The sequence below is a fragment of the Bacillus sp. cl96 genome (assembly GCF_900100505.1).
Lineage (GTDB): Bacteria > Bacillota > Bacilli > Bacillales > Bacillaceae_G > Bacillus_A > Bacillus_A cereus.
Genome location: NZ_FNDM01000012.1, coordinates 57672 through 115342, shown reverse-complemented (window position 1 = coordinate 115342; position 57671 = coordinate 57672). Strand labels below are relative to the sequence as shown.

Below are 57671 nucleotides of genomic sequence, written 5' to 3'. Positions count from 1 at the left end.
ATTGGATTTATTGGAATTATTACTCCGCATTTTGCGAGATTTCTTGTTGGAGTTGACCACAGATGGAGAGTGCCTTATAGCGGATTGTTAGGTGCAATACTACTAATATTGGCTGATATAGCAGCAAGATATGTCATTATGCCACAAGAAGTACCAGTAGGAGTTATGACAGCATTTATTGGAGCTCCATTCTTTATTTATATTGCACGTAAGAGAGGGCTTAGCAAATGAAGAAATATATTCCGTTTCGTATAGGAAAAGGTGAGCTCTCGTTTTTAATGTATAAACGAGCTTGTCTCGTCTTGTTAAGTTTACTAGTTGTTTTAGTAGGATTATTCTTTGCGAGCGCAGGTATGGGGGACATGAAAATTGCTCCTTATGACGTATGGCAAGCAATTACTGGAAATGGCGATGCGATGTCAAATATGGTTGTAAATAAGTTTCGTATGCCACGTATTTTAATTGCTATCCTCGTAGGAATTGCGCTTGCAGTAGCGGGCTGTATTTTACAAGGGCTCGTTCGAAATCCACTTGCTTCTCCTGATATCATCGGGATTACGGGCGGGGCAAGTGTTGCAGTTGTATTATTTTTAGCGCTATTTAGTGATAAAAATAATGCGCTAACTGTAAGCATTCATTATATGCCGCTCGCAGCTTTTGCAGGAGCAACGATTGTAGCGGTTTTTGTATACTTATTTGCATGGAAAAATGATGGATTATCACCAATTATTCTCGTTTTAATTGGTGTTGGATTTTGGGCATTAACGAAGGCGGCAACAACATTATTTATGTTGTTAGCACCAATTTATCAAGCGAGCCAAGCGAATGTATGGATTACGGGTACCGTTTATGGCTCTTCTTGGCAAAATGTTATGGTACTTGCACCGTGGGTTCTCATTTTAACGGTAATATCATTTATAGCTGCTAGACATTTAAATGCGCAAGAGCTAGGGGATGATATTGCGGTAGGACTTGGTGTTCCTTTAACGAAGTCACGCGTATTCATGTTATTACTTAGTACGGCTTTAATTGGGGGAGCAGTTGCCTTCGCCGGAGGGATTGGATTTGTCGGTTTAATGGCACCTCATATTTCACGAAGGCTAGTTGGTTCTTTATACGGTGCATTGCTCCCAGTTGCAGCTATTGTCGGTGCAATTCTAGTACTTGCTGCAGATTTAATAGGGCGTACAATTTTCACACCACTTGAAATTCCAGCAGGGGTATTTACATCAGCAATTGGTGCACCTTATTTTATTTATTTACTTTATAAAAGTCGGAATTCATAAAGGGAGATGAATATGCAAAAAGCATTGGAGACGAAACGCTTGACGTTGTCTTATGGTGAAACAATTATTATTGATGAGTTGAATTTAGAAATTCCAAAAGGTGAAATTACAATCTTTATCGGTTCCAACGGTTGCGGGAAATCAACTTTATTACGTTCACTAGCTAGATTATTAAAGCCAACAACTGGTGACATTTTGTTAGATAATCAAGCTATTCAAAGTATGCAAACGAAGCAAATTGCTCGTCAAATGGCAATTTTACCGCAAGGACCGCAAGCACCAGAAGGGCTTACAGTATTGCAACTTGTAAAACAAGGACGCTATCCATATCAAACATGGCTGAAACAGTGGTCAGAAAAAGATGAGGAAATGGTACAGAAGGCACTTGCAGCAACAGGTATGACAGAATTTGCTGAGCGTGATGTGCATGCTCTTTCAGGTGGGCAGCGTCAACGTGCTTGGATCGCAATGACACTTGCACAAGATACAGATATCATTTTACTGGATGAGCCAACTACATACTTAGATATGACTCACCAAATTGAAGTGCTAGATTTATTATTCGAATTAAATGAAACAGAACAAAGAACAATTGTTATGGTATTACATGATCTGAATTTAGCATGCCGCTATGCAGATAACATTGTAGCAATTCAAGATAAACAAATATATGCACAAGGTAAACCTGAAGAAGTGGTAGATGAGAAACTAGTACGTGATGTATTCCGAATGGAGTGTCAAATTAGTACGGATCCGTTGTTTGGAACACCGCTTTGTATCCCTCACGGAAGAGGAAGACGTGTAGTTAAAGAAGTTGCTCAGGCAATGAGATAAAAAAACGATGAGTGATTCATCGTTTTTTTTATTTGGTACAAGAAAATAAGAGGAAGAGAGGAATACGTAAGCGACGTTTATACTCTTCTTCATCTTGAAAATAGGTTGGATTTGGTGTAGCTTCTTTTAATGATGTAATGGTAAATCCGGCTTGCTGTAATAATGTGAAATACTCTTCTGTTGTACGATGATATTTAATAACTTCTTGCTCAATCCATGGTTCAACCCGTTTGCCTAGTTTAAAATAATCATCGACGAGCCAACTCGTTCTTTTACCACTTGTTTGTAAGCTTTCAAATGAAGAAGTAATAACGGGATGTTGAACGCTAAAGGTAAAGGTGCCATTTGTTTTTAAAGTTTGAAATACATTTTTAAAAATAGTATCAAGATGTTCAATATAATGTAAGGCGAGTCTAGATGTTACTAAATCAAAAGTGGAAGAGGGGTAGGTATAATCTTTGAGGTTTAAAAAATGAACAGATCCATTTTTATTTTCTAGTTGTTTTTTAGCTTTTTCATACATAAGTTCGGAGCCTTCAATGCCGGTGTAAGAGTAGCATCCCTTCTCTAATAATTCCGCGCCAAACTTAGCATCACCACAGCCTAAATCGAGAATTTGTTTTCCTTGCACATGACCAATGAGCTGAAAGAATACTGGTTTTTCAATGGATTCATTTGGGCTATTTTCTCGGTATCTTCGTTTCATATATTGTTCGAAAAATGCTGTGTTATTGTATACATCAGATTCTGTAAATGCCATGTTTGAAACCTCCCGAAATATTTTTTTAATTCTATCAAATATGAAAAGTAAATGATAGATTTATTGTAATGAATCATATATAATCTAGTATTGTAAGCGGTTACTTTAAACTATTTTTCTATAATAAATTCTGAAAACGTGTTAAGCTAGTAGAGGGATTATTAGAACTATTAAGACAATAATCCGCTTACATGAACGATGGGAGGCTTCACGATGTCTAGTAAAACACTTGCGAAATTTTTAGAAGAAAATTTAGAGGATTTAAAATCAAAGGGGCTTTATAACGTAATTGATCCGCTTGAGAGTTCAAATGGACCGATCATTACAATTGGCGGAAAAGAATATATTAACTTATCTTCAAACAACTATCTGGGATTAGCAACAGATAGCCGTTTGCAAGAAGCAGCAATTGGTGCTATTCATAAGTACGGTGTTGGAGCAGGGGCTGTTCGTACAATTAACGGTACTTTAGATTTGCATATTAAGTTAGAAGAAACAATTGCAAAGTTTAAACATACAGAAGCAGCAATTGCTTATCAATCAGGATTTAACTGTAATATGGCAGCGATTTCAGCTGTTATGGATAAAAATGATGCGATTCTTTCAGACGAATTAAATCATGCATCTATTATTGACGGTAGTCGTTTATCAAAAGCAAAAATTATTGTTTATAAACATTCTGATATGGAAGATTTACGCCAAAAAGCAATCGCGGCGAAAGAATCAGGTCTTTACAATAAATTAATGGTAATTACAGATGGTGTCTTTTCGATGGATGGAGATGTTGCAAAACTACCAGAAATTGTTGAGATTGCAGAAGAGTTAGATTTAATGACATACGTAGATGATGCACACGGTTCAGGTGTACTTGGAAAAGGTGCAGGAACTGTAAAGCACTTCGGTCTTTCTGATAAAGTTGATTTCCAAATTGGTACATTATCAAAAGCAATTGGGGTAATTGGTGGATATGTAGCAGGGAAACAAAACTTAATTGACTGGTTAAAAGTTCGTTCACGTCCATTCTTATTCTCTACAGCATTAACACCAGCTGATGCAGCAGCTTGCATGAGATCAATTGAAATCTTAATGGAAAGCACAGAGTTACACGATCGCTTATGGGAAAATGGCCGCTACTTGAAACAAGGATTAAAAGAACTTGGCTTTAACATTGGGGAAAGTGAAACGCCAATTACACCTTGTATCATTGGGGACGAAGTATTAACACAAGAATTTAGTAAACGTCTAAATGAAGAAGGTGTATACGCAAAATCTATCGTGTTCCCAACTGTAGCAAAAGGAACAGGGCGCGTTCGTAATATGCCTACAGCAGCTCATACGAAAGAAATGTTAGATGAAGCAATTCTTAAGTATGAAAAAGTAGGAAAAGAAATGGGCATCATTTAAGTAACGACATCTTTTGAATAGCTTGCAAATGAGGAGTGGGGAAAATGAAAAAAATTCTAGTAACCGGTTCTTTAGGGCAAATTGGTTCTGAACTAGTAATGAAACTTCGTGATGTATACGGCGCATCAAATGTTATTGCAACAGATATTCGTGAAACAGATAGTGAAGTAGTAACGTCTGGTCCATTTGAAACGTTAGATGTAACAGATGGACAAAAACTACATGATATCGCAAAGCGTAATGAAGTAGATACAATTATTCATTTAGCAGCTTTACTTTCAGCAACAGCAGAAAAAAATCCGTTATTTGCATGGAATTTAAATATGGGTGGACTTGTAAATGCTCTAGAAGCAGCTCGTGAATTAAACTGTAAGTTCTTCACGCCAAGTTCTATCGGTGCATTTGGTCCATCAACGCCAAAAGATAATACACCGCAAGATACAATTCAGCGTCCTACTACGATGTATGGGGTAAACAAAGTGGCAGGAGAATTACTGTGTGATTATTATCATCAAAAATTTGGCGTAGATACGCGCGGTGTCCGTTTCCCAGGTTTAATTTCTTACGTAGCGCCTCCAGGAGGCGGAACGACTGATTATGCAGTTGAAATTTATTATGAGGCGATTAAAAAAGGTGCATACACCTCATACATTGCTGAAGGAACATATATGGACATGATGTATATGCCTGATGCTTTACAAGCGATCATTTCATTAATGGAAGCTGATCCAAGTAAGCTAGTGCATAGAAATGCATTTAACATTACAGCAATGAGCTTCGAGCCAGAGCAAATTGCAGCGTCAATTCGTAAACACATTCCGACGTTTACAATGGATTATGCAGTAGATCCAGCTCGTCAAACAATCGCTGATAGCTGGCCAAACTCTATTGATGCAACAGCAGCAATGAAAGAGTGGGGCTTTAAAGCAGAATACGATTTAGACAAAATGACAACTGACATGCTGGCTAAGTTAAAAAAAAAGCTCACAGCTGAGTTAGTGATGAATTAATAGGAATCGGCTCTTCCTCATTTTTGGAAGGAGAGAAGTCTTATGCAAAGAGTTGATGTCGTATATGCACTAATACATGACGAAGAAACAGATAAAATATTAATGGTACATAATGTAGAACAAAACGTTTGGTCATTGCCAGGTGGGGCTGTGGAAAAAGGTGAAATATTAGAGGAAGCACTAATAAGAGAAGTGAAAGAAGAGACAGGTTTAACTGCTACGTTAGGTGGACTTGTTGCGATCAATGAAAAATTCTTTGAAGAATCAGGGAATCATGCGCTATTCTTTACATTCCGAGCGAATGTAGAAAAAGGTGAACTTATTGCGGAAGATGAAGGTGAAATTTCTGCAGTAGAGTGGGTGGATCGAACAATTGCGAATGAGCGCTTCCCATACTATGACGGAGGATTTGAATATTTGTTAGAAGTAGCCATTCCATACAAGTTTCAACCAGAAACAAAGTAATTGAACGAAAAAACAGGAGCCACAAGGCTCCTATTTTCTATTCAATCGTCTTCAGTAATAATTTTTTCAGTAATGGTTTAATCTTCAGTCGTAAATCTTCAGCGTGATTTGCAACTAAGAAGTGATGGTTATAAATGTTTTTCATCAATTGATAAGTTGCTTCTTTCGCTTCGCCTTCTTCGATGAAGATACCGATTACTTCCATACCACTTTTACGCGCGAGTTTAACAGCTTCATGCGTATCTAAAATTCCGTCTTGTTGATAGTCTAGCGCAGAAGGCTCACCGTCTGTGAAGACTAGTAAGAATTTATGTTTCTCAGGTCTTTTGGCAAGCTTTTCAGAAACGATACGAATAATATATCCGTCGCGGTTATCTTCTTCTTCACGAAGTTGCATAATTTCTGGACCAACGTTTGGTAACGTTGAGTTTTTATAATTTACAACTTCATGGATAACGTTCGGCTTATCTTCAGGTTTAGCGCTAGAGGCATCTTCCCAAAATCCGCTAATAGCGTGCGGGATTTTTAAAGATTTTAAAGCTTCATGGAATAGTACAACACTCTTCTTCGTTTCTTCCATTTTGTTATACATAGAACCAGAACAGTCAACTAACAGTTGGAATGCAACGTCGAGCTCTTGTGATTCTTGCCCTTTTTTATAAAACATGCGAGGCTGCTTTTCAGTATAAATACGAAGGAATTTCTTACGAAGTCTTCCGTAATATTTATCACTATTTGCATTCGTTTTATTTTCAATCGTTTTTTCGATAATTTTCTTTAATTCTTTTACATCTTTATTAACGACTGATTTGATAGCTTGGTAATCCTTTTTCTCATCAGGATTTGGTTTACGTGCTTCTTTAAATGTATGAGAAGCGCCAGTGTTATATTTACCATATGCACCATCATTTTGACTAGAAGCGTGTGAAGCCCTTGCTTCTTCTGTATCAGCGCCATCAAAGTTGGATTGTGTACTTTTTTGAGAAGTACCTTGTACAGAACCAAGTGCTTGGTCGCCATCTTCTGATTCACGAGCAGTATCGCCCATCATGTTTGTTTTTGTTCCGCTTTCTAATTCAAAGCGTAAAAAGTTCTCGTTTTCGTTATTTTTATTTTCACGATGCCATGTGGAGAAACTTTCATCCATTTTGTTTTTATTTTCATCGTCATCTATAAGCTGCGTATCATCATTTGCTAAATCTTCGACGCGACAGTTCTTTTCGTCTGCAAGAACAGATAAATAAAGCGGTGCATGTCCGAAATAGTTGTTAAGCATATCACTTTCAAGAAGCTCCTCTAAGCGGTAGCGAATTTTCTCAACGATATACATAATATCTTCCGTATTACGAGCTTGGAATGTTTCATGCAAAATAGCTTCAATTTGTTCGAAATATTCATTATTAAACATTTCATATTTATCGCTCGTTAATGAAAGATAGCATAGGCAAAATAGACGATCACCGTGATAGTTACGAACGCGATTGATTTCATTTTGTGAGCTAAAGTAATTGCGATACATTTCTTTTCTTCTTTTAAAAACATGCTTCGTGCCAGGACGTAAGTTCTTTACAATTTCCTCAACGCGTAAATCTTCTAATAGAACAAATAATTGTGTTAAAAACTTTTTTAGGGGCGATTCTTGCAATTCAATCGCATAAGAACGAATTAAAGTCATGTCCGAGTAATGTTTATTACCAAGTGCTTTTAAGAACACTTCGCTTTTTAATCCGATTACTGTATCTTCTTCTTTTCGATCATCCCAAAAGTGACTAATGACAACTTTCTTTTCAATTTCGTCGTAGTATGCTTTATAGCCATATTCAAGATAGGCATCGTCTTCTTTTAGAAGGGCATACATTAAGTTTTCCATTTGTAGAAACAGCGACGCATCAATTTTTTTGTCACTAAAAATTTGTCTCATAAATTATCCCTCAAAGAAATAACTTTCTGCTAATTCACGGACAGTCATTTGTTCTGTTTCATCATTAAGTTTTGCAATTATGCTTCGTTCAATCGCTCGCATAACAGGAATATATACACCTAAATCACATGCGTCGATAATACCACGAATACTTGCTGCTTCTTCACTTACACGTCCATCGCGAGCTAAAGGCATAAGGTCGCTTGCAAATGCAACAAACTTTTCAATTGTTGCAACATCATTTAATTTTGATTCTGCTAATAATAGTTCTTTTAATGTATCACCTTGAATGTAAGGAACTTCAATAATAACGAAACGGTTTTTTAACGCTTCATTTAGTTCACTTGTTCCAACGTAACCTTCGTTAATCGCAGCAATTACACGGTATTCTTCATCACCGTATACAACCTCTTGTGTAAATGGGTTTGTAATCATTTTACGGTAATCTAATGCGCCGTGAAGAAGTGGTAACGTTTCAGGTTTTGCCATATTGATTTCGTCAATATATAGGAAGTGACCGTTCTTCATTGCTTTCATAAGAGGACCGTTAACGAATGAAACTTCAGATGCACCATCTTTCGTTTGTAGTGTGTTGTATCCTAAAATACCCTCTACATCTAAGTCGACAGAGCAGTTAATGCTATGCATTGGTTTTTGGAATAAAGAAGAAAGAGTTTCCGCTAGTACTGTTTTACCACTACCAGTCGGTCCTTTTAATAGAATATTCTTGCCAAGAAGAAGTGCTGTAATCGCATCTTCAATAATGCTATTATCAGACGCTTTATATATTTTCGTTCCGATTAAATGTGCATTTTCACCAGCTTCTTGCTTATTCTTTTCATGAATCGTAGAAAGCTGTTGTTTTAAATCAGCATGTATATGAAATTGTTCTAACATGTATTTCCCACCTAACATTATTTTCATAAAGTAATACATCTTATGATAACTTGTTTTAATATGGTATGCAAAGAAAAGGAAGGAGGATAAAGGGAAAAGAAAAAGCAATCAAGATGAAGTTGATTGCCTACAGTAAAGGAGAAATGAGCCTCATGAAAGACTCCAATATGCGTTTTTTTATACTTCTTTTTTGGAAAGAGTTCCATTTAATTTCAGTTGAATGTTTAAAATCTTCTTCAAAATCACGTTTAATGTCGTGAACTGTTTTTGATTCATAAAGCACGCTAATAATTTCGTAATTCAATTCAAAGCTACGTACATCCATGTTCGCTGTTCCAATAGTTGCAATTGTATCATCAACGAGTACAATTTTTGCATGCATAAAACCATCTTTATAACTGTAAATAGAAGCACCAGCTTTTAAAAGCGGAGTGAAATAGGATTGAGATGCTTGATCACTAATGATGCTATCACTTTTACCTGGATATAAAATCCGTACATCTATTCCGGCAATTGCACTTAAGCGTAATAATGTTAAAGTTTCTTGATCTGGAATAAAGTAGGGTGTAGCGATCCAAATGGATTTTTTTGCAGAGCCCATAACAGCTAATAATGTATTACGAATACTTTTATCATCGGAGCTTGGTCCGCTTGCTACGATTTGAACAGCACCTTCTGCATTTGAAATCTCTTTACCTGGGAAGTATTGTCTATTCATGAATTGATCCCAGGAATAAGTATTTAAACCACTAGAGGCATAGAGCCAGTCTTCTAGAAAGATTGCTTGTAATTTATATAATGCTTTTCCTTCTATTTTTAAATGACTATCACGCCAAACAGGAAATTTCTTGGAACGGCCAAGATATTCATCACCGACATTGAGTCCTCCGGTAAAACCAATTTCGCCATCTACAATAACAATTTTTCGATGGTTACGATAATTGACAGTTTCAAGTAACCAAGCTGAAAAAATAGGGTCAAATTCTACAATTTCAATCCCAGCTTCTTTCATAGGTTGTAAAAATCGTCTTCTTAACGTATTACTTCCAAGGCCATCATAAAGGAAGCGTACAATAACACCATCTTTTGCTTTTTGTATTAAAGCATCTCGAACTTTTGTACCAATTTCATCAGATTTATAAATGTAGTATTGAATATGTATATGATGTTTTGCTTGCTCTATAGCTCGCAAAATTTCTGAAAATGTTTGATCTCCGTTTGTTAAAAGTTTTGTAGTTGTTCTATCTGCGGCAGGACCGCCTCCAAATTTTTGTATGACTTCTGTTAAATGTATGGAACGTTCATTTAGTGGGACTGTGAGTAATAACTCTAGTCTTCTTCCTTCTAATATTTCACGGAATAATTTTCTTTGTTCTTCTGAACGATGGAGATGTTTTTTTCTTCTCCAGCGGCTGCGTCCGAAAATAGCGTATAAAAGCACACCTATAATAGGAAGAAGTGCTAATACTAAAAACCATGCTAATGTACTTTGTGGAGATCTATTTTCTATAAAAATAACGAATGAAATTCCTACGATTGTGATGGACCATAGAGCACCGACAAATGTATATAACGAGATATACGATGTATTTAATAGGAACAGAACGATAGATACAATTGTAAATATTAATAGTAATTGAACGATAGGCTTCTTCATTTCTATATAATTCCCCTAATCTTTTTTCAATATAGACTTCTTAAATAGAAGATGTAATATGACATCTTTATTATAAGGTGTTTTGCTTTTTTTACAAAATATAGACATTTCACCTATACTTTCCGCATTTGTCCTACATACAGTGTACTATCCCATTTTTTATCCCACTCTTAACGCATATGAAAATGAAAAAATCGAAAAGGAGCGGAGAAACATGAATTATATAGAAAATAATGGATTGTATTATCGAAATCATCATGGAGGACACAATCATGGTGGGCACAATCATAACGGTGGACATCATCACCATGGAGGACACAATCACTATGATCACCATCATCATCACGGAGGCGGATGGGGCTGGGGTGGTGGTAGTTCATGGGGAGGCGGATTTTTCCCTGGAAGCTTTGCAGGAGGAGTGTTAGGCGGACTGACAGCTGGTGCATTAACAGGTGCAACAAGTGGAGGGTATTATCCCGCTCCATATCCAGTAGCTTATCCATCACCATACCCTGTAACGTATCCAATGCCATACCCAGGTTATCAGCAAATACCATATTCGTATTAAACTAAAAAAGAGGCTATCCTCTTTTTTAGTTTAATACGGTATTTATTTATAAAATACTTCCAAAATTAAGGTGAAAATATGTTAATATTTTGTTATTGTAATTCAAAAACATATACATTGATGTAGAGTTTTATATTATTATTCGTGAATAGTTATGTAGTATGTTCTAATTTCTATTTCGTTATTAAAAACAAAGAGATCAGATGTGAGTGGTATTAGTTGGAAACAAGGCTTGCATAGAGCCACTTAAAGGGATTGCAGTATAATAAGGTACGAAATAATTAGGGAGATGAGAAGCTACTATTTATAATTAGAACGGTATAATATTGCTTTTTATTACAAATAATATTATGTTATTTTAATCGGTCTATTCAAAAAGATAATTTATGTAATGGGCTAGTATTAGAAAATGAAATATCTCTATTTCTATGAAGAGAAACAGGTTGTGTTTTAGTCAGATAGAAGCAAGGAGAGATGCGCATGCTAGAACAGAGAGGTCATGCATTATATGACTCTTCATTGCGAGATTTAAAGTTAGCATTAGATGAGTCTTCAATTGTTGCAATTACAGATCGAAAAGGTCTTATTACATATGTAAATGATAAATTTTGTGAAATCTCTAAATACAAAAGAGAAGAATTAATTGGAAAAGATCACCGTATTTTAAATTCAGGACATCATCCAAAAACCTTTTTTCAAGATTTATGGAAACGTATTTTGAATGGGAAAGTATGGACAGGTGAGATTCGGAATCGAGCAAAAGATGGTACATATTATTGGGTCAAAACAACAATTGTTCCATTTTTAAATGAAAAAGGAGAGCCATACCAATTTATCGCAATTCGAAATGATATTAGTAGTAGAAAAGAAGCGGAACATAGATTGCGGCTAAGTGAAAGTCGTTATAGGGAACTTGCCTATCATGATGCTTTAACGAGTTTGCCTAACCGTTTACAATTAATAACGACCGTTAACGAATTGATTGCAGATAAAAAAGAATTTGGTATGATTTACTTTGATTTGGACCGTTTTAAATTAGTAAATGATACATTAGGTCATATGATAGGGGATTTACTTTTAAGTGAAGTTGCTTCAAGGTTGCATTATGTACTAGGAGAGAAAGATGTTCTGGCTAGGCTAGGTGGCGACGAATTTGTGCTGTTAACAAAAAATCATAGACAAGATGATATGAGTCAGTTAGCGACATCTGTATTGTCATGTTTTCAGGCACCATTTATGCTGGAAGGCCATGAAGTATACATTTCAGCTAGTCTAGGACTTTGTTCTTATCCACAAGACGGACAAGATGTGGAAACGTTATTGAAAAACTCTGACTTAGCTATGTATAGTGCAAAAGAACAGGGGAGAAACGCTGCGTGTTTCTTTACAGATGAGCTACGCGCGAAAATAAATCGTAGAATGAAAGTTGAGTTTGCTTTGCAAAAGGCAATTCGTGATGAAGAGTTAGATGTAGCATTGCAGCCTATTATTGATTTGAAAACGAAGAGATATTCTGGTATAGAAGCTCTAGTACGTTGTATGACAGAAGACGGACCTATTTCACCAAGCGAATTTATCCCTGTAGCTGAAGAGTCTGGACTTATTATAAAACTAGGAGACTGGGTATTAGAAAAATCATGTCGCTTGTTTAAAACATTGCCGAATTATCAAGAAGGACTAAAGTTATCTGTGAATTTATCTATACAACAATTAATGCAGAAACGTTTTATTTTATCAGTACGTAGCATTTTAAAGAGAACTGGTTTTCCTCCGAACCGTTTAATATTAGAAATAACGGAAAGTATTGCAGTCCGCCATTTTGATTATATTATTGCTACATTACAAGAATTAAGAAATATGGGTGTTTTAATTGCTTTGGATGATTTCGGAACTGGCTATTCTTCCTTATATTATTTAAAACAACTACCACTGGATATTGTAAAAATTGATCGTAATTTTATTCGTGAATTTCATTATGATCACGCACAACCAGAACGAACGATTGTAAAATCCGTTATTGAAATTGCTCATAGTTTAAATTTAGCAGTAGTTGCTGAAGGAGTAGAAACAGTAGAGCAAGAGAGTTTGTTACAATCAATGAGCTGTGATTATGTACAGGGATTTTATTATGCGAAACCTTTATCTGTAGGAGAGCTAAAAGAAAAGTTAATTACAGATTTTTAATAAAAAAGAGAAGCCAGCAGCTTCTCTTTATTTAATCCGTTTTTTGTGAGTCTTTCATTAGTACTGGATAAAGAATAAGACCTAATACGAACAATCCAATTCCTAAGAAGAACGTTTTTAAATCAGCAGTTCCCGTTTTGATAACCCAAATGGAGTATACCAACGCCAATGTAGTAATGATTCCATCTTTTACTCGAGATCCTGGCAGTATATCATACGTTTCTCCTGTAATAACTAATTTTAATTGGTACAAGGTAGAAACAAGGTATGGAATTAAATAGGCTAATGTTGCTACGACGATAGCGAAACTATACGCTTCTGAAACAGTACCAGAAATCGTTGAAAATAAGAAAATTTGCGTCATTACATTTGTAATCAATAATGATTTTGCAGGACTACCTTTTTTATTTGTTTTCCCGAAAAACTTAGGGAAAAGTCCATTTTTTGCTGCCTGGTAAGGTACCTCTGAACTAACAACAATCCAGCCAACTGTAGATCCAAATAAAGATATAAGAGCGAGTAAAGCCATTATATATGCACCTTTATTTCCAATTGCTAAATTTAATGCGTCTACTAATGGTTTTTGAGACTCTTTTAAAGCATCTTGCGGAAGAGCTCCCATTGTAAGTAAAGTAATTGACATGTAAATAAGAAGAGCGATAATTAATCCGAAAATCGTAGCTTTTTTTACATCGCGCTGTGATTTTGCACGATTAGAAAGCATAACTGCTGATTCAATACCGATAAATGCCCAGAGTGTTGCAATAGCAGCTGAATTGATTTGTCCACCTAATGAGATTGATTGTCCAGCTTCATTCATAAAGGTTTGACCGTCTCCGAAATTAGAGGCGTTGAAAATGAATAATGTAATTACAATAAACATTGTAAATCCAATAATTTTTGCAATGGTAGCAAGTAGATTCATGTTTCCAGCGCGATCAATATTTTGAGAAAGAATATATTGAATTCCCCACAGCATAAGGCTACATACGAGGAAAGTTAATCCTTTTCCGAGTTCCAGTGAAAATCCATTTATTGAAAAAAGAATTTGCTTACTTTGTAAAACTGGAAAGAATGTTGATAAATATCCAGCAAAGGAAATAATAACAGATGCTGTTGCAGCCCAGTTAGCAGCCCAATATCCCCATGCCATACTATATCCTGCAACTTTACCAGCTTTTTTTGAAGGAAACATCGCTTGAGCATAGCTTTGTGGTCCAGCTTTTAATTCTGGTTTCCGAATCGCTAAATTTCCAAATACAAGTGCAATCATAAATACGCCAAGGCCTGTAATACTCCATGCGAGTGTAGAACCCATTGGCCCTGATACTTGTGCTAAATTTGCCGGAAGCATAAATACGCCACCGCCAACCATATTCCCGATAACAAATGCTGTTAAAACCCATAATCCCCATTTTTTCGTTTCCATTTTTGTTAACTCCTTTGTAGTAAGTTTTGCTTAAACATCATTTTTTACTAGCTTTTTGACAATAAAAAAAGAGCCATGTAGATAAAAAAATACCTACATGGCTCTTTCGCCAAAGCGTAGGTACAACGGGAATAACCCTTGTACCTACGCGTAATTTTTCCGCTAGGTTTCAAGGGTTACGTATGATGATGATGTTTTTGTGCAAATGTAACTACAGTTGTTGTATAAGTAAGCATAGTTCTTTGCTCCCTTTCTCCTCTGATTTTGAAGTTAGTATACTACATGTTTTTTTGAATGAAAAGAAAAATATAAAAATTTTTATAAAAATACGTTTTAAAGATCAAATATTTACCTATATTTTTCTTGTACTGGAAAATAAGTGAGAGATTGGCAGAAGAGTGAAGCATGTTATAATACATATAGAATTAGAAGGTGACAAGGGGCTATTGTAGATGATGAGTAAGTATGAACAAATTTATACAGAAATCAGTAAATCTATTGATAATAAACAATTAAAAGAGGGATGCAAAATCCCATCAGAAACAGAATTAATGAAGCAGTATGAGGCAAGCCGAGGCACGGTAAGAAAAGCTGTAGATTTACTGCAAGAGCGTGGATATGTGCAAAAAATTCATGGAAAAGGTGTTTTTGTTTTAAAGCGAAAAAATATTGAATTTAATTTTGGCGGTATTGTAAGTTTCCAAGAAGAAAATGAACGTTTAGGACGTCATTGTATTACGGAAGTTGTGGAAATGGACAAAGAAAAAGCCACAAAAGACATTGCGAAATTATTAAATGTAAAAGAAAAAACAGAGATTGACCATATTAAACGTGTACGAAATATTGATGGAGAAAAAGTAATTTTAGATATAAATCATTTTGTATCTGAGTTTATTCCAGGATTAACGAAAGAAATTGCAACTGCATCGATTTATAAATACATCGAGAAAGAGCTTGGGCTACATATTAGTTATTCGCAGAGGGTAATAGAAGTACAGCCATGTACAGAGGATGACAGAAAGTATTTAGATTTAAATGGAACAGACTATGTTGTCGTTGTGAAAAACTTTACACATTTGTATGATGGAAGTCAGTTTGAATATACAGAATCACGCCACCGTTTAGATATTTTTCACTTTTCGGATGTGGCACGCAGGAAGTAAAGAGGTGGAACAAAATATTGTTTCATCTCTTTTTTTTATAAAAAAAACACAAACTCGTATATACGAGTGTTGACTAACTTATATATACGAGTTAATATGTAATTGTAAACGGTATCAAAAAAAGAAAAGAGGGACGGGAATATGGGGAAAGACTATCGTAAAACAGCAGAGGAAGTGTTGCAGTATATTGGTGGGAAAGACAATATTGAACAAGCTGCACATTGTGTGACGAGGCTCCGTATCGCTTTAAAAGATGAAAGTAAAATAGATAATGATAAATTACAGTCTGTTTCATTAGTGAAAGGAGCGTTTCATAACGCTGGTATATTTCAAGTTGTAATTGGTCCAGGGGATGTAGATCGTGTTTACGCTGAATTGATAACGCTTGCAGGTATGAAAGAATCGACTGTAGCGGACGTAAAAGACTCTGGAAATCAGAAGTTAAATCCAGCTCAAAAGTTTGTAAAAATATTTTCGGATGTATTTATGCCGATATTACCAGCGATCGTAACAGCTGGTTTACTAATGGGTATTAACAATCTATTAGGCGCAAAGGACTTATTTTTTGATGGGAAAAATTTATTAGATGTTTATCCGAACTTAGGCGGGCTTTGGGATTTAATTAATATGATGGCCAATACAGCATTCGTATTCTTACCAGCACTTGTCGGTTGGTCAGCAACGAAGCGTTTTGGTGGTAGTCCAATACTAGGGATTGTTATGGGATTAATGCTTGTGCACCCGGCCTTATTAAACGCTTGGGACTATGGAAAAGCAGCGACTGGTTTAGAGGGTCAAAAGATTGAGTACTTCAATATTTTAGGACTATTCCAAATTGAGAAGGTAGGATATCAAGGACAAATTTTACCTGTTTTAGTAGCAGCATTTGTATTAAGTAAAGTGGAAATTTTCTTAAAGAAACATGTACCAAATGCAATTCAATTATTAGTTGTACCAATTACAACAATCGTTGTGACAGGTGTGTTAGCACTAGGAATTATCGGTCCGGTTACACGTCATATTGGAGATTTATTAACAGTAGGATTAGTAGGTGTATATGAAACAGTACCAGTAGTTGGAGCAGTATTATTTGGAGCGTTATATGCACCGCTTGTAATTACAGGTATGCATCATATGTTTATTGCAATTGATTTACAATTGATTGCACAACATGGCGGGACATTTATTTGGCCGATGATCGCTCTTTCTAACATTGCGCAAGGTAGTGCGGCACTTGCGATGTTCTGGATTTCTAAAAATCAAAATGATAAAAGTATGGCATCAACATCAGCCATTTCAGCATACTTCGGTATTACAGAACCAGCGATGTTTGGGGTGAATTTACGAAATAAGTTCCCGTTCTATGCAGCGATTATAGGATCTGCTGTGGCAGCGATATTCATTACATTAAATGGTGTATTAGCGCCTGCTATCGGAATTGGCGGATTGCCAGCATTTATTTCTATCATTCCGAAATCGATTCCAATGTTTATTGTAGGAATGATTATTGCAGTTGTAATCCCGTTTACTTTAACATGGTTATTTGCAAAAAGAGTCAAACAGAAGTAGGAGGAAGTTAAACATGAAGGATTGGCATAAAAGTGTAGTCTATCAAATTTATCCGAAGAGCTTTAATAGTTATTACAATAGAGAAACCGGGGATATAAAAGGTGTTACAGAGAAACTAGATTATTTAAAAGAACTCGGAGTGGATTATATATGGTTAACACCGATATACCAATCACCACAAAATGATAATGGATATGATGTAAGTGATTACTACAGCATTGATCCATCTTACGGAACGATGGAAGAGTTTGAAGAACTTTTAGCAGAAGCGAAAGTACGTAACATTGAGATTATGCTTGATATTGTTGTAAATCATAGTTCGACTGAACATAAGTGGTTTAAAGAAGCGAAGGAAGATAAAAATAGTCCATATCGTAATTACTATATTTGGCGTGATGAAAAAAATAATTGGCAGTCTAAGTTTGGTGGATCTGCTTGGAAATATGATGAGAAGACGGAGCAATATTATTTACATTTATTTGATGAAACACAAGCTGATTTAAATTGGGAAAATGAAAAACTTCGTGAAGAAGTATATGATATGATGCGTTTTTGGCTGGATAAAGGAGTAACAGGATTCCGATTAGATGTCATTAACTTAATTTCAAAAGACCAATGTTTCTTAAACGATGAAGGTAGTACTGCGACAAGTGATGGACGCAAGTATTATACAGATGGTCCGCGTGTTCATGAATATTTACAAGAGATGAACCGAAATGTTTTTGCAGGAAAAGATGTAATTACAGTTGGAGAAATGTCATCTACGACAATTGATAATTGTATTAAATATTCAAACCCTGAGCGTAATGAATTAAGTATGACGTTTAGTTTCCATCATTTAAAAGTAGATTATCCGAATGGTGATAAGTGGACGAAGGCTGATTTTGATTTTATTAAATTAAAAGAGATTATGTCTAGCTGGCAAATTGAAATGCAAAAGGGCGGAGGATGGAATGCGTTATTTTGGTGTAATCATGACCAGCCTCGCATCGTGTCACGCTTTGGTGATGATGGAAAGTACCGAAACGAATCTGCAAAAATGTTAGCGACAGCCATGCACATGCTGCAAGGAACGCCTTATATTTATCAAGGGGAAGAAATCGGTATGACGAATCCTAAATTTGAGTCCATCGAGCAATATCGTGATGTGGAATCGTTAAATATATACGATATAAAGCTAAAAGAAGGGCTATCAAAAGAAGAGATTATCGGGATTTTAAAGCAAAAATCTCGTGACAACTCTCGCACTCCGATGCAGTGGAATGAAGAGATGAACAGTGGTTTTACAACAAGTACACCTTGGATTTCAGCGGCTGAAAACTTTAAAGAAATAAACGTAGAGAAGGCATTAGAAGATAAAGAGTCCGTATTTTATCATTATAAAAAGTTAATAGAACTTAGGAAAACGTATGATGTAATTACAGAAGGAGAATATGCTATTTTGGATAAAAATGATCCTAAGATTTGGGCATATACTCGTACTACAGAAAGTGAAGTGCTGCTTGTTATAAATAACTTCTATGGAGAAGAAATAACGTACTCTGTACCAGCGCACGTTCAATTAGATGGAATGAAACAAGAAATACTACTGTCGAATTATAAAGATGCTAGCAAGGATATTACAAAACTTAGCTTAAGACCATATGAATCAATTGTGTATCGATATACGAAATAAAAAGGTTGTATGCCCATGCGGCATACAACCTTTTATTTTAGGACACCACTGTACAAAATGTTTACCTCTACCTCAGGTTTGAATTTTACTTTTGCATAATCTTTATTCCAATTTTTCTTCTTCCATAAGTCAGGGTGGTAGGCGATAAGGTGTCTGCCGATACCGAAAGCATCACAGTTTGCTTTTTGTAACTTTTTCGTTATCTTTTTAGCTTCTTTCGTAAGTTGTTTAGACAATTCTTTATTTAGTTTTTTTCTTTCATCCATTTTGTAAAGATTATCTCTCGGAGCTTCAAGCGCTATAACTTTTAGTTGGAGCTTAATGTGAGCATAAACATTTCCTTTTTTATCTGTTGTTATTTTTAAGTCTCGTTTTAACTTTCGGTTGCTAATTTCCATTGTTAAATAATCAGATGTTTTCTCTGATTCATCGCTAGTAAGCTTCTGGGTTATACGGGCACTTGTTCCCATTTTTCCGGTTAATAATACGAATAAAACAGATTGTTTCAAAGGTAAATGCCCAGTTAATTTATCATTGTTAAATAAAGCTAGACCGTTTGTAATTACTTCTTTTCCTTTTATTTTTATAGAAGGGAGGGTAAAGTCTTTACCGGGATCTAACATTTTTGTAGCAGCTGTCTCTAAAGTTTCTTTTGGAAATACACTCATATCTTCTAAGCTTTTCACTTTTTTCTTTAGAAAATCTCCAATTAGTAAATTTCCTACTTTCTTTTTTTCTAGTATCTCGGATGTTTCACCATCTACTGCAATAAGTTTTACTAAAGCAGTTGGGTTTGTTGGGTCCCGAAAGCTGACATCTAAAAAAGGTAATATACCTTTTTTTAGGATTTTGGTTCCTAGTAATTGAACACCATATTTAAAATAACGAATATTCCCAGTAACATTTTTTTTTAGGGCATCGCTTGTATCCCTTATGTTATGCCCCGTTGCTGAATGTATTTCATTTTCGAATGAAGATTGCTCTCCGCTTGAACTTTTTACGAGCTCGATTGTTTGCTGGAGTTGATTCTCTTCCGTAATATCAGATCCAATACTATAAGCTAACCTTGCCTCCCTTAATGGTTCTTGATCCCAGCATCCAGAAAGGAGGGAACTAGTACATAATACAAAAAGTAATTTAACTCTTTTTTTGAACATACTGTTCTCCTTTCTTATTTCGTATCACAGAATAAAGTAGAAATAAAAGAGGAAGGACAACTATGAAAATATAGGTGAACTTATCAGTGAAAGTTGAGATTACTTTTAATTCTTCAGGTGTATCTATAAATAAGGCTACACTAAAAGCAATAATACCAATGATTGGAACAGCTTTTTTATGATTAGCAAGATTGAATATATGTCCTATTCCGATTGAAGCAGCGCAATAATAACTAGCGATAGAAGCTGCAACAGTTATCATCCAAATTGGTATAAATAGTAAATCAGTTCGGTCTATAATTCCGATATGTAAGGAGCGTAATAAGTAAGCAACTGGTTCTGGAATAAGCTCAATTTGTTTTGGACTAAATACGATAAAGCAAATCCAAACAGTAAAAGTATAAAAAAGTGTTACAAATCCATTAGCGATAGAAATGGCCTTCAGTTTTGCGACAGAACTGCCATTTACTTTTGGAAAAGCGATAAGAATGATTTCAAAACCATACATGGCTGTAATTGTTTCCTTGGATGCTTGAATTATATTCCACCAGCCGGCTTCTGTAATGGGAAAAATATAAGAGAAATCAGCTCGGGAAAGCCCTAGGGCAATTAAAAGGGCCATTGGAATAATGAGGATAGAGGCCATGACATAAAATCGTACGATGACTTTAAATGTATTATAGGCTATATAGCAGCAAGCTATCGTAAATAGCATGAGAATGGCAGACCAAGGAGTAGCTTGTAATATCCATACTTTAATGACATTACAAGCATTCAACATAACCGTCATACCAATAAGCGTAAAATAAAAAACATAAGCAAAACCTAATAGTTTTCCAAACTTATTACCAAATAGCATACAAACGCTTTCATACATATCTGCATCAGGAAATCGCTTTAAGAAAAGCCACATAAGTAAAATAATAAGTTGAATTGCAAGCCCAGCGACGAGAGCGGAAATCCATCCACCTCCTTTTGCTATTGGGTGAAGACGGTTAGGTAGAGAAAGGATACCAACTCCGATTTGGCATTGAATAACGAAAAAGGTAAATTGAACGAGCGAAATTTTACTTTGCGTGTTTGTCACCGTCCTCATCCTCTCTCGTTACATGTTGTCGTTGCATTTTTTTCGGTTTTGGATCATGTGGTCGTTCCCAAAACGACCAAATTGGAAGTCTTACGAAAGAATCTTTCATATCTTTTATCCGCATCGGGGCAACAGGAGAAAGATATGGCGTATGAAATGAATGTAATTGACATAAATGAACGAAAGTTATAATTAGACCGAATGATATTCCGACGTATCCGAATATAGCAGCAAGAATCATTAATGGAAAACGAAGAATTCGAACTGCTGAACTCATATCGTTTGATGGAACGAGAAAAGATGAGATGGCAGTTAAAGCTACAACAATAATCATCGTATAAGAAACAAGTCCAGCTTTTACAATTGCATCACCAATTACTAAACCACCTACAATACCGATTGTTTGTCCAACTCGGCTTGGTAAGCGAATACCAGCTTCCCGTAATAATTCAAAGATTAATTCCATTAAGAGAGCTTCAAAAATAGGAGGAAGTGGTACTTTCTCTAATGAAGCTTTAATTGTATACACAAGTTCGAGCGGCAATACATCAGGATGAAAGGCTACGGTTGCGATATATATAGCTGGTAAGAGAAAAGCAATCAAGAAACTCACTAAGCGAATCATTCGGACGAAAGAACCGACAATCCAGCGGTTATTATAATCGTCTGGTGATTGATAGAAAGCAAATAACGTAAAAGGAACGATAAGCGCTGTGGGATCTCCATCAGATAAAATAGCAACTCGTCCTTCCATTAAATTTGCAGCGGTCCTATCTGGACGCTCTGTATTTAATTGCTGCGGAAATGGTGAGAAAGACGTATCCTCTATAAATTCTTGTATATATCCTGGAGGCATAAGTGCATCTGTCTTAATCGTTTCTAACCTTCTTTTTACTTCTGTAACTAAATCGTCATTCGCTATGTTTTGCATATAAGCAATTGCCACTTTCGTATGCATTTCTTCACCAAGTGTGAAATATTTAACGACGATATTTGGACTTTTTATGAGCTTACGAATCGAAGCTAAATTAGTTGCTAGATCCTCTACAAAACCAGTATGTGGACCGCGCACAATCCCTTCATTATCAGGCTCTGCTATATCTCGCTTTAAAGATAAAGCTGTTTCGAAAATAAAAAAACTGTCGACGTGTTCATGAAAATATAAGGATTTACCTTGTAATAAAAGCTGCACACCATAATTTAAATTCGTTTCTTTTTTCATATTTAATGTGGCAAAAGCTTTATCTAAAGCCAAATCCGACCGAGTTAATAAAGGCTCAAGAGCTAATTGGTGAATCAAATTTGGGTCTGCTAAAGATTCGATATATAAGATTGTTCCTTTTCCGTTTTGAAATGGGACATCTAATTTTTTTATATCATCTGAGTGACATAGCTTATTTTCAATGTAATTAATATTTTCCGGAAGTGATGGAAACATATGCTTTTTGTTATTATCTTGTTGTGAGTGCTTCTGTTCGGTCATACTTTCCATCTCCTTTACATTGAAATTACTTCTGTTAATTTTTGTTTTTTGTGAGAAAATTATGCTTGGATTTTTTAGAAAAGTAGGGAAATGGAAAGAACGTATATATTTGCGATATTAATATATATCTTTTGTACTATAGGAGAGTAAATCTAGCGGGATGCATAATTACATCATTTGATGAATAGGAAATTTAAGAAAAGCGATTTATAATACTAGTATTGTGTCTTGCCTTTTTAGGTACAGTACACAGCCGGTGATTGGCTAGTGGATGTTCTTTCATTTTGCCAGTGCCGGTTTTTTATTGGATAATAGGGAAAATGAAGTTTTTATAAAGAAAGAAGGGGTTGTTTTGAAGGATGTAAATTCTATCTTTATGAGAGAAAAGATTGCTAGTTCTTATCTTTATTTTATTTCTTTTCTTGGTTTGGTTACTATAACTATATCTTTACTTGAAATTAAAATCCCTTCTCATTCAACAATACTAATAATGTTGTTACTATTTATGGGGATTGCAGAGTATTTTCCTGTAAGATTTTGGAGAGGAACTAGCTCGCTTACTTTTCCGATAATCTATGCTATGAGTTGGCAGTTTGGAATCCATATAACTATTACTGCTATTGTACTCGTAACGCTAATTATTCACCTGCATCGTCGTTCACCGATACAAAGAATGTTATTTAATAGTACTCAGCATGCACTTAGTTTGATTTTGGCCGAATGGTTTTCAAACAAATGTATGTCCTTATTACTTAATAAGATAGTTATGTCAGTTCTATATGAAAATTTAATATCTTTGTTATTATTTTGCGTGTTTTTTTGTTTTTTCAACAATCGTTTTTACGATTTGTTGATGATACTTCTTCCACAGCCATATTCAATATATCAGTGGTATAAAAAAACTGTAACGGTATTTCTTTGCGAAACTTTTGGTTTCTCTTATGCGGCCCTGATGCATGTATTAATTAGTATATATAGTGTGGAAATAAACGAGATTACAGTACTGTTTTTCTTTTTTCCACTTGTAGCAGCTTCAGTTATTAGTTCTTTTTCTGTACGGATAAGGATGGAGAAGGAACGATTATATGAGTTATTTCTTATTACGACCGAAATTAGTCGAGGATTAACTGGAGGAAATTTGAAACATATTAAACAAGCACTTAAAGGTTTTTTTGGCATACAAGCATATGTAATATGGACAAAAGATGATGGGAACTGGAGTATTCTATTAAAAGATGGGAAAGTGCGCTCTCATATTTCTGATGATTCAGAAATATTAAGGGCGTTTGAGAAACTTTCTAAAAATCTTGTATTTAATGATTGGAAAATTGGTACGGCTCCTGGAGATGAAATATTTGATAGTGTTATACGCTCACTTGTATATTTTCCTCTTATAGTAAATGATGAATTAGTCGGAATGTTTGTTGCAGGGAAAAGTAGAAATGCGGGTTTCTTTCCAGAAGATGTACAGTCGTTAGCTACATTTTCTAACCAATTAGCTAACGTTGTTAAAACAAGGATATTGATTTCTGAACAGAAAAAAAGAATGATTTTAGAAGAAAGAAATAGAATTGCCCGTGAAATTCACGATGGTATTGCGCAAACATTAGCGGGGGTAATATTCCAACTAGAATCCGCACGGAAAAAATACCATGATAAACCAAAAGATATGCAGCAAGTAGTTGAGAAAAGCATAAAAGATTTAAGAGGAAGTCTAGGAGAAGTTCGCTATTCTATTTATGCTTTAAAACCATATCCGACACAACAATTAGGCCTTAAGCAGGCAATAGCAAGTAAAATAAAATCTTTAAAACGAGAATATGAACTAGACATTACCTATCATGAAAGAGGTCATGCACGTGCGCTTAGTTTTTCAAAAGAAAGAGTTATATTTGATACATTACAAGAGAGTTTGCAAAACATTGTAAAACATGCACAAGCAAAAAAGGCTGATGTTTTACTCAGTTATCAAAGTGAACACGTTCTTTTAAGGGTTAAGGATAATGGAGTTGGATTTTCACTATTTGAGTCTATGGTTAAAACAAAGAATGAGCCACATTATGGTATATTACATATGAATGAACAAGCTGACCAATTAGGGGCTACTTTACAGATTGATAGTTCTATAGGAAAGGGGACAGAAATTACACTGTTAATTCCAGATTCACAAACAAGGGGTGCGTAAAATGATTAAAATATTAGTAGTAGATGATCATGCTTTTTTACGGGATGCAATTCGGAGCATACTAGAAGATGAATCTGATATGAAAGTGGTTGGAGAAGCTAGCTCTGGGGATGAAGTATTGGGAAAAGTAGAAGAATGCGGACCAGATTGTATTTTGATGGATATTAACCTGCCAGGGAAAAATGGGATTGAAGCTACAGAGTTAGTGAAAAAAATTTATCCGAGTTGCCGAGTACTTGTGTTTACAATGTATGAACATGATGAGTATTTAATGGATGCACTTCAGGCCGGTGCTGATGGTTATTTATTGAAGGATTCCTCATCAGAGCAGGTAGTAGCAGCAATTCGAATGTTATATCGAGGTGATTCAGTTATTCATCCGCGTATGACTAAAAAATTAATTACATATCATCAGCAAAAAATGAAAGTAGAATCAAATGAAAATGAACTGACGGAACGTGAAAAGGAAATTCTCTTTGAACTAGTAAAAGGACTTAGTAATAAAGAAATTGCTAAAGTTTTATATATTAGTGATAAAACAGTTAAAATACACATCAATAAAATTTTTAAAAAACTAAATGTGAAAAGTCGATCGCAAGCAGTGATTTATGCAGTTCGAAATCAATTGGTTCCGCTAGATTAAATAAGAAATCTATCAAAGAACTATCGTGTCGATTTATTCTGTATCACAAAGAATAAAGGACAAGATAGTTCTTTTGTACTATGTAGGCATAGAATCCTTAGAGAAAAGATACTCCTTTTGTTTAATTTTCAGAATAATCAAAATGTGAAATAATAAAAATAGAATTACATTTTAATATTGTTAATAATTCATTTTATGAAAATCTTTTGTTGGAAATAAATGATGGGGGGCTCTTATAAAAAGAGTAAAGTGAGTGGTTAGCTATATGAGGTATGGGGATGGTAGTGGCGTTGGAAATCTTTCATGATACAAAAGATTGAGATTGATAGAGTTTCCGATGCTACATGGGAATTTAAGAATCAATTTGTTTCAAAAAATAATATTAATAATGGGGAGATGCAATATGAAACGAGGGAAATTTGGAAAGGTTCTTATTGGAACGTTAACAGTTGGAATGTTATTGTCTCAAGGGATTCCATATAACGTATTAGCGGAAGAGGTAAATACATCTACTTTAACTGGAATTGATGATGCAGATGCTATCTTAAAAGGCCTTACAAAGGAACAACGTAATGCCTTAAAAACGTTAGATACAAAACCAGGTTTTGTTATTTCGCCAGGTATCAATACAGCAAGTCCTAATAATGTAAATGTGATTATAGAATTTAAGCAAGCGCCTAGCAAAATTGAGGTATTAAAACAAGCGGCTAAAGGGAAAAAGATAGCTCTTTCAAATGCGGAACAAAAGGTAGAGGCATCACATAAAGGGTTTAAAGCAGAGCTTGAACAGCTTCAAAAGAATAAAGAGAAAGGGACAAATGTAAAATCTGCAAAGATAACAAGAGAATATAAGAATGCTTTTAATGGTGTAGCGATTTCTTTACCAGCAAATATAATCGAAGACTTAGTTCGTACCGGTATCGTTAAGCGCGTATGGGAAGATCATGAGGTTAAAATTGATTTGCCGAAAGAAACAGCTAAGACTGCTGTTGAACCAAAAATGGCAGATAGTGTACCACAAATTGGTGTAGACAAGCTACATGATGAAAAAATAACAGGAAAAGGAATTAAGGTAGGTGTACTAGACACAGGTATTGATTACAACCACCCGGATTTGAAAGATGCATATAAAGGGTATCGTGCAAAACAAGGTGAAGATCCAACTAAAATAGATCCGAACTCAATAAAAGGATGGGACTTTGTTAATAATGATGCTGATCCAATGGAGACAACGTATAAGGATTGGCAAAATTCTGGAGGATATCCTGAGATTTATGAGGGAAGTGCATATTATACATCCCACGGTACGCATGTAGCTGGGACAATTGCTGCAGACAAACAGAATAGTGTGGATTATGCAGTGAAGGGCGTTGCTCCAGATGTAGACTTATATTCATATCGCGTATTAGGTCCATATGGAAGTGGACAAACAAGCGGTATTCTTGCTGCGATTGATAAAGCAGTGAAAGACGATATGGATGTTATCAATTTATCACTAGGAGCGTCTATTAATGATCCTTTATATCCTACTTCTGTTGCAGTGAACAATGCGATGTTAGCAGGTGTTGTTACAGTAGTAGCAGCTGGTAATAGTGGTCCGGAAGAAGGTACTATAGGATCACCTAGTGCAGCAGCACTTCCAATTACAGTTGGAGCCAGTGACGCTGCAGTGAATATTCCAACGTTTTCCGCCGATGCAGGTGATGTACATGTAGATAAGATGATGCTACTTGGAAAAAGCTTTACTGATAAGATTGAAGATTTGAAAGGACAATCCTTATCGGTTGTATATGCAGGGCTTGGGAAATCAGGTGATTTTACAGGGAAAGATGTAAAAGGGAAGTTAGCTCTTATCCAACGTGGTGAGATTACATTTGATGAAAAAATTAAAAATGCTAAGGAAGCAGGCGCAAAGGCGGTAATTGTATACAACAATGTAGATGGGGAAATTACAAGTTATCTTGGGGAAAGTACTTCATCTATTCCATCGTTCCGCTTAACAAAAGTAGATGGTGAGAAATTGCAAGCAAAAGCTGTACAAGGAGATGTGTCGTTAGCATTTGGAGAACTTAGTAATATAAAAACAGAGGGAGATCACTTGGCTGATTTCAGCTCCCGTGGTCCTGCAACTAAAACAGATGATATTAAGCCAGATATTGTAGCACCAGGTGTGTCTATTTTCTCAACTGTTCCTGAATATATTAATGATCCAAAAGATGGAGAAAATTATCCGGTAGCGTATGGACGTATGTCAGGTACATCTATGGCAACTCCTCATACTGCAGGGGTAGCGGCACTTATTTTACAAGAACATCCAAACTATAGTCCATTTGAAGTAAAAGAAGCACTTATGAATACCGCAGTTGACCTAAAAGAAGAGCGTTCTGTATTTGAGGTGGGCTCTGGACGAATTGATGCATATCGTGCAGTTCATGCAGATACATCTATCGAGGTTATCGATAAAACATCAAACGTTGTAGATGATGAAGAAGTAGAAATTGAAGAAAAAACAGGTTCTATTGCGTTTGGGTATAAAAATCAAATTGAAAATGGGCCTATTAAAGATAGTCGAAAAGTCTTAATTAAGAACAGCAGTAAAACTGATGGAAAAGAGTTTAAATTAGAAGTAGAGTTTTCATCTACAAGTGTAGGTGTGCAAGATGCAGCGAAGAATGGTGTGAAGCTAAATGTACCAGATTCTATTAAAGTAGCTCCTAGTACATCAGAGGAAATTAGCCCTGAAATTATCATTCCAGAAAACGCTGAATTTGGTAGATATGAGGGCTATATTCATATTTCAAATAAAAACAATGAAAAAGAAGTATATCAAGTACCATTTGCAGTTAAATTCACAGAAAAAGGGATTGCGTCTGTAGATTTACTGAGAGATGCAATGGCAACAGATGCATCTAAATTCCATCCGTTTATGGAGAGACCAAGTTCGCCTTTGACATTTAAACTAAATAGTCCTCTTGAAACTATTGATGCAGTTGTGAAGGACCGAAAGACAGGAAAGGCATTAGGAGTCGTTGGTACACTTAATGCAAGTAGTCTAACACCGAATATTGAATATATGATGTTTTCTGGTATGGGAGGGTATGTACTTCCATTCACAGGAGATCCAGCTCATCCAATTGGGGATAAACCTGTTATGTTGCCTGATGGAGATTACGAATTGAACTTCGTTGGATATGATAAAGAAGGAAAATCGTATACAAAAGGCGATAGCATTATCATTGATAATGTTATACCGGAAATGAAATTTAAGGATGTACAACCTGGTATACATGAAGTCAATGATTCTATGTTTAAAGAAGAAGACGGCCAACGTGCATTATGGGTGCATGGTAATATTTATGATTCTACAGTAGATGCATTGAAGGCAAAAGGCTTGCAGTATGATCAAAAAGCGAACCAAATTGTATATTATCAAAACTCAGCCTTTCCATCAGGTTGGCTGAATACAATTCAAGCAAATGGTGATTTTAAATTTGGAGTACTTCCAGAGGAAATAAACGAGCCGTTAAATTTAAAATTATTTGGATATGATCTTGCAACTGCAGGGAATATGGCAACTGGATATAAAGATTACGTCTTTGTAAAGGAAGGGACAGAATACGCTGTTCCAAGTTATGACAAAGATAAAATCAAATTAGGAGAGAAAATTACATTAACTTTGAATCTTAATAATGTAAAACAGCTTATGTCAGGTACATTTGAAATTCCTTATTACAAGCAGCTCTTTAAATTTACAGATGTGAAACCAAATCCAGCACTTACGGAATATGTAAAACAACATGGACTGAACCTTAAATTAGAAGATCCGAAGATAAGTGAAGAAGGAGCTTGGGAAAACAAGGTGAAAGTTGGGGCATCATTAGAAGGAAAAGAATTTAAAGGATTAGATGGAGATACACCATTTTTAGATGTTACATTCGAGATGACGAACGATGAATACTTTAATGATTTAACTGCATTTGGAGTAGAGAAGTTCTCTTATACAAAAGCTGTTGCATCAGAAGGCATTGAGATTCCTGCGTTTAAAGATAAATCTTTTGCTATTGTTTCGAAACATTCAACGATTACAGGGTATATTGGCCCGGAAGCTTTCTTGAATGAAGAGGGGTATTTAGGTAAGAAAGACTATACAAAACTAGGAGCAAAAGTGTACGCAGTTGGCAAGGATGGAAAGAAATATACAGGAACGATTGGTGATAACGGGCAATTTGAAATTCATAGTGTCCCAGTAAGCGATAAAGAATATGATATTTTCGTAGAAATGCCAGGTCATTTAAATAGTAAATTAACAACAAAAATAGGGAAGGTGCAAGACGGTGAATTAGTGGGACAAAACTTTAGAGTTGACATGGATGATAACCTTGCAGGTGATGTAAATGGAGATAAAATGGTAGACATTCAAGATGCTAGAATAGCAGCTTTATCGTATGGAAAAGGAAAAGTATCTGTAAAAGATGGAGATATAAATCAAGATGGTGTTGTAGATGAAACAGATATTCGTTTTATTGAGAAAAACTTCTTGAAAAAGAGTCCAGATGCTAAAGAAAATCAGAAACCGAAAGAAAATGTAGGTCCAGTGACATTAGATAAAATCTTACGCTCTATTGGCTTAGAACCAAAAAAATAAGTGGGCAAACTTCTAGAGTAAATAATGCAATCAGACAATGAATAGTAAATGAAATGAGATTGGCTAACAAATAACCGGTAATGATTTACGGTAACATTACCGGTTATTTTAAAAGTAATAGTCGTTTTGATATATGAAGTAACTAGTTTAAATTTGGTTCACTTTCGCTGTGGGACAAGGTAGTTGCTTAAATTATTTTGTGGGATGGAAATAAGGTTTGTAGTTTGAACTTTAAAAATAGGGGGAGTTGTGAAATGAGTATTAAGAAAAAACTTGGTATGGGTGTTGTAACTGCAGCACTTGGCTTATCTTTAATTGGCGGGGGAACATATGCGTATTTTAGTGATAAGGAAGTGTCACAAAACACTTTTGCAGCGGGTACTTTAGATTTGAGTGTGAACCCTGAAGTTGTTATTAATGTCGATAATATTAAACCAGGTGATGAAATGGAGCGTGGTTTTCAATTAGTAAACAAAGGAACTTTAGCAATAGGAGATGTGAAACTCCTGACAGATTACAGTGTAATCGATGCTAAAGGAGATAATGGAAATGCTGATTTTGGTGATCATATCCGTGTTGATTTCTTGTGGAATTTGGATAAAAATGAGGTTCCAATTTGGTCTACTACATTATCTGAATTAAAGGTATCTACGCAAAATGGAAGTATTCCTGATCTTGTACAAAAAGGTGTTGTAGACCGAGAAGGAAATGGACTTGCTCCTGGTGATGATGATACTTTCTATGTAATGTTCACATTTGTAGATAATAATGCAGAGCAAAATGTATTTCAAGGAGATTCATTAAAATTAAATTGGACTTTCAATTCAATGCAGACAAAAGGTGAAGAGAAATAAAAATAAATGTTATATACGAGAATCAATTGATGAAGAATTGATAAATAAAACTTTTAATAATGTAAAGGTTGATTTAGTGACTCAACCTTTTTTGTTTTTAGATTATTCATAGCAGTACTTCTAACATTTGTGTCGAATTAAGAAGATATATAGGAGGGATATATATGGAAATAGCTGTAGAACGTGTTTTTACGAAAGAGATTTTAAAAAGAGCAGCGAATTTGTTTCATGTAACAGTAGAAGAAAAGCCACTTGGAGATTTTGAGAATTATATTTTTAAGGCGAAGGGTGATAATGATGAAGATTATGTATTACGTTTAACACATTCTTCTCATCGTTCTAAACAAGAGGTAGAGGCTGAACTAGATTTTTTACGATATGTTGCGGAGAATGGGGCAAAGGTAGCAGGACCTCTTTATTCAACGTCTCGAAATCTCGTAGAAGAAATCGTAGCAGAGGATGGGACTTTCTTTTTCGCTTCTTTATTTATATATGCAAAAGGTGAGCAAGTAAAAGGAGCAGAATCGCCTTATTGGGGAGATGCTTATTTTGAAGCGTGGGGAAAAGCGATTGGGCAACTGCATCGCCTTACAATGGATTATCCTAAAACAGACTACCGTGATACGTGGGAAGAAGACGAAAGTGGAATTGTTAATGAATTAGAAGATGGTCAAGTGAAAGAGATTGCAGCGGTATTAATGGATGAAATTAAGGCTCTTCCAGTTGAAAGAGAAACGTTCGGTCTTATGCACGGTGATATTCATCAAGGCAATTTTCATTATGATGGTAAAGAGCTAACAATCTTTGATTTTGATGATGCTGCTTATAATTACTTTATACATGATTTAGCGATGGTTTTATACTACTCTGTTCTATTTACACCGTGGACAGCAGAAGAGAAGACAGATTTTGCTCGTAAACAGTTACAAGTGTTACGAAAAGGATATGAGTATGAGCACAGGCTGGCGGATAGTTGGTATGAATCGTTACCACTATTTTTACGTTTACGTGATATAGGTTTATATGGAACGCTTCAAAAGAAGTTTAAAGGGAAAGATATGCCTGATAACTTCTTGAAATTATCAGAAGAGCTATACGAAAGAATTATTAAAAGAGAAGCAATTGTGAATATATAATACATTTAGTTCAAAACAAAGTATATAAAACAAATATATACTTTGTTTTTTTATACAAAAATATGTTTACTTTATTAAAATAATATTGTCCTAGATTCGGTATACACTTATAATTTTATATATATTCTGAATATTATTTATAAAAAGGAGGGGGAATGTTGGAAGCTTTCGTAAATTGGTTAAATAATATTGTTTGGAGTCCAGCACTTGTTTATTTATGTTTAGGAGTAGGTTTATATTTTTCTATTCGAACGAAGTTTTTACAAGTAAGACATGTAGGAGAAATGGTGAAGCTGACATTTCAAGGGGAAAAATCAGAAGCTGGTGTTTCTTCATTCCAAGCGTTAGCACTTTCGTTATCAGGACGTGTTGGAACAGGGAATATCGCTGGGGTAGCAACAGCGGTTGCATTCGGTGGACCAGGAGCTGTATTTTGGATGTGGGCAGTAGCCTTTTTAGGAGCAGGATCAGCTTATGTAGAATCAACACTCGCGCAAATATATAAGACGAAACATCAAGGGCAGTTTCGTGGTGGACCTGCTTATTACATTGAAAAAGGTTTAGGTGTGAAATGGTATGCTTTAGTATTCGTTGCAGCGACAATTCTTGCAACGGGGCTTTTACTACCAGGTGTACAAGCAAATAGTATTGCTGTAAGTTTAGAAACTGCTTTTGGTATTAATACTACCGTATCAGGGGCTATATTAGTTGTCGTATTAGCTCTTATCATTTTCGGTGGAGTAAAGCGAATTGTTAACGTAGCGCAAGTTGTCGTACCGTTTATGGCAATAGGCTATATTTTAGTAGCTTGCGTCATTGTTGCTATGAATATTGAAAAATTGCCAGAAGCATTTATGTTAATTATAAGAAGTGCATTTGCATTAGAAGCTGCTTTCGGTGGTATTATCGGTTTAGCAATCTCTTGGGGGGTAAAACGTGGTATTTATTCCAATGAAGCAGGACAAGGGACTGGACCACACGCAGCAGCTGCAGCCGAAGTATCACATCCAGCTAAGCAAGGTTTAGTACAAGCATTTTCCGTTTACATTGATACATTATTTGTTTGTTCAGCAACAGCATTTATGATGATTATTACAGGCATGTATAACGTATTTGATGCAAGCGGAAAAAACTTTATCGTTAATAAACTAAACGGCGCTCAGCCAGGACCAGGATATACACAGGCGGCGGTAGAATCTGTTTTCCCTGGATTTGGAAATGGTTTCGTTGCAATCTCGTTATTATTCTTCGCGTTTACAACAATTATGGCGTATTACTACATTGCAGAAACGAATATCGCGTACTTAAATCGTGATAAAGATCGCCCTTGGATGTCCATGGTACTAAAGTTTGTATTTTTAGGAGCTGTATTCTACGGCTGTATAAAAACAGCAGCAACGGCTTGGGCTTTAGGCGACATTGGGGTAGGAATTATGGCATGGGTAAATATCATTGCGATTTTATTGTTACAAAAACCTGCATTAGTCGCATTAAAGGATTATGAAAAACAGAAAAAAGAAGGAAAAGATCCAGTATTCGATCCAGGGCCATTAGGAATTAAAAATGCTGATTTTTGGGAGCATGAATACGGGAAAGATAAGAAAGAAGAAGTATCTTAATCGAATAAAAATGAAGAAGCAAAGGGGAAACCCTTTGCTTTTTTTATGGACAAATTGAAGCTAAAAGTTATTTTTGGGACTATTTTTGAATATAAAAAGAATGTACATGCATTGTTAGGGGAAGGGGGAGTATGTTGATAGAATTTCGTAATGTAAATAAATATTATGGTAACTTTCAAGTTTTGAAAAATATTAATGTGCAAGTGAAAAAAGGCGAAGTGGTAGTAGTTGTCGGGCCTTCAGGATCAGGAAAAAGTACATTGCTTCGATGTATAAATCAATTAGAGGCAATTACAGATGGAGAATTAATTGTACAAAATACAGAGGTACACAATAAAAAAACGGACATGAATGAATTGCGGCGAAATATTGGGATGGTCTTTCAACATTTTTATTTATATCCACATAAAACGGTTCTTCAAAATATTACATTAGCACCGATTAAAGTAAATAAAGTTTCCAAAGAAGAAGCAGAGAAAACAGCAATGTTTTATTTAGAGAAAGTAGGAATCCCTGAGAAGGCTAACGTATATCCACATCAATTATCCGGAGGACAACAGCAACGGGTGGCAATTGCTAGAGGACTTGCAATGCAGCCGGAAATTATGCTATTCGATGAGCCTACGTCTGCTCTTGATCCAGAGATGATTGGAGAGGTACTTGATGTTATGAAAGCACTGGCTAAAGAAGGGATGACAATGGTCGTTGTCACGCATGAAATGGGATTTGCTAGAGAGGTAGCAGATAGGATCTTATTTATGGATGATGGCCAAATTATTGAAGATACAAAACCGGCGAACTTTTTTGCAAACCCTGAACAAGAAAGAGCCCGTTTATTTTTAAGTCGGGTGCTAAATCATTAGAGGAGGAATTTCATGCTTAAAATGAAAAAGTTATTTACTTTAATCGTATTTTCATGTTTATTCGTGCTTGTTGTTGCTGGATGCGGAAGTAAGAAAGATGAGGCAAAGGAAACAAATACGAAGCAAGGCGGGGCTGTTGAGCAAATTAAGAAACGAGGGAAATTAGTAGTTGGGGTGAAGAATGATACGAATTTATTTGGATTAAAAAATCCTTCAACAGGGCAGGTAGAAGGATTCGATGTTGATGTCGCCAAGGCACTGGCGAAAAAGATTCTTGGAGATGAAAAGAAGCTAGAGCTGAAAGAAGTAACGTCTAAAACACGCATTCCAATGCTGAAAAATGGTGATATTGATGCAATTATTGCAACAATGACAATTACGGAAGAACGCAAAAAAGAAGTGGATTTTTCAGATGTATATTTTAAAGCAGGACAATCGTTACTTGTGAAAAAAGGAAGCAATATTAAGAGCGTCGATGATATAAAACAAGGCGTTAAAGTATTAGCTGTAAAAGGATCAACATCTACAAATAACATTCGTCAAAAGTCACCAGAAGCGACTGTATTAGAGTTTGAAAATTATAGTGAGGCATTTACAGCGTTAAAGGCAGGTAAAGGTGATGTGTTAACGACAGATAATGCGATCCTTTACGGAATGGCAAAACAAGATTCTAATTATGAAGTAGTAGGAAAAATTTTCACAGATGAACCGTATGGAATTGCAGTGCAAAAAGGGGCAGATGATTTAACGAAAGAGATTAATACTTTAATTAAAGACATGAAAGCAAGCGGGGAGTATGACAAATTATATGAGAAGTGGATTGGACAAAAACCAGAAAAGTAGATAGTAACAGTGAGAGGATGAGAGTACTCATCCTCTTCTTGTAAAGAAAGAGGGGAGAATATGTGCCTGATTTTTCTATATTAACGAATAACATTGATATGTATTTAGAAGGGTTTAAATATACAGTTATGTCTAGTGTAATTGCATTGATAGGTAGTTTTATTTTAGGAGTAATTTTGGCAGTAATGCGTATTGCACCTATTCGCATTTTAAATTGGATAGGATCAGCTTTTGTGGAGTTTGTAAGAAATATTCCACTTGTATTAATTGCATTTATATTCTATTTTGCTTTACCTGTAATAGGAATTACTTTAAATGGTTTTGTAGCAGGAACAGTTACGCTTACGGTATATACGGCAGCTTTTATTGCAGAAGTAATTCGCGCTGGTATTTTATCAGTTGCGAAAGGGCAGATGGAAGCTGCTCGCTCTTCAGGGCTAACGTATGTGCAGGCGATGTATTATGTTGTCTTACCCCAAGCAGTGAAAATTGTAATTCCCCCTTTAGGAAACCAGTTTCTCAATTTAGTTAAAAACTCTTCAATACTTGGAATTATTGCTGGTGCTGATTTAATGTATCAAGGAGATTTAATTTCAACGAAGACGTTTGTTACGTTTGATGTTTATATATTTGTCGGGATGTTTTATTTAATATTAACAATTCCGCTCAGTATGCTAGTGCGTTATTTAGAAAAACGCTTAGCAAAGGAGGCGGTGTAAATGGATTTCAAGGGAGCAATTACAGGAGATCATATTCTATTTTTATTAAAAGGATTACTTATAACATTAGAGGTAGCGCTCATAGCAATTGTACTTAGTTTTATTATTGGAAGTGTAATCGGTATATTGCGCTACACGAAAATACCTGTCGTCTCACAAGTATTAGGAGTTATAGTTGAAGTGATTCGAAACTTACCACTACTGTTAATTATATTTTTCACGTATTTTGCACTTCCAGAAGCAGGCTTGAAATTAGAAATTATAACAGCTGCAATTGTTGCTTTAACAATATTTGAGGCAGCAATGATATCTGAAATTGTTAGAAGTGGTCTATTGTCTATTGAAAAAGGGCAGGTTGAAGCTGCAAGATCTTCGGGATTAACGTATGTTCAAGCGCTTTGGCATATTATTTTGCCACAAGCATTAAGGAGAATGGTTCCGCCGCTTGTCAGTCAATTTATTTCATTGCTGAAGGATACGTCGCTAGCGGTTGTTATATCACTCCCTGAGCTTATGCATAATGCTCAAATTATTAGCGGGCAAAATGTGAATTACATGATTCCGACGTTTATAGTAGTAGCTTGTATGTACTTTATCGTAAATTATAGTTTATCAATTTTATCGAGAAGATTAGAACTCCGTTGACTCTTACAATATATGTAAGGGTTTTTCCTTGTTTCTCCTTATTTTCCTCTAAATAGAATCTAAATCTTGCAATAATTCGATTTTTATATTGTTTTATCAGAAAAGTTTTAATTTTATATAGAAAATGTAATCGCTTTCGTGTATATTTTTATTATCAGAAAATTTTAACAGGATATAGGGGTATGGTAGGGGGAGGATTTAGATGCAGCAACCAACGAATGAGAAATTACATCGTACGATGAAGAGTAGACATTTATTTATGATCGCACTTGGTGGTGTAATCGGAACTGGTTTCTTCTTAGGTTCAGGTTACACCATTAATCAGGCTGGACCAGGGGGAGCCATCCTTTCATATTTAGTAGGCGGATTTATTATGTATTTAACAATGCTTTGTCTTGGAGAGTTAACGGTAGCGATGCCGGTTTCAGGATCTTTCCAAAAGTATGCGACGAAGTTTATTGGACCAGGAACGGGCTTTATGATTGGCTGGTTATACTGGCTCGGCTGGGCAGTAACAGTGGGTCTAGAATTAACGTCAATCGGTTTAATGATGAAAAGATGGTTTCCAAATGTTGATGTTTGGGTATGGTGCCTTGTATTCGGCGTTATTTTATATGCTTCAAACGCAATTTCGGCGAAAAGTTATGCTGAATTAGAATTTTGGTTCTCTAGTATTAAAGTAATTACAATTCTTGCATTTGTTGTGCTTGGTGGTAGTGCATTATTAGGATTTATATCATATGACGGAAAAGAAGCAGCACCTCTTTTCTCTAACTTTGTAAGCGATGGTGGACTTTTCCCGAATGGACTAGCTGCCGTATTACTTACAATGATTACAGTTAACTTCTCGTTCCAAGGAACAGAGTTAATCGGAATTGCAGCGGGAGAAAGTGAAAATCCAGAAAAAACAATTCCACGTGCAATCCGTAATACAGTATGGCGCATTATGTTATTCTTCATTTTAACAATGACGATTTTAGTAGGATTAATTTCTTGGAAAGAAGCAGGCGTAATTGAAAGCCCATTTGTAGTCGTATTTGATAAAATTGGTATTCCATACGCAGCTGATATTATGAACTTCGTTATTATTACTGCGTTATTATCTGTAGCGAACTCTGGATTATATGCAGCGACGCGTATACTATGGTCACTTGCAAATGAAGGAATGGCACCAACTTCCTTCCAGAAAGTAAATAAGCGTGGTATTCCAATTACAGCGCTAGTCGTAACGATTGCGGTAGCTGGATTATCTCTATTCACAAGTTTCCTTGCAGAAGATACAGTATACATGTACTTATTATCGATAGCTGGTTTATCGGCTGTTTCAAGTTGGATCATTATTGCTTTATCGCAACTTCGCTTTAGAAGTCAGTATATAAAAGGCGGAGGAAAGTTAGAGGACTTAAAGTATAGAACACCACTATATCCGATTGTTCCAATTTTAGCTTTAATTACAAATAGCATCGTTGTTATTAGTTTAGCGTTTATTCCTGAACAAAGAATGGCGTTATACTGCGGTATTCCATTTATCATTTTCTGCTATATATATTATTATTATATGAGTAAGAAACAGCAGAAACCGATGAAAGTGGAGATGGACAAAACAAATGAAACTAACAATCAAATACGATGATATAAAGGCAGATTTATCGTACGCTCAATTAGCGATTGGAAAAGAAAACGGGTATTCACCGTTACAATTACTCGTTTCTTCTATCGCAGGATGTAGTGCAATTGTCTTTCGAACAATTTTAGAAAAGAAACGTATTACATACGATACGTTTACGATCGAAACTGAAATTGGTAGAAGTGAAGCTTTATCCAAACCAGTTGAAAGTGTTCATTTGCACTATAAAATTAAAGCGGAAAACATTACAGAAGAGCAGTTGGACAAAGCATTGCAGCTTGCAGTGAAAAATTGCACGATTGTTCAATCTGTAAAAGACAGTATAAAAGTTACGGAAACAATTGAACTAATAAAATAAAACATAAAAACGTGAGAGCCGTATTCTCACGTTTTTATGTTTTTAGAAAGAGGGGAAAGTGTAGTGGACTGTTTAGGTTGTAAATTAGCAAATGAAGAGGAAAAAATATATAAAATATATGAAGATGACTATGTAACATGTTTTTTAGATCATGAACCTTTCTATACAGGACATACTTTAATTGTGCCAAAGCAACATGTTGTAGAAGTAGACGAATTAGATGATGTTGTAGCAAAATCCATTATGGATGCTTCTAAGCTGATTGCAAAAGCGATTAAGGTATTATATAAACCTGACGGAATTACGATTTGTCAAAATGGTGGAATCTTTAATGAACTTACGCACTATCATATGCATGTTGTACCGAGATATAAAGAGCGTTCATTTGCTGAGTTTTATACGGTACAATCGGGAGAAAAGAAGAATCATAATTTGGAAGAAATAAAGACGTTGTTAAAAGAAGAGATAGAGCAAGTGTTGCTGACTGAAAAGGCATAAGAGGAATGTTCTTTATGAAACAGTCAGGAAAATTCGAATAAACAAAAGCCCGATTTCTTAGTTAAAATAGAGAAATTGGGCTTTTGTTTATTCTATTATTAAATTTTATCTATAAAAAGATTTTGCAGTGTCACAAAGTTACAGTGCTCATTCGTTATATAGAGTGAGAGGAGGAATTATATGAAAGTTACAAACAAAGATTATGAAAAGATGGAAGAGCTATATGAGTTGTATGAACAAAAAATTTATTATGTAGCTTATTCTATTTTAAATAATATTCAACAGGCTGAAGATGCGGTTCAAGAGACGTTTATTACTCTTTATAAGAACTTGGAAAAGCTCCATAGCTTGAGCACTGAAGAGCTTAAACGCTATATTTTGAGGGTCGCGAAAAACAAGGCGATTGATAGTTACCGGAAAAATAAACGACATGAAACATTTTTAGAAGAATATGAAAGAGAATCAATAGAAGCAGTAGATGAAAATATTGAAGAGTGGGAAAAACGTAAAATGTCTGAGGTTCAAATTGATACATTGCTAAAAGAGTTAAATGAATCTAACAGACAGGTGTTTAAGTACAAAGTCTTCTATAACTTAACGTATCAAGAAATTTCAAGTGTAATGGGGATTACGGAGGCTAATGTCCGCAAGCAGTTTGAACGCGCTCGAAAACGAGTCCAAAATATGATAGGAGGTATACAACATGACGAATTCAAAGAACTCCAAAGAAATATATGAACTTGCTGAAAAAATTGCTTTAGATGATTTTGATAAATCCGAAGAACAACATGAATTTTCACATACATATACGCGCAAAAAGAAATTGTTTATGGAAGAAATGAAGCTGAGAGGCGAGCGACCACAGAAAAAGCGTAAAAGACATCGTATGTTAATCGCTGCTGCCTGTTTATTAATTGGTATGCCAACAACTGTTTTTGGTGCAGTGAAAGTCTATAATATGATTGTTCAAAAACAAAATTACGAAGTAAATGTTTCCTTAACAAATAAGGATTCGAAAAAGAGTAATCAGTGGTATAAGTTGAAGATTGGTAAATTGCCAGAAAATATGGAAGCAATTGATGATAGTGCTATGAAATATTCATTTAAAGATAACGACGCAATGGGCGGGTTTTCATTTGTTCTTTCGAGAGTGGGAGAAAATGCGGATTTTCAAACTTTATATTCAAAAAGTTATGAAGAAAAAGAGATAAATGGCAGGAAAGCAGTAATTGTCCATAAAGAAACTGGAAACAACAACGTAATGTTTGACAGAAAGGTCTTTCTCTTTTTTGAGAAAGAAGGGATTATGTTAGAAAGTTATATTGGATCCGATGTAAACGAAGAACAAATGATAGATGTGTTAGGGAGTATTTCACTTGAGCCTACGTCAAAAGAAAAGGCATCATATATAGCAGATTATGATGAAAATCGCTTTACCAAAGCAGCTGAACCGAAAGAAAATAAGGTGATTCCATTGAAAAAAGATAGTAAACGACTATTTCATATAGGACAAAAGGTTCCAGTAACGATATCTATGGATAACAGCCAAATTGAATATGTGATAGAAAAAGTTGAAGTCTTTGATTCAATTAAAGATTTTAAACAAGAGAATTTTAATGAACTTGGCCTAGAGATATTAAGCAAGAATAAGGCTTTAGATCAGATGGGAAAATTACTATCGTACAGACGAGATGAATATAAATTAGGGAATGGTAAAGATTCAATTGATACATTAGTAGATTCGAAATTAGTTAATGTTAAATTTGTCTATTTAACAACAACAGTGAAAAATATTGGTAAAAAGTCGACAGAAGAAATCTATATGCATCCATCCATAAAACAGCTTAAATTTGAAGGGAATGCATGGAACTACGCTAAAGAAGAGGGAATGGACGCAACGCGTATTATGACGGGTGAAGTTGATTACTTGGAACCTCACGGAGACGGGAAAAGCTTTTATAATATTGGCAGTATCACACCAGGACAAACGGTGAAGGTTAACTTAGGTTATTTTGTAGATGAGGATAAACTAGATTCAATCTTTTTGGATGCTTTCCATTACAGAGGGAATGGTGGCACTGAAAATATGAATGCGGAATATCGTTGGTGGATTGATATTCGTCAATAGTAACAAAGAGACTAAAAAGCTGCTTACATCTAGCAGCTTTTTTCGTCTTCATACATATGTAAAATTTCTTTCGCACGTATACGTAAACCATCTATCAATTCTTTCGGTTCTAACACTTTTGCATCTTTTCCAAGTCTATAAAATAAAGGAGTAATAAAGTTAATCTCACCTTTATCAATTGTTGAGTGTATATATCCTGTCCCATCCTCGTTTACTATAACGAATTCCTCAAGATAAGGAACGCTTTTACATTGGCGTACGCCTTCTGTTGTCAGTAAAACATGTAACTGAGTAGGGATGTGTACTACGTTAGAGTTAGAGGCAAACCACTCTTCTAAATTCATGAATGTATCCTCATTTTCTTCCGTTGATAATATGGAAAGAATACGATCGATGCGATACAGTAATACTTTTTTTCTACCGAAGTCATAGGACGGTAAGTACCATAACCCGTCGTGAGCATATACACCAATCGGATGAACATGTTTTGTTTTTATCCCTGATTTAGATTCGTATTGAAAGTGTAAATTTTTATTTTCAATAGCCGCTGTTAACACTTCGTTTAAAAGTGGGGTCTCAATTGTTCTCTTCGGATTCCAAAAGGCGATATAAGAACGTATTTTATCAACTTTCACTTTCGCATCATGTTGTAGGGAGCTATACAGTTTATGTGTAACGGAATTGATTTCTGTGTTAAAAGGTAAGTCGCGATAGTAACTTAAAGATTGAAAAGCAAAAAAGATAGAGACTGCTTCTTCTTCCGTAAATAAAATAGGCGGAATTACTCTATTCGTTAATACTTTATAGCCGCCGTTACGACCTTGTTCTGCGTAAATGGGCAACCCCATATCACTTAAATCTAAAATGTATCTATGGACAGTACGAACGGAGATATTAAATTCATCAGCTATTTCTTGCGCTGTAAATGTCTTTTTGGCAGAAGCAAATATAAGAATATCTAATAAGCGTTTAGCTTTTGACAAATGTATCACCTTTTCTTTTTAACGTGACATAAATTGTCATGTTTTATTGTTAGTATATTGTTTACATCATATGTTATCAAGATGAGATACAAGGAGGAAAAGATATGTCACGTGAAATAGTTTTATTTATTGCGGCGAGTTTAGATGGATATATTGCGAAAGAAAATGATGATTTAGAGTGGTTAATGGAAACGGAAGGAGAGGGAGATAACGGTTATACAGAAATGTACGAAACGATTGATACAATAATTATGGGAAAGAAAACGTACGATTATGTAGTAGAGCATACGGAAACATTCCCGTACTTAGATAAAGCATGTTATGTTTTTTCTCGTTCAGAAAAAGGTTCAGACGGAAACGTGGAATTTGTAAATGAAGATGTAGTGGAGTTTACAAAAAGGTTAAAAGCACAAGAAGGGTCTAAAATATGGATGGTTGGTGGAGGAGAGCTACTGAGAGAATTCTTTAAGAATAATCTAATTGATGAATATGTTGTTACGATTACACCGCATATATTAGGTTCTGGAGTTCCGTTATTTCAAGACAAGAACCCAGAAATTAATTTAACTTTGATGGATACGAAACGTTTTGGGCAATTTGTAAATTTATATTATAAAGTAAAGTGATAAAAAAACACGACTATTGATGATAGTCGTGTTTTTTTATGGATGGTAATGAAATTATAAAGCAAGACCCGTAATCGACTTCGCTCGTTACAGTAATATTTCCGCCGTGTAGTTCTACAATTTCTTTTACGATAGATAGCCCTAAACCAGTTCCGCCTGTAGATCGTGTTCTTGCTTTATCGACACGGTAAAAGCGGTCAAAAATGTGAGGGAGGTCTTCAAGCGGAATACCTTCGCCTTCATCTTCAATTGTAATGGAGATACGTTTATGTTCTTCTGTAATAGAAATGTTTATATGAGAATGCTCTTTTGAATGTCTATAAGCGTTATTTAAAATATTCACAACAACTTGTTCGAATCGTTGTTCATCTAAGTTTACTAGCAGTGTAGGAGGACAAGAGAAAGAAACTTTAATGTACCTTTCTTTATACATGGCGTTTACTTTTTCACATATACGCGTAAGGAAGGTGTGTAAATGCACTTCCTTTACTTGAATAGAAAAGTTATGTTGTTCCATTTGTGCAAGTGAAAATAAATCTTGAACTAAGTTTGTAATGTAATCAGACTCATCTTTTATAATTGATAAATATCGCAAACGTTGTTCAGAAGGGGTGCTTTCTTTTAAAGCAATGTCAGCATAACCTCTTACGTATGTTAACGGTGTTCGTAATTCGTGAGCAACACTTGCTAGAAATTCACTTCGCTCTGTTTTCATATAATGTAGATCATTTGCGAGCGTCTGAATAGATGATGCTAGTTCACCAATTTCATCATTTCGAGTAGTTGTTAATGAAACAGATAAATCACCTTTACTCATTTTTTCAGTGGCATGTTTCATGTGTAACAATGGTTTTGTTAATAATCGAGATAATAGGAAAATTGTGATGACTGTGAGTAGAAATGTGATGGCACCAGCAATAATGAATTGTTTTGTTAATCCATTAACTAACTTTTCAATTGATTCTGTTCCAAGAAACATGTACACATAGCCTTCATGCTTTCCATCTACTACAATGGGGCTAACTGTACATATATAATTAGATGTTTTCCAATGATTTTCTATAATCGCTCCATTATGGTCTGTTCGAGTTTGCATTTTACTAATATGATCGTTTATAGTCGTGTTTATTTCGTTAGATTTAGCTAGTATTTCTTTATTTGCATTTGTAATAACGACAGTTGTTTCAGCTTCAGATTCCATTAATGCTACGTGAGAGATGGTTTGCTCATCGTAATATTTTTCAAGTACATCTCGATGACTATTTCCTCGCTTTAATAAAGCTGTCATTTCTTCATTTACTCTAGTGTTTACAAGACTATAATAGAGCAAAATAAAGAGAACACTTTCAATTAAAAGTGTAACAATTAAAAAATAAAATCCGAATTGAATTGAAATTCGTTTCATCGTTTTGCCCCTTACTGTTCAGTATTAATCCATCGATAACCTACTCCATACACGGTTTTTAAATGATGATCAATAGGGAAATTTGCTTTTCGCAATTTATCACGTAAATTACGAATATGTGAATCGACTGTGCGATCTTCTGTATTTGTGTTTAACCCCCAAATTCGTTCGATGAGCTGATCACGGTTTAATACGTAGTTCACATGGCGTAAAAATAATCCGAGTAAAGAAAATTCAATTGGTGTGAGAAGGAGTTCTTCATTATGGACAGAAACGAAGTGTTTTGTTTCATCCCATACAATACCGTGATATTGGATTTGTTTATGTTCATTTGTACGTCTTAAAACGGCTTCAATTCTTGCGAAAAGTTCTTCTTCATGGAAAGGTTTCGTTACGTAATCATCGGCTCCAATTTTTAATCCTTGAACGACATCTACTGTTTGATCACGAGCTGTAACCATAATAATAGGAATGTTACTAAAAGATCGGATTTTTTTGCACGTTTCCCATCCGTCCATCTTTGGCATCATAATATCGAGTAAAACAAATTTAAAGTTTTGATTTTCTATATGTAAAATAGCTTCTTCTCCTGAAGTCGCACATACGCAGTTATATCCAATTGGTGTAAGATAAAGCGTTAATAATTCAAGCATTCTCGGTTCATCGTCTACGAGCAGTATATCAATCATAGAGAGCCCTCCATATTTATAATCGTTACTTAAAGTGTAATGCAAAATCATGAAGAAATGGTGCAGATTATGATGTGTCTGCATAATTTCTTCAGAATTGCTTGTTATTGTGGAGTTGAAATTACATTTTAGGTAATCATATTGGCTCAAAAATGATTAATACGGAGGCGGTATAGTGAAAAAAATGACCCGAATTTTTGGGATAACAATAATTACAGCAGTTGGTCTTGCTGCATGCGGACAAACGAATACAGACCATAAAAACCATGAATCTACAAAAGAGAAGAAAACAGAGCAAAAGGAAATGAAAATGAATCAGGAGGTAACGGCGCCAAAAGAAATGAACCAAGGTGCATCTAATGATTTATTAACGACAAGTTTAAAAAATGTAACGAGATTAAACACAAACGATCCTTCGCAAATGGCAGTATTAACTTCGCAAACGATATGGCCAGCAACTCATAAGGAGAACCAGCCAGGTGCTGTTATTTTAGTACCAGCAAGCGAGTGGCAATTAGGTATTGCGAGTGCAGATTTTATTCATCATCCGAATAACGGGCCGATTTTATTTATAGAAAAAGAAAAGATACCGGAAATGACGTTAAAAGAAATAAAACGATTAAATCCAATCGGAACGAAAGATGGAACACAAATTATGGTGATGGGAGATGTAGGTACTAGCGCGCTTGAACAATTAAAAGGTTATAAAGTAAAACAAATAAAAGAAACGGACCCAGCTATATTTGCGAAGGATGTTGATAAGGAGTATGCCGATATAACAGGAAGCTACCCAAATAGTGTTATTATCGGTTCGTCTGCAGAAGAAGGACGTTTATATACAACCCCCGCTGTAAATTGGATTTCTCATATGCCGGAACCACTACTCTATACAGAAAAGAATAAAGTGCCAGAAGCGACAATAGAGGCACTAAAAATGAGAAAAGATAAAGCAAATATATATGTATTAGGGCCAGAAAAAATTGTTTCAAAAGAAGTAGAAAAAGAGCTAAGCAAATACGGGAAAGTAACGCGTATTAGTGGAGAGACCCCTACAGAAAACTCGATTGCGTTCGCTAAATTTAAAGATGAAAAAACAAAATTTGGCTGGGGATTCACAAAACCTGGTCACGGTTTATCATTTGTTTCAAGTAAAACACCAGATTTAGCAGTTGCTGGGGCACCTTTTTCACATATGGGTAAACATGCACCTGTTGTATTATTAGAAGAAGGTAAAGCTTCACAAACAGTGTATGACTTCCTTGCAAGCATTCAGCCGAAGTTTAAAGATGATCCAACACTTGGACCATATAATCACGGTTTCTTATTAGGAAATACGAGTGATATTTCATTTGAAACACAAGGAATACTAGATGAGAGGTTAGAAATTGTTCAGGAAAGTGGTCAAGGACACGGTGGACATTAATGAAATGAGAAAAGATGCTACTAAGGTAGTGTCTTTTTCTTTAGGAAACTTTTACATAGCAAAAAATCTTCTACTCGTTATATAATAGCTTTCGTGCAGTCGGCTAGATTTTCTTATGGAGAAAACCAAATTATAAAGGAGTAGAGGAGTGATACTTTGTTTCAAACGATAAAAAATGACTGGTTTTCTAATGTGAAAGGGGACGTGTTATCAGGAATTGTCGTTGCTTTAGCGTTAATCCCTGAAGCGATAGCCTTCTCTGTTATTGCAGGCGTGGATCCGACAGTTGGACTATACGCAGCCTTTTGTATTGCAGTTACCATTTCATTTGTTGGCGGAAGAACTGGAATGATTTCAGCTGCAACAGGTGCAATGGCATTATTAATGGTAACGCTTGTTAAAGATCATGGTTTGCAATATTTATTTGCTACAACAATATTAACAGGTATTGTCCAGATTGTTTTTGGCGTGTTCAAACTGAGCTCATTTATGAAGTTTGTTCCGAAATCTGTTATGAGTGGTTTTTTAAATTCACTTGGAATTTTAGTTTTTACAGCGCAATTGCCACATTTTAAAAATGCAACTTGGCAAATGTATGCACTCGTTGTATTAGGACTTGCAATTATATATTTATTTCCACGTATTACAACGGCTGTACCTTCTACGCTTATTTCAATTATTATTGTGACGAGTATTGCACTTATGAGCGGATTACAGTTGAAAACAGTAGGAGATATGGGAAGCCTGCCGAAAGAATTACCGTTCTTTAGTATTCCTGACGTGCCTTTTACACTTGAGACATTAGGGATTATTTTACCTTATGCAGTTATGCTTGCAATTATCGGTTTACTAGAATCATTATTAACAGCTTCAGTTTTAGATGATATGACGCATACGGAAAGTAATAAGCATAAAGAGGCACGCGGACAAGGGATCGCAAACATTGTTGCTGGTTTCTTCGGAGGAATGGCAGGTTGTGCAATGATCGGTCAATCTGTTATTAATATTAAATCAGGTGGACGAGGTCGCCTATCAACATTTGTAGCGGGCGGATTTTTAATCGTATTACTATTCGTTTTAGGAGATTATGTCGTTCATATTCCGATGGCAGCTTTAGTTGCGGTTATGATTATGGTTTCAATCGGAACTTTTGATTGGAATTCTGTAGCAACGATTCATAAAGTGCCAAAAGGAAACGCATTCGTCATGATCGTAACAGTCGTGGTCGTTCTTATCACTCATAATTTGGGATTAGGTGTAATTATCGGAACAGTAATTAGTGCGGTTTTATTTGCATTCAATATGGCAAAGATTCACGTGAAACATTTATATATTGAAAATAAGAAAATATACGAAATTCACGGTCAACTCTTCTTTGCATCTACAGCAGATTTTATAAATGCTTTTTCATTGGATGAAGGTATAAAAGAAATCGAAATGAACTTTACTCATGCGCACGTATGGGATGATTCGGCAGTGGCATCAATTGATAAAGTTATTATGAAATATGAACAAAGTGGCGTGAAAGTAAGTATAACAGGATTAAATGAACGTAGCTCAAAACTTGTTGCAAATTTAGCTACTTATAATAAAAGAATTGCTAGTTAAAAGCCTCCTTTTTAGGGGGCTTTATTATATAATACGAGTAGGATAACGAAAAGGGGATTCAGCATATGTACAAACAAATTATATTAGCATGTGACGGTTCTGAACATGCACTTCGAGCAGCGGAACATGCAACATATATTGCAAAATGTAGCGAAGAAACAAATGTTGAAGTTGTGTACGTAGTAGATAATAGAACGGCAAAATCAGATATTATACAAGGTCAAACAGATTTAGAAACAATATCAGCTAGTCGAAAAGATAAATTAAAAGAGATTGAAGGTTTATTAAAGAAAGAGAACATTTCTTATACAATTACGATATTACATGGTGATCCTGGAGATACAATTGTTCAATATGTGAATACAGGAGATATAGATCTTGTCATTGCTGGAAGTAGAGGGCTCAATACACTGCAAGAAATGGTGCTGGGAAGTGTAAGTCATAAAATAGCAAAGCGTGTGAAATGTCCAGTGATGATTGTAAAATGAAATAGAATGTAACGAAGATCTTAGTATAACTGAGGTCTTTTTTTATGTATAAATGACTCTTATCTGTGGAAATACTAGATATATAAGTTGAAAAGATGTTAACTTACAAATTTGTAAGTTAGTTGTTAGAGAAATCGATGTTATGAAATTTTTCCCATTGGTAAAATAAAAGTATCAAAGGGGAGATAGGGAGGATGGAAGCAATGAAATCATTTCAAAATTTGTCATATAGCCAAGGTGTCAGTCTTATTTGTTTAGGGGGATTTGCTGCATCTGTTACGTTAGCCGTTTTAATAAAGGTGTTTCATCAAATCTTTTAATCTTATAGTAGGGAAGGAATGGGTTGTTATCATTAGTAGGAACAGCAATGAAAATAAAAAATAGCTCTTAGCATGTATGTAAATGCTAAGAGCTATTTTTATGCTTGTTATATATTATTTAAGCTTGTTTTGATTTTACTGACCCTGTATTTAAAGTAAGAGCAAGGAAGAACATTGCAAGTACGCAAGATGCAAGTAATAAGATGAATCCGCCATCCCATCCGAATGCATCTACGATAAAGCCCATAGCTGCACTAGCGAAAGCTGCTCCGCCTAAGTAACCGAAGAATCCAGTTAAGCCTGCTGCAGTTCCAGCAGCTTTCTTTGGTGCTAAATCTAGAGCGTGTAGACCAATTAACATAACCGGTCCGTAAATTAAAAATCCAATTGCGACAAGTGCGATACTATCAACCATTGGATTACCAGGAGGGTTTAACCAGTAAACAAGAACTGCGATAAATACACCAACCATAAATAGAATACCAGCAGGTGCACGACGTCCTTTAAATAGTTTATCACTCATCCATCCGCAAAGAAGTGTACCTGGAATACCAGCCCATTCATATAGAGCGTAAGCAGTACGTGAGCTACTATGAGTAAAGCTTTTTTCTTCTACTAAATAAGTAGGAGCCCAGTCTACAACGCCGTAACGTACGAAATATACGAAAACGTTCGCAATAGCGATGTACCATAAAAACTTATTGTTTAATACGTATTTAAATAAAATTTCCTTTACTGAAAGTTCGCGTTCGCGATCTTTTACTTTTTCATCTGGTGGATATTCCCCAGTATGTTCTTCAATAGAAGGTAGTCCACAAGATTGAGGTGTATCTTTCATCGTAATTAATACATAAATACCAACTAAAATTGAAAGAATACCTGGGAAGTAAAAAATACTTTTCCAGTCATCTGCGAAGAAGTATAAGCCTAATGTTACAAGGGAAGGCATAAGCGCTCCGCCAACATTATGAGCGACGTTCCAAATAGACATTTTTGTACCACGTTCGCTAATAGAGAACCAGTGAACCATCGTACGACCACAAGGAGGCCATCCCATACCTTGTACCCATCCATTTAAAAACTGAAGTACAAACATAAGTATAATGCTCGTTGTAATGAAAGAAAATGAGCCGAAAATAATATTAATGATACCTGATAAAAATAGCCCAGCTGCTAAAAAGTAGCGAGGATTACAACGATCGGATACGATACCCATAAGAAATTTACTTAATCCGTAAGCAATAGAAACTGCTGAAAGGATAACCCCAAGTTCCCCTTTACTAAAGCCTTGCTCGATTAAGTATGGCATTGCTAGTGAAAAGTTTTTTCGAACAAAGTAGTAGCCTGCATAACCGATGAAGATACCTAAGAATACTTGTAAACGTAATTTACGGTATTCGCTATCAACGCGATCAGCTGGTAAGCGTTCCGCGTGGGGCGCAGGTTTAAATAATTGTGTAAAAAACATAAAATGAAAATCCTCCCCTAATTAATTCGAAGCGTTTTAAGACAGAGAATATAAAAAGGCCATGAAATATAAAAAAGTTTCCTTTTTTATGATTCATAGCCGTGTACTCCGTTTCTCCGTGACTGTCAATATTAACTTCGTCGAAAATTATACAACTTTGTGACAAAAATGTAAACGTTTTTATGAATAAAAGTATTGACGGATTTTGTTCGCGGGATTAATATTTAAATACGTTAAATATTTTATTGTTTAAATAAGAGGTGGATAACATGCCAAATGATATGACGCATATCGATAAAATTCAAGCTCTTGCCTTTTCGATTGGAAAGAAAATGCAGACGGAGTTATTAGAACAAATGCAAGCAACAGGACTTACACCACCGCAGTTTTATATTTTAAAGATTTTAGATCATTATGGGGCTTCAAGAGCGACAACATTAGCAAAAAAGATGTATGTGAAGCCTAGCGCAATTACAGTGATGATTGATCGTCTAATCGATCAAGAACTTGTAGAACGCTATCACGACAAAGATGACCGTCGTGTTGTCATCATCGAGTTAACGAAAAAGGGGAAAGCTAGAGTAGAAGAGGCAATGACAGCTCGCAACGAGCATATTGCAAAATACTTTTCACATTTAGAGTTGCAAGAAAGAGAAGATTTATTACGTCTCTTTGAGAAGTTAGAAACCATTATTTGCGGGACACAAGAGAAAAAAGAGAATAACTAAGAGGAATTGAGGAGATTACATGGAGCAACAAGAAAATCAAAATAGAAAGTTGTTGTTAATCGGTTTAGTAATCGCGATGCTATTTGCTGCATTAGATGGAACAATTGTTGGTACAGCAATGCCACGTATCGTCGGTGACCTAGGCGGATTAAGTTTAATGACATGGTTAACGACAGCTTATATGTTAACATCAACGACAGTTGTACCAATTGCAGGTAAATTAGCGGATTTACTTGGTCGTCGTAACGTATATATAACAGGGCTAGTTATTTTCATGATTGGTTCGGCGTTATGTGGTATGGCGAATGGTATGACAGAATTAATTATTTTCCGTGGTATTCAAGGTCTTGGTGGCGGTATTATGATGCCAATGGCTATGATTATTATTGGAGATATGTTCACGGGAAAAGAACGTGCGAAATGGCAAGGTATTTTTGGTGCGTTATACGGTCTTGCTTCTGTAATTGGACCGCAAGTTGGTGGTTGGATTGTAGATGCAGTGAACTGGAGATGGGTATTCTACATTAACTTACCGGTTGGTATTTTAGCAACAATCTTTATTGCAATGGGATTAAAATCACATAAACAAACAGGACCAATTAAAATTGATATCGCTGGAATCTTTACGATGATTCTAGGTGTTGTAAGTTTATTACTTGCGCTAACGTTTGGCGGAAAAGATTATGCATGGGATTCTTGGCAAATTATCGGTTTATTCGCACTAGCTGTAATTGGTATCGTTAGCTTTGTTATTGTTGAAACGAAAGCTGAAGAGCCGATTTTACCAATGCATTTCTTTAAAAATCGCACATTTACAATACTGAATGCGATTGGATTCTTTATGAGTATTGGAATGTTCGGCGCGATTATGTTCGTACCATTCTTCATGCAAGGTATTGTAGGAGTAAGTGCTGCTGAATCAGGAACAATTATGACTCCAATGATGATTACAATGATTGTAATGAGTATTATCGGTGGGCAACTTGTATTAAAAGTTGGTGTAAAACCACAAATTATCGCAGGTATGCTTATTATGGCCGGTGGTTTTTGGTTATTAACAACGATGGATATGCACACAACGAAGCTTACAGCTACTTCTTATATGATGGTTATCGGTTTAGGAATGGGTCTTGTAATGCCGACATTAACATTAGCGTTACAAGAAAGCTTCCCGAAAAAAGACCTTGGTGTCGTAACGTCATCAAGTCAGTTCTTCCGTCAAATTGGTGGAACATTTGGTATTACAATTTTAGGATCAATTATGAATAACACTTCAGGTACAACGTTAACAAATAAATTAGTACCTGTATTAGATACATTCCCGAAAGAAGCGGGACAAATGGTAACGAAATTTAAAGATATGATTCACACAGATCCACAAGGTTTATATTCGATGCTATTTAGCCCAGAGGCATTAAAACAAATGCCAGAAGCGTTTGCTAACAGCATTGTACCTATTTTGAAAAACTCTTTAGTAGACTCGCTTCATACTGTATTCTTAACAGGATTAGTATTTATCGTAGTAGGTGCCATCTTTACGATTTTCTTACAAAAAATTAAACTATCAGATCGTAAAAAAGATGCTGAAGAGCCTGCTGTTGAAGAAAAAGAAAAAACTGTATCATACTCGTAATGAAGAAGCATCGCCTTATGGCGGTGCTTTTTTGAGTATAACCTTAAAAGCTTTTTAGTGAGAAATGATTGACGTATTTTTAGAAATACGTTATATTATTTTCTGTAAACGGTTACATGAAATGAGGAGAAAAGAGAATGAGTACGATTAAAGACGTTGCGAAATTAGCGGGAGTATCTGTTGCGACCGTTTCCAGAGTTCTAAATAAAAATGGATATGTTCATGAAGATACATTAAAAAAGGTAGAGCGTGCAATAGAGATGTTAGATTATAAGCCTAGTACAGTAGCGCGTTCACTGTATAATAAAAAGTCTCGTTTAATTGGCTTAGTTGTTCCGAATATCGTGAATCCGTTCTTTCCAGAAGTTGCACGTGCCGTAGAAGATGTAGCACATAAACAAGGTTACACAGTTGTTCTTTGTAACTCTGATGAAAGTTTAGAAAAAGAGAAACAATACATTGATGTACTTAGACAAAATAATGTAGATGGATTTATTGTAGCAACGAATCCACAAAATAGTGTTAATTACATGAATTTATCTGTTCCGGTTGTTGCGATTGACCGTATGTTTAATGAGCGTATTCCTACTGTATATGCAGATAACTATGCAGGAAGTCAGGCTGCGACAAAGTTGTTACTAGATAAAGGATGTAAACATATTGCACATATTCGCGGACCACGTGATGTGAGTACTGCAAATGAACGTTTTGAAGGTTTTGTAGACGTTATTACGCAAAATAATCTTTCGTATATGATTGCGGAGAGTACGTTTGAGCCAGCAAATAGTGAGCGTGTAGCGATGGAATTATTAGAAGAATACCCGCATATTGATGGTATTGTTGCTGGGAATGATTTAATTGCGATTGGTATTGTAAAGGCTGCACTTCAAAAGGGGATTGCCATTCCAGATAATTTACAAATTATCGGATTTGATGGCATTTCTTTAACGGAAATGATGTATCCATCTATTACAACAGTTGCACAACCGATATATGAAATGGGGAAAATTGCAACAGAGTTGTTGTTAGAGCAAATGGAAGGGAATACATTAGAAGAGAAACACTATCGTTTGCCAATTGAAATTATAGAACGAAATACAACGAAGTAAGGAGATGAAACAGATGCCAAATATTGCAGTAGTAGGAAGCATTTCAATGGACTTAGTGGCTGTTTCAAAAAAACGGCCGAAAGCAGGAGAAACAGTAATTGGTGAAGCGTTTCATACAATCCCAGGAGGGAAAGGGGCAAACCAAGCAGTTGCTGCAGCTAGGTTAGGAGCAAATGTAGCAATGGTTGGAGCGGTAGGAAATGATGATTATGGAACAGTAGTTAGAAAAAATTTAGAGAACGAACGCATTTTTATCGATTATGTGGTACCGGTTACAGATAGAACGACAGGAATTGCTCATATCGTTTTAGCAGAAGAAGATAACAGTATTGTTGTCGTACAAGGGGCAAATGCTCTTGTAAATAAGTCAGTTGTAGATCGCTCCAAAGACCTTCTTGTAAAAGCGGATATGGTTGTTCTTCAACTAGAAATTCCACTTGAAACAGTAAAATATGTATTGGCTATTTGTGAGGAACATAATATTCCTGTTATGTTGAATCCAGCGCCAGCACAAGTTTTATCAGAAGAAATTTTAGAAAAAGCAACTTATATTACGCCAAATGAACATGAGTGCCGCATCGTATTAGATGATTTTACATCACCAATTGAAGATTTATTGGCGAAGTATCCAAATAAATTATTGATGACAGAAGGTTCTAACGGTGTTCGTTTCCATAATGGAACAGAGATTGTACATGTTCCTAGCATTGCTGTTGATGTAGTGGATACAACTGGAGCTGGTGATACATTTAATGGTGCGTTAGCAGTTGCACTTTCTGAAGGAGAGACACTTCAAAAAGCAATTCGTTTCGCGAATATTGCCGGTGGTCTTTCTGTAACGAAACTTGGGGCACAGGGCGGTATGCCAACGAGAGATCGAGTACGTGAAGTGCAGGTGATTGTTGGATGAAAAAGCATGGTGTATTAAACAGTGAAATCGCGGCAGTCCTTGCTTCACTTGGGCATACAGATACGGTTGTAATTGCTGATTGCGGTTTACCAATTCCTGACGGAGTAAAACGAATTGATTTAGCTGTTGAGATTGGAAAACCGAGTTTTTTAGAGGTGTTACAAGTTGTAGCTGATGATATGGCAATCGAAAAAGTGACGTTAGCAGAAGAAGTCATTATAAATAATGCGGAAGTAAATAAAGAGATCGAACAGAAATTAATAGAGCCAGCATTTGAGTATGTATCTCATGAACAATTTAAAGAGCATACAAAGAAAGCGAAGGCAATTATTCGTACAGGCGAGGCTACGCCTTATGCAAATGTAATTTTACATGCAGGCGTGATTTTTTAATAAAGGGAAGTGATGGGAATGCATATTGAAATGAAAAACATTTCAAAGGCGTTCAATGGCAATCCTGTTTTGAAGAATGCACAGTTTATGATTGAAACAGGAGAAGTCCATGCATTGATGGGGGAAAATGGAGCGGGTAAATCAACGCTCATGAAGATTTTAACAGGTGTATACAAAAAAGATGGTGGGACAATCAAGATTGATGGGCAAGAGCGCACCTTTAAAAATGCGAAAGAAGCTGAAGAGTACGGCATCGCATTTATACATCAAGAACTAAACATATTGCCGAATTTAACAGTAGCTGAAAATATGTTTCTCGGTAAAGAGTTAATGTATGGGAAAACAGGTATTTTACGCACTCGACAAATGAACGCGATTGCGCAGCAGCAACTAGCAGAGCTAGGGCTGCATGTAAGAGGCGCTATGTTAGCAGAGGAATTATCGGTTGGACAACAGCAAATTATCGAAATTGCGAAAGCATTAATGACAAACGCGAGCGTTATTATTATGGATGAACCTACTGCGGCACTGACGGATCGTGAAATCGAAACGCTCTTTACAGTAATCAATAAGTTACGTAAAGAAGGTGTTTCATTCGTGTACATTTCGCATCGTATGGAAGAGATTTTCTCAATATGTGATGCTATTACGATTTTGCGTGATGGAGAATACGTGGGAAAGAGATTAATTCCAGAAACATCATTTGATGAAGTAGTGAGTATGATGGTGGGGCGCAGCATTGGTGAACGTTACCCAGAGCGAAATAGTCAAATTGGTGATGTCATTTTTGAAATGCGTAATGGAACGAAGAAAGGGAAATTTGAAAATGTTTCGTTTCAAGTGAGGAAAGGTGAAATCCTTGGTGTAGCTGGTTTGATGGGGGCTGGTCGCACTGATATTATGAAAGCGATATTTGGTTATGAACCTTTAGACTCTGGACAAATTTTTATAAATGGACAAGAAGTAAAGATTGATAGTCCAATAGATGCAATTAGACAAAGAATTGCTTTCATTACAGAAGATAGAAAGTCTGAAGGATTAGTGTTAGATTTTTCAATTCGAGAAAATTTAGCTTTACCGAATTTAGAAAATCTTTCAAAGGGAAGTGTTCTAAGCAATGAGCTAGAACAACAGTTTACAGAGGATATGATGAAGCTTCTTAATGTGAAAGCATCTAGCGGGGAGCAGGCAGTGAAATCTCTTTCTGGTGGAAATCAGCAAAAGATTGTAATCGCAAAATGGCTAGGCATTCATCCGCAATTACTCATTTTAGATGAGCCAACAAGAGGTGTTGATGTTGGAGCGAAAAAAGAAATTTACTCTATTATGAATAAGCTTACAGAGCAAGGCGATGCCGTTATTATGGTATCATCTGAGCTTCCGGAAGTTTTAGGGATGAGTGATCGAGTTCTTGTTATTCATGAAGGAAAAGTCGGCGGAATTTTAGGGAAAGATGAGGCATCACAAGAGTCTATTATGGCACTAGCTACAGGGGGAGAGTAAGGATGGCTAAGAAGGGGAATGTATTACAACAACTCGGTTCTTTAATCGGTTTAGTATTAATTATCGTCGTAATTACAGCTTTAAATCCAGCGTTCATTGAAATTCCAAATTTATTTAATATACTGCGTCAAGTATCGATTAATGCGCTTATTGCATTTGGAATGACCTTCGTAATTTTAACAGGGGGTATTGACTTATCGGTAGGTTCTATTTTAGCATTATCAAGTGCACTTGTTGCTGGAATGATGGCAAGTGGCATGGATCCGTTCCTTGCAATGGCAGTTGGACTATTAGCAGGTCTTGTAATGGGAATTGTAAACGGTATCATCATTGCGAAAGGAAAAGTAGCTCCATTTATTGCAACTTTAGCAACAATGACTATTTTTCGTGGGTTGACGCTTGTTTATATGGACGGACGTCCGATCACTGGTCTTGGTGATCATTTAATGTTCCAAATGTTTGGCCGCGGTTATTTTCTTGGTATTCCGGTACCAGCTGTTACAATGATGATCGCTTTCGCAGTACTGTACTTCATTTTGAAGAAAACGACATTTGGTCGCCGTACATTTGCAATTGGTGGAAATGAAGAAGCAGCAGCACTATCAGGTATTAATGTTACGAGAATTAAAGTAATGATTTACGGTCTTTCCGGAATTTTGGCAGCGCTTGCAGGTATTGTCTTAACATCACGATTAGATTCTGCACAGCCGACTGCAGGTACTTCTTATGAATTAGATGCAATTGCAGCAGTTGTATTAGGTGGAACAAGTCTTTCTGGGGGAAGAGGATGGATTGTTGGTACATTCATCGGTGTACTTATTATTGGTGTACTAAATAACGGTTTAAATTTATTAGGTGTATCTTCTTTCTTCCAACAAGTTGTAAAAGGACTTGTAATCTTATTAGCTGTATTAATTGATCGTAGAAAAGAAGCGTAATGGAGGGACAGTTCATGAAGAAATGGTTACTTATACTCGTTGCATGTATTATGGTCATTACTGCTGGTTGTTCAATGGAACCGCCAGAATGGGCAAAGGATTCTAGCGATAAAGGTCGAAATAAAACTATTAAAGT

Annotated in this window: 51 protein-coding genes (2 of these 51 cut by a window edge); 39 read left to right on the top strand and 12 right to left on the bottom strand. The window is 35.6% G+C overall.

What is annotated here, in order from left to right; genetic code table 11:
* The 3 genes in view from BLT20_RS22955 to BLT20_RS22945 are tightly spaced (at most 12 nt apart) and all read left to right on the top strand, a layout consistent with a single transcriptional unit that may run on beyond the window.
* Positions 1-231 carry the end of a FecCD family ABC transporter permease gene (locus BLT20_RS22955; protein WP_000925232.1) on the top strand. Its footprint begins 774 nt before the window's first position, so 231 of the gene's 1005 nt are visible here — the last part of the coding sequence; the start codon falls outside the window, past its left edge; it ends in the stop codon at positions 229-231.
* Positions 228-1286 carry a FecCD family ABC transporter permease gene (locus BLT20_RS22950; RefSeq protein ID WP_000760060.1) on the top strand — a complete coding sequence of 353 codons (1059 nt, stop codon included), beginning with the start codon at positions 228-230 and terminating at the stop codon, positions 1284-1286. Before BLT20_RS22955 ends, BLT20_RS22950 begins: the two co-directional genes overlap by 4 nt.
* Positions 1287-1298: 12 nt before the next feature.
* Positions 1299-2120 carry an ABC transporter ATP-binding protein gene (locus BLT20_RS22945; protein WP_001167962.1) on the top strand — a complete coding sequence of 274 codons (822 nt, stop codon included), beginning with the start codon at positions 1299-1301 and terminating at the stop codon, positions 2118-2120.
* A 28-nt stretch (positions 2121-2148) separates the two neighbouring features.
* Here BLT20_RS22945 and BLT20_RS22940 read toward each other — a convergent pair whose 3' ends face one another.
* A complete protein-coding gene (locus BLT20_RS22940; RefSeq protein ID WP_000885969.1) occupies positions 2149-2880 on the bottom strand; it encodes a class I SAM-dependent DNA methyltransferase in 732 nt (243 codons plus the stop codon).
* A gap of 213 nt (positions 2881-3093) precedes the next feature.
* Between BLT20_RS22940 and BLT20_RS22935 the strand changes: the two genes are divergently transcribed.
* From BLT20_RS22935 to BLT20_RS22925, 3 genes are read left to right on the top strand one after another with little or no spacing between them, the layout of a single operon-like run.
* Positions 3094-4284, top strand: coding sequence for a glycine C-acetyltransferase (locus tag BLT20_RS22935; RefSeq protein WP_000095905.1), 1191 nt, complete (start codon positions 3094-3096; stop codon positions 4282-4284).
* A gap of 44 nt (positions 4285-4328) precedes the next feature.
* Entirely contained in the window at positions 4329-5294 is a 966-nt protein-coding gene (locus tag BLT20_RS22930) for an L-threonine 3-dehydrogenase (RefSeq protein WP_000723125.1), read from the top strand.
* Between the two features lie 42 nt (positions 5295-5336).
* Positions 5337-5759 carry an NUDIX hydrolase gene (locus BLT20_RS22925; RefSeq protein WP_001189941.1) on the top strand — a complete coding sequence of 141 codons (423 nt, stop codon included), beginning with the start codon at positions 5337-5339 and terminating at the stop codon, positions 5757-5759.
* Positions 5760-5796: 37 nt separating this feature from the next.
* Here the strand turns inward: BLT20_RS22925 and BLT20_RS22920 are convergent, their stop codons facing one another.
* The 3 genes from BLT20_RS22920 to BLT20_RS22910 all read right to left on the bottom strand — a co-directional run bounded on the left by BLT20_RS22920 (position 5797) and on the right by BLT20_RS22910 (position 10234).
* Positions 5797-7680, bottom strand: coding sequence for a vWA domain-containing protein (locus BLT20_RS22920; protein ID WP_001248875.1), 1884 nt, complete (start codon positions 7678-7680; stop codon positions 5797-5799).
* 3 nt (positions 7681-7683) lie between these two features.
* Complete coding sequence (locus tag BLT20_RS22915) at positions 7684-8577, bottom strand: ATP-binding protein (RefSeq protein ID WP_000892974.1); 894 nt, start codon at positions 8575-8577, stop codon at positions 7684-7686.
* A gap of 127 nt (positions 8578-8704) precedes the next feature.
* Positions 8705-10234, bottom strand: a complete 1530-nt coding sequence (locus BLT20_RS22910) for a cardiolipin synthase (RefSeq protein ID WP_000743034.1) — start codon at positions 10232-10234, stop codon at positions 8705-8707.
* Between the two features lie 214 nt (positions 10235-10448).
* On the opposite strand from BLT20_RS22910, the gene BLT20_RS22900 reads away from it, so the two are divergent.
* Entirely contained in the window at positions 10449-10802 is a 354-nt protein-coding gene (locus BLT20_RS22900) for a hypothetical protein (protein WP_001106379.1), read from the top strand.
* A 480-nt stretch (positions 10803-11282) separates the two neighbouring features.
* Positions 11283-12986: a putative bifunctional diguanylate cyclase/phosphodiesterase gene (locus BLT20_RS22895; RefSeq protein ID WP_000893345.1), complete on the top strand. Its 1704-nt coding sequence runs from the start codon at positions 11283-11285 to the stop codon at positions 12984-12986.
* A gap of 31 nt (positions 12987-13017) precedes the next feature.
* On the opposite strand, the gene BLT20_RS22890 is transcribed toward BLT20_RS22895, so the two are convergent.
* Positions 13018-14415 (bottom strand): amino acid permease, encoded by a 1398-nt coding sequence (locus BLT20_RS22890; protein ID WP_000448441.1) that lies wholly within the window; start codon positions 14413-14415, stop codon positions 13018-13020.
* Between the two features lie 452 nt (positions 14416-14867).
* Between BLT20_RS22890 and treR the strand changes: the two genes are divergently transcribed.
* The 3 genes from treR (at position 14868) to treC (ending at position 18822) form a co-directional block, all read left to right on the top strand.
* Positions 14868-15578 carry a trehalose operon repressor gene (treR, locus tag BLT20_RS22885; RefSeq protein WP_000987240.1) on the top strand — a complete coding sequence of 237 codons (711 nt, stop codon included), beginning with the start codon at positions 14868-14870 and terminating at the stop codon, positions 15576-15578.
* Positions 15579-15719: 141 nt separating this feature from the next.
* Positions 15720-17147, top strand: coding sequence for a PTS system trehalose-specific EIIBC component (gene treP, locus BLT20_RS22880; RefSeq protein WP_000513942.1), 1428 nt, complete (start codon positions 15720-15722; stop codon positions 17145-17147).
* 13 nt (positions 17148-17160) lie between these two features.
* Positions 17161-18822 carry an alpha,alpha-phosphotrehalase gene (treC, locus tag BLT20_RS22875; RefSeq protein ID WP_000656141.1) on the top strand — a complete coding sequence of 554 codons (1662 nt, stop codon included), beginning with the start codon at positions 17161-17163 and terminating at the stop codon, positions 18820-18822.
* A gap of 32 nt (positions 18823-18854) precedes the next feature.
* Here the strand turns inward: treC and gerKC are convergent, their stop codons facing one another.
* From gerKC to gerKA, 3 genes are read right to left on the bottom strand one after another with little or no spacing between them, the layout of a single operon-like run.
* Positions 18855-19979 (bottom strand): spore germination protein GerKC, encoded by a 1125-nt coding sequence (gerKC, locus tag BLT20_RS22870; protein WP_000474042.1) that lies wholly within the window; start codon positions 19977-19979, stop codon positions 18855-18857.
* Positions 19960-21066 carry a GerAB/ArcD/ProY family transporter gene (locus BLT20_RS22865; protein WP_000185798.1) on the bottom strand — a complete coding sequence of 369 codons (1107 nt, stop codon included), beginning with the start codon at positions 21064-21066 and terminating at the stop codon, positions 19960-19962. The genes gerKC and BLT20_RS22865 overlap by 20 nt, the downstream gene beginning before the upstream one ends.
* Complete coding sequence (gerKA, locus tag BLT20_RS22860) at positions 21047-22549, bottom strand: spore germination protein GerKA (protein WP_073339873.1); 1503 nt, start codon at positions 22547-22549, stop codon at positions 21047-21049. Before gerKA ends, BLT20_RS22865 begins: the two co-directional genes overlap by 20 nt.
* A 352-nt stretch (positions 22550-22901) precedes the next feature.
* Here gerKA and BLT20_RS22855 point away from each other — a divergent pair, with 352 nt between their 5' ends.
* From BLT20_RS22855 to BLT20_RS22780, 15 genes are all read left to right on the top strand, one after another.
* Positions 22902-24734, top strand: coding sequence for a GAF domain-containing sensor histidine kinase (locus tag BLT20_RS22855; protein WP_002182443.1), 1833 nt, complete (start codon positions 22902-22904; stop codon positions 24732-24734).
* 1 nt (position 24735) lies between these two features.
* Complete coding sequence (locus tag BLT20_RS22850; protein WP_000590669.1) at positions 24736-25377, top strand: response regulator; 642 nt, start codon at positions 24736-24738, stop codon at positions 25375-25377.
* A gap of 403 nt (positions 25378-25780) precedes the next feature.
* Positions 25781-30022, top strand: a complete 4242-nt coding sequence (locus tag BLT20_RS22845; protein ID WP_000820243.1) for a S8 family serine peptidase — start codon at positions 25781-25783, stop codon at positions 30020-30022.
* A 254-nt stretch (positions 30023-30276) separates the two neighbouring features.
* A complete protein-coding gene (locus tag BLT20_RS22840) occupies positions 30277-30876 on the top strand; it encodes a TasA family protein (protein ID WP_000023366.1) in 600 nt (199 codons plus the stop codon).
* A gap of 164 nt (positions 30877-31040) precedes the next feature.
* A complete protein-coding gene (locus BLT20_RS22835; RefSeq protein ID WP_000401644.1) occupies positions 31041-32012 on the top strand; it encodes a phosphotransferase enzyme family protein in 972 nt (323 codons plus the stop codon).
* A gap of 158 nt (positions 32013-32170) precedes the next feature.
* Positions 32171-33631 carry an alanine/glycine:cation symporter family protein gene (locus BLT20_RS22830; protein WP_000387160.1) on the top strand — a complete coding sequence of 487 codons (1461 nt, stop codon included), beginning with the start codon at positions 32171-32173 and terminating at the stop codon, positions 33629-33631.
* Positions 33632-33762: 131 nt separating this feature from the next.
* Complete coding sequence (locus BLT20_RS22820) at positions 33763-34494, top strand: amino acid ABC transporter ATP-binding protein (protein WP_002025298.1); 732 nt, start codon at positions 33763-33765, stop codon at positions 34492-34494.
* Positions 34495-34506: 12 nt separating this feature from the next.
* On the top strand, positions 34507-35337 hold the full coding sequence (gene glnH / locus BLT20_RS22815; RefSeq protein ID WP_000916491.1) for a glutamine ABC transporter substrate-binding protein GlnH: 831 nt from the start codon (positions 34507-34509) through the stop codon (positions 35335-35337).
* Positions 35338-35399: 62 nt separating this feature from the next.
* The gene (locus BLT20_RS22810) at positions 35400-36056 is read left to right on the top strand and encodes an amino acid ABC transporter permease (RefSeq protein WP_001112667.1); all 657 of its coding nucleotides are present in this window, start codon (positions 35400-35402) and stop codon (positions 36054-36056) included.
* Entirely contained in the window at positions 36057-36701 is a 645-nt protein-coding gene (locus BLT20_RS22805; protein WP_000345960.1) for an amino acid ABC transporter permease, read from the top strand.
* A gap of 202 nt (positions 36702-36903) precedes the next feature.
* Positions 36904-38334, top strand: a complete 1431-nt coding sequence (locus BLT20_RS22800) for an amino acid permease (RefSeq protein WP_001187098.1) — start codon at positions 36904-36906, stop codon at positions 38332-38334.
* Complete coding sequence (locus BLT20_RS22795; RefSeq protein WP_000778867.1) at positions 38309-38686, top strand: OsmC family protein; 378 nt, start codon at positions 38309-38311, stop codon at positions 38684-38686. Before BLT20_RS22800 ends, BLT20_RS22795 begins: the two co-directional genes overlap by 26 nt.
* A gap of 36 nt (positions 38687-38722) precedes the next feature.
* On the top strand, positions 38723-39184 hold the full coding sequence (locus tag BLT20_RS22790) for an HIT family protein (protein ID WP_002025299.1): 462 nt from the start codon (positions 38723-38725) through the stop codon (positions 39182-39184).
* Positions 39185-39364: 180 nt separating this feature from the next.
* Positions 39365-39922: an RNA polymerase sigma factor gene (locus BLT20_RS22785; protein ID WP_000869257.1), complete on the top strand. Its 558-nt coding sequence runs from the start codon at positions 39365-39367 to the stop codon at positions 39920-39922.
* Positions 39888-41312, top strand: a complete 1425-nt coding sequence (locus BLT20_RS22780) for a DUF4367 domain-containing protein (RefSeq protein WP_000185137.1) — start codon at positions 39888-39890, stop codon at positions 41310-41312. Before BLT20_RS22785 ends, BLT20_RS22780 begins: the two co-directional genes overlap by 35 nt.
* Positions 41313-41341: 29 nt before the next feature.
* On the opposite strand, the gene BLT20_RS22775 is transcribed toward BLT20_RS22780, so the two are convergent.
* A complete protein-coding gene (locus BLT20_RS22775; protein WP_113732210.1) occupies positions 41342-42304 on the bottom strand; it encodes a helix-turn-helix transcriptional regulator in 963 nt (320 codons plus the stop codon).
* Between the two features lie 95 nt (positions 42305-42399).
* Here BLT20_RS22775 and BLT20_RS22770 point away from each other — a divergent pair, with 95 nt between their 5' ends.
* Positions 42400-42921 carry a dihydrofolate reductase family protein gene (locus BLT20_RS22770; RefSeq protein ID WP_000085780.1) on the top strand — a complete coding sequence of 174 codons (522 nt, stop codon included), beginning with the start codon at positions 42400-42402 and terminating at the stop codon, positions 42919-42921.
* A gap of 13 nt (positions 42922-42934) precedes the next feature.
* Here the strand turns inward: BLT20_RS22770 and BLT20_RS22765 are convergent, their stop codons facing one another.
* Both BLT20_RS22765 and BLT20_RS22760 read right to left on the bottom strand, forming a co-directional pair.
* The gene (locus BLT20_RS22765; protein WP_000822525.1) at positions 42935-44326 is read right to left on the bottom strand and encodes a sensor histidine kinase; all 1392 of its coding nucleotides are present in this window, start codon (positions 44324-44326) and stop codon (positions 42935-42937) included.
* A gap of 11 nt (positions 44327-44337) precedes the next feature.
* On the bottom strand, positions 44338-45015 hold the full coding sequence (locus BLT20_RS22760; protein ID WP_000565469.1) for a response regulator transcription factor: 678 nt from the start codon (positions 45013-45015) through the stop codon (positions 44338-44340).
* 175 nt (positions 45016-45190) lie between these two features.
* On the opposite strand from BLT20_RS22760, the gene BLT20_RS22755 reads away from it, so the two are divergent.
* From BLT20_RS22755 to BLT20_RS22740, 4 genes are all read left to right on the top strand, one after another.
* Positions 45191-46438, top strand: a complete 1248-nt coding sequence (locus tag BLT20_RS22755) for a hypothetical protein (RefSeq protein ID WP_000738878.1) — start codon at positions 45191-45193, stop codon at positions 46436-46438.
* 156 nt (positions 46439-46594) lie between these two features.
* Complete coding sequence (locus BLT20_RS22750) at positions 46595-48046, top strand: SulP family inorganic anion transporter (protein WP_000487896.1); 1452 nt, start codon at positions 46595-46597, stop codon at positions 48044-48046.
* Between the two features lie 65 nt (positions 48047-48111).
* Positions 48112-48534, top strand: a complete 423-nt coding sequence (locus BLT20_RS22745) for a universal stress protein (RefSeq protein WP_000277999.1) — start codon at positions 48112-48114, stop codon at positions 48532-48534.
* Between the two features lie 203 nt (positions 48535-48737).
* Positions 48738-48854, top strand: coding sequence for a DUF4027 family protein (locus BLT20_RS22740; protein ID WP_000834733.1), 117 nt, complete (start codon positions 48738-48740; stop codon positions 48852-48854).
* Between the two features lie 118 nt (positions 48855-48972).
* Here the strand turns inward: BLT20_RS22740 and glpT are convergent, their stop codons facing one another.
* Positions 48973-50322 carry a glycerol-3-phosphate transporter gene (gene glpT, locus BLT20_RS22735; RefSeq protein ID WP_000466385.1) on the bottom strand — a complete coding sequence of 450 codons (1350 nt, stop codon included), beginning with the start codon at positions 50320-50322 and terminating at the stop codon, positions 48973-48975.
* Positions 50323-50591: 269 nt separating this feature from the next.
* On the opposite strand from glpT, the gene BLT20_RS22730 reads away from it, so the two are divergent.
* From BLT20_RS22730 to rbsB, 8 genes are all read left to right on the top strand, one after another.
* Positions 50592-51050: a MarR family winged helix-turn-helix transcriptional regulator gene (locus tag BLT20_RS22730; RefSeq protein ID WP_001132365.1), complete on the top strand. Its 459-nt coding sequence runs from the start codon at positions 50592-50594 to the stop codon at positions 51048-51050.
* A gap of 19 nt (positions 51051-51069) precedes the next feature.
* Entirely contained in the window at positions 51070-52683 is a 1614-nt protein-coding gene (locus BLT20_RS22725; RefSeq protein WP_000437647.1) for an MDR family MFS transporter, read from the top strand.
* A gap of 137 nt (positions 52684-52820) precedes the next feature.
* Positions 52821-53792, top strand: a complete 972-nt coding sequence (gene rbsR, locus BLT20_RS22720) for a ribose operon transcriptional repressor RbsR (protein ID WP_000104052.1) — start codon at positions 52821-52823, stop codon at positions 53790-53792.
* A gap of 13 nt (positions 53793-53805) precedes the next feature.
* Entirely contained in the window at positions 53806-54702 is an 897-nt protein-coding gene (gene rbsK, locus BLT20_RS22715) for a ribokinase (RefSeq protein WP_001132865.1), read from the top strand.
* A complete protein-coding gene (gene rbsD, locus BLT20_RS22710; protein ID WP_000716151.1) occupies positions 54699-55094 on the top strand; it encodes a D-ribose pyranase in 396 nt (131 codons plus the stop codon). The genes rbsK and rbsD overlap by 4 nt, the downstream gene beginning before the upstream one ends.
* 18 nt (positions 55095-55112) lie before the next feature.
* The gene (gene rbsA, locus BLT20_RS22705; protein WP_000546778.1) at positions 55113-56597 is read left to right on the top strand and encodes a ribose ABC transporter ATP-binding protein RbsA; all 1485 of its coding nucleotides are present in this window, start codon (positions 55113-55115) and stop codon (positions 56595-56597) included.
* A gap of 2 nt (positions 56598-56599) precedes the next feature.
* Complete coding sequence (rbsC, locus tag BLT20_RS22700) at positions 56600-57535, top strand: ABC transporter permease subunit (RefSeq protein WP_001074641.1); 936 nt, start codon at positions 56600-56602, stop codon at positions 57533-57535.
* Between the two features lie 14 nt (positions 57536-57549).
* Positions 57550-57671: the start of a ribose ABC transporter substrate-binding protein RbsB gene (gene rbsB, locus BLT20_RS22695; RefSeq protein WP_000758976.1), read on the top strand. The gene runs 805 nt beyond the window's last position; 122 of the gene's 927 nt are visible here — the first part of the coding sequence; its start codon is at positions 57550-57552; the stop codon falls past the right edge of the window.

What these genes read in the sequence shown, in the direction of transcription:
- BLT20_RS22950 (WP_000760060.1), top strand. Translation starts at nt 228, where the DNA reads ATGAAGAAATATATTCCGTTTCGTATAGGAAAAGGTGAGCTCTCGTTT.
- BLT20_RS22945 (WP_001167962.1), top strand. Translation starts at nt 1,299, where the DNA reads ATGCAAAAAGCATTGGAGACGAAACGCTTGACGTTGTCTTATGGTGAA.
- BLT20_RS22940 (WP_000885969.1), bottom strand. Translation starts at nt 2,880, where the DNA reads ATGGCATTTACAGAATCTGATGTATACAATAACACAGCATTTTTCGAA.
- BLT20_RS22935 (WP_000095905.1), top strand. Translation starts at nt 3,094, where the DNA reads ATGTCTAGTAAAACACTTGCGAAATTTTTAGAAGAAAATTTAGAGGAT.
- BLT20_RS22930 (WP_000723125.1), top strand. Translation starts at nt 4,329, where the DNA reads ATGAAAAAAATTCTAGTAACCGGTTCTTTAGGGCAAATTGGTTCTGAA.
- BLT20_RS22925 (WP_001189941.1), top strand. Translation starts at nt 5,337, where the DNA reads ATGCAAAGAGTTGATGTCGTATATGCACTAATACATGACGAAGAAACA.
- BLT20_RS22920 (WP_001248875.1), bottom strand. Translation starts at nt 7,680, where the DNA reads ATGAGACAAATTTTTAGTGACAAAAAAATTGATGCGTCGCTGTTTCTA.
- BLT20_RS22915 (WP_000892974.1), bottom strand. Translation starts at nt 8,577, where the DNA reads ATGTTAGAACAATTTCATATACATGCTGATTTAAAACAACAGCTTTCT.
- BLT20_RS22910 (WP_000743034.1), bottom strand. Translation starts at nt 10,234, where the DNA reads ATGAAGAAGCCTATCGTTCAATTACTATTAATATTTACAATTGTATCT.
- BLT20_RS22900 (WP_001106379.1), top strand. Translation starts at nt 10,449, where the DNA reads ATGAATTATATAGAAAATAATGGATTGTATTATCGAAATCATCATGGA.
- BLT20_RS22895 (WP_000893345.1), top strand. Translation starts at nt 11,283, where the DNA reads ATGCTAGAACAGAGAGGTCATGCATTATATGACTCTTCATTGCGAGAT.
- BLT20_RS22890 (WP_000448441.1), bottom strand. Translation starts at nt 14,415, where the DNA reads ATGGAAACGAAAAAATGGGGATTATGGGTTTTAACAGCATTTGTTATC.
- treR (WP_000987240.1), top strand. Translation starts at nt 14,868, where the DNA reads ATGATGAGTAAGTATGAACAAATTTATACAGAAATCAGTAAATCTATT.
- treP (WP_000513942.1), top strand. Translation starts at nt 15,720, where the DNA reads ATGGGGAAAGACTATCGTAAAACAGCAGAGGAAGTGTTGCAGTATATT.
- treC (WP_000656141.1), top strand. Translation starts at nt 17,161, where the DNA reads ATGAAGGATTGGCATAAAAGTGTAGTCTATCAAATTTATCCGAAGAGC.
- gerKC (WP_000474042.1), bottom strand. Translation starts at nt 19,979, where the DNA reads ATGTTCAAAAAAAGAGTTAAATTACTTTTTGTATTATGTACTAGTTCC.
- gerKA (WP_073339873.1), bottom strand. Translation starts at nt 22,549, where the DNA reads ATGACCGAACAGAAGCACTCACAACAAGATAATAACAAAAAGCATATG.
- BLT20_RS22850 (WP_000590669.1), top strand. Translation starts at nt 24,736, where the DNA reads ATGATTAAAATATTAGTAGTAGATGATCATGCTTTTTTACGGGATGCA.
- BLT20_RS22845 (WP_000820243.1), top strand. Translation starts at nt 25,781, where the DNA reads ATGAAACGAGGGAAATTTGGAAAGGTTCTTATTGGAACGTTAACAGTT.
- BLT20_RS22840 (WP_000023366.1), top strand. Translation starts at nt 30,277, where the DNA reads ATGAGTATTAAGAAAAAACTTGGTATGGGTGTTGTAACTGCAGCACTT.
- BLT20_RS22835 (WP_000401644.1), top strand. Translation starts at nt 31,041, where the DNA reads ATGGAAATAGCTGTAGAACGTGTTTTTACGAAAGAGATTTTAAAAAGA.
- BLT20_RS22820 (WP_002025298.1), top strand. Translation starts at nt 33,763, where the DNA reads ATGTTGATAGAATTTCGTAATGTAAATAAATATTATGGTAACTTTCAA.
- glnH (WP_000916491.1), top strand. Translation starts at nt 34,507, where the DNA reads ATGCTTAAAATGAAAAAGTTATTTACTTTAATCGTATTTTCATGTTTA.
- BLT20_RS22805 (WP_000345960.1), top strand. Translation starts at nt 36,057, where the DNA reads ATGGATTTCAAGGGAGCAATTACAGGAGATCATATTCTATTTTTATTA.
- BLT20_RS22800 (WP_001187098.1), top strand. Translation starts at nt 36,904, where the DNA reads ATGCAGCAACCAACGAATGAGAAATTACATCGTACGATGAAGAGTAGA.
- BLT20_RS22795 (WP_000778867.1), top strand. Translation starts at nt 38,309, where the DNA reads ATGAAACTAACAATCAAATACGATGATATAAAGGCAGATTTATCGTAC.
- BLT20_RS22790 (WP_002025299.1), top strand. Translation starts at nt 38,723, where the DNA reads ATGTTTTTAGAAAGAGGGGAAAGTGTAGTGGACTGTTTAGGTTGTAAA.
- BLT20_RS22785 (WP_000869257.1), top strand. Translation starts at nt 39,365, where the DNA reads ATGAAAGTTACAAACAAAGATTATGAAAAGATGGAAGAGCTATATGAG.
- BLT20_RS22780 (WP_000185137.1), top strand. Translation starts at nt 39,888, where the DNA reads ATGACGAATTCAAAGAACTCCAAAGAAATATATGAACTTGCTGAAAAA.
- BLT20_RS22770 (WP_000085780.1), top strand. Translation starts at nt 42,400, where the DNA reads ATGTCACGTGAAATAGTTTTATTTATTGCGGCGAGTTTAGATGGATAT.
- BLT20_RS22765 (WP_000822525.1), bottom strand. Translation starts at nt 44,326, where the DNA reads ATGAAACGAATTTCAATTCAATTCGGATTTTATTTTTTAATTGTTACA.
- BLT20_RS22760 (WP_000565469.1), bottom strand. Translation starts at nt 45,015, where the DNA reads ATGATTGATATACTGCTCGTAGACGATGAACCGAGAATGCTTGAATTA.
- BLT20_RS22745 (WP_000277999.1), top strand. Translation starts at nt 48,112, where the DNA reads ATGTACAAACAAATTATATTAGCATGTGACGGTTCTGAACATGCACTT.
- BLT20_RS22740 (WP_000834733.1), top strand. Translation starts at nt 48,738, where the DNA reads ATGAAATCATTTCAAAATTTGTCATATAGCCAAGGTGTCAGTCTTATT.
- glpT (WP_000466385.1), bottom strand. Translation starts at nt 50,322, where the DNA reads ATGTTTTTTACACAATTATTTAAACCTGCGCCCCACGCGGAACGCTTA.
- BLT20_RS22730 (WP_001132365.1), top strand. Translation starts at nt 50,592, where the DNA reads ATGCCAAATGATATGACGCATATCGATAAAATTCAAGCTCTTGCCTTT.
- BLT20_RS22725 (WP_000437647.1), top strand. Translation starts at nt 51,070, where the DNA reads ATGGAGCAACAAGAAAATCAAAATAGAAAGTTGTTGTTAATCGGTTTA.
- rbsR (WP_000104052.1), top strand. Translation starts at nt 52,821, where the DNA reads ATGAGTACGATTAAAGACGTTGCGAAATTAGCGGGAGTATCTGTTGCG.
- rbsK (WP_001132865.1), top strand. Translation starts at nt 53,806, where the DNA reads ATGCCAAATATTGCAGTAGTAGGAAGCATTTCAATGGACTTAGTGGCT.
- rbsD (WP_000716151.1), top strand. Translation starts at nt 54,699, where the DNA reads ATGAAAAAGCATGGTGTATTAAACAGTGAAATCGCGGCAGTCCTTGCT.
- rbsA (WP_000546778.1), top strand. Translation starts at nt 55,113, where the DNA reads ATGCATATTGAAATGAAAAACATTTCAAAGGCGTTCAATGGCAATCCT.
- rbsC (WP_001074641.1), top strand. Translation starts at nt 56,600, where the DNA reads ATGGCTAAGAAGGGGAATGTATTACAACAACTCGGTTCTTTAATCGGT.